Source organism: Janthinobacterium sp. GW458P (assembly GCF_002127585.1).
Taxonomy (GTDB): Bacteria; Pseudomonadota; Gammaproteobacteria; order Burkholderiales; family Burkholderiaceae_D; genus Janthinobacterium.
Map to the genome: position 1 here is coordinate 1 of NZ_NEGZ01000038.1, position 53,581 is coordinate 53,581.

Consider the following 53,581-nt stretch of genomic DNA (forward strand, 5'->3'; position numbering starts at 1 on the left):
GCCGCGCCAGTGCCGCCGGCGCGCGCGGCCGGCGAGCGCATCGAAGTCATCAAGGGCCTGGAGCGCAGCGCCCAGCAACTCCGATGACCATTCCACACACGCATTCCAGTACAGATTGGGGAAGCAATTGAGACACATCATGAAACACCCGGCCCTGCTGCTGGCCCTGGCTGCCAGCTTGCTGCCGGGCCAGGCAGCCGCCGCCAGGACGCCCAAGACGCAGGCCGACGTGGCCCGGCAGGCGACAGCGGCCCCAGCGGCCTCCGCCGCCATCCTGCCCCGCCTGGTAAGCCTGTCGGCCGGCAAATCACAGTTGCTGCGCCTGCCGTTCGCGGCCAGCCGCCTGGCCGTGGGCGACACCGCCGTCGCCGACGTGATCCTGCTCAATGCCAGCGAAGTCTATCTGCTGGGCAAGCGTCCCGGCACCACCAACCTGATCCTGTGGGACCGCGCGAAGCAAGCCACCATCATCGACCTCGGCGTGACCATCGACACGGGGGCGCTGCGCCTGCAGCTGACGCAGCTGTTCCCCGACGAGACGCAGATCGCCCTGCATGCGGCGGCCGACACGCTGGTCCTGTCGGGCACCGTGGCCGACGCCGTCAAGGCCAGCCAGATCTTGTCCCTGGCGCAATCGTACGCGGAGCGCGCCAGCGGCACCGGCGCCTCGGGCGCGGCTGGCGCCGCCATGCCTGCCGCCAGCGGCGCCGGCATCAAGGTGATCAATATGCTGGCCATTGCCGCGCCCCAGCAAGTGATGCTGGAAGTGAAGATCGCCGAAGTGTCGAAGAGCCTCGTCGACCAGCTGGGCGCCAGCCTGGGCGTCAATGTGCAAGTCGGCAACTGGACGCACTCGCTGCTGTCGAACTTGCTCAGCGGCAACCGCAGCCTGATCGAGGCGTTCAACAAGAAGAATGGCAACTTCGTCAGCATCGACGCGCAGAAGCGCGACGGCCTCGTGAAAATCCTGGCCGAACCGACCATCATGGCCATCAGCGGCCAGGAAGCCAGTTTCCTGGCCGGCGGCAAGGTCTTCATTCCCGTCAGCCAGAACAACAGTGGCGGCACGCCCACCATCACCCTGGAAGAAAAGGAATATGGCGTGGCCGTCAAATTCACGCCCACCGTGCTCGATGGCGGACGCATCAACCTGAAGGTGGCGCCGGAGGTTTCCGAACTGAACAAGGACGGCATCGGCCTGAGCGCGGGCGGCACGAATGCCACCGCCTTGCTGCCCTCGTTCACCACGCGGCGCGCGGCCACCACGGTGCAACTGTTCGATGGCCAGAGCTTCGCCATCGGCGGCTTGATCAAGAACAATGTAACGACGAATATCAAGGCCTTGCCCATGCTGGGCGAGATCCCCGTGCTGGGCGCCCTGTTCCGCAGCAGCGACTTCCAGAGCGACCGCAGCGAGCTGGTCTTCATTGTCACGCCGCACCTGGTGAAACCGCTGCCGGCCGTGCCGCCGCTGCCCACCGATGGCTATGTGGAACCGTCGCGGGCCGACTTTTTCATCCGCGGAAAAATGGAAGGAAGGGCGCCGCCCGCCACGGCGGCGGCCGCAACACAACCGGAGCAGCAACATGATTGATTTTCCCCGCTTTCTTTCCCTGCTGGCCGCCGCCGCGCTGGGCGGCTGCGTGCAGCAGACACCGCGGCTCGACAGCCAGTTCGGCGACAGCGTGCGGCAGGCGCACGCGCGGCAAGTGCTGCAGCCGGACGCGGCCGCGCGCGAGCAAAGCCGCCTGGCCGCACGCGGCGGCATCGACGGCGGCGCCGGCGTGGCCGCCTTCCAGCGCTACCAGGACTCGTTCCAGAGCCCGCCGGCGCCGGCGCAGGAGCTGACCATCGGCGTCAGCAAGCGCTAGGGAGGGCCACCGTGCACATCACCGTCATATCGAGAGATGAAAAAAGCCTGGCCGGCATCGCCGCGCTGTTGCGCAGCCGCAACCCCGCGTACCAGGTCGACACCCTGGCCGGCGCGCTGAAAAGGCTGCCCGCGGGCAGCGCCCCGGACGTGGTGATCGTCGACCAGCCGAATATCGAAGCTGGCGACCTCGACAACGTGGAACGGCTGGGCAACCAGCAGCCGCGCATCGCCTTCATCCTGCTGTGCCGCCACCACACGCCGGATTTCCTGCTGCAAGCCATGCGCGCCGGCGTGCGCGAAGTGATCGATTATCCGGCCCCGCCCGGCTGCCTGTACCAGGCCATCGAACGCATCGAGGAAAAACTGCAGCGGCGCAGCGACGCCAACGGCAAGCTGCTGGCCTTTATCTCGTGCAAGGGCGGCAGCGGCGCCACCTTCCTCGCCACCAACCTGGCCTATGCGCTGGCGGCGCAGGGCGACAGCCGCGTGGCGCTGATCGACATGAACCTGCAGTTCGGCGACGCCTCGCTGTTTGTTTCCGACCAGAAACCTCTGGCCACGCTGGCCGACGTGGCGCAGCAGATCCACCGCCTCGACCCGTCGTTCCTGGCCTCGAGCATGCTCAATGTCCTGCCCAATTACGGCGTGCTGGCCGCGCCCGACGACCCCACGCTGGCCAACGACGTCAAGCCGGAGCACGTGGACGCCATCCTCAGGCTGGCGCGCCAGCACTACGACTTCATCGTGCTCGACATCGGCCGCAGCCTCGATGCGATCAGCATCCGCGCGCTGGACCAGGCCGACATGATATTTCCCGTGCTGCAAACCACCTTGCCCTACATCCGCGACGGCAAGCGCCTGCTCGACGTCTTTCAGTCGCTCGACTACCCGATGGAAAAAATCCACCTGGTCGTCAACCGCCACGACAGGGGCAGCGAAATCAGCGTGTACGACCTGGTGACGGCCTACGGCAGCGATGTCTACATGACCGTGCCCAACCACTATGAAGCGGCGGCCGCCTCCGTCAACCAGGGCATCCCCGTGCTGCAGCTGGCCCCCGCCAGCCCCATCACGCGGGCGCTGCAGGAATTCGCCCGGCGCCTGAGCGGCGCGGCCCCCATCGCCGCGCAGGACGGCTGGCTGGGCCGGCTGCTGCGCCGCGCCTGAGCAAGGACAACACCATGAACGCAGTCACCATCCCGATCCGCGAACGGCTGGGCCAGTTGCACACGCACCAGCGCGCCGGCGCCATCGACAACCGCGCCTACCAGCTGCTCAGGCAGCGCATCCACGCCATCCTGCTCGACCGCGTGGACCTGGAAAACCTGCAGCGCCTCGCGCCCGAGCAGGTGCGCGAACAGCTGCGCCTGCTGGTCGAGCGCCTGCTGGAAGAAGAGGCCGTGGTCATCAACGAGCTCGAACGCAAGAACCTGACGCGCGACATCCAGCACGAAATGCTGGGCTTCGGGCCGCTGGAACTGCTGCTGGCCGACCCCAGCGTGTCCGATATCCTCGTCAACACCCACAAGCGCGTGTACGTGGAGCGGCGCGGCAAGCTGGAGCTGACGGACGTGTGCTTCAGCGACGACGCGCATTTGATGAAAATCATCGACAAGATCGTCTCGCGCGTGGGCCGCCGCATCGACGAATCGAGCCCGATGGTCGATGCGCGCCTGCCCGACGGCTCGCGCGTGAACGCCATCATCCCGCCGCTGGCCATCGACGGCCCCGTGATGTCGATCCGCATGACGGCGGGCATGGCGGAAATCCTGCAGGGCCTGGGCAAGGCGAAGATCAACATCCTGATCTCGGGCGGCACGGGCAGCGGCAAGACCACCATGCTCAACGTCATTTCCGGCTTCATCGGCGCCACCGAGCGCATCGTCACGGTGGAAGACGCGGCCGAGCTGCAACTGCAGCAGCCGCACGTGGTGCGCCTGGAAACGCGCCCGCCCAATATCGAGGGCAAGGGCGAGGTGACGCAGCGCGCGCTGGTGCGCAATGCCCTGCGCATGCGTCCCGACCGCATCATCCTGGGCGAGGTGCGCGGCGGCGAGGCGCTCGACATGCTCGGCGCCATGAACACGGGCCACGAAGGCTCGATGGCCACCATCCACGCCAATACCCCGCGCGACGCCATCACGCGGCTGGAAAACATGATCAGCATGGCCGCCGCCAGCCTGCCCAGCAAGGCCATGCGCCAGCAGATCAGCTCGGCAGTCGGCGTGGTGGTGCAGGTGTCGCGCCTGACGGATGGCAAGCGCAAGGTCACCTCGATCCAGGAAATCACGGGCATGGAAGGCGACATGATCACCATGCAGGAAATCTTCAGCTTCCGCCAGACGGGCGTGGGCGACGGCGGCACCGTGCTCGGGCATTTTTCCTCGACGGGCATCCGGCCGCGCTTCCTCGAACGCCTGCACACGTTCGGCATCACGGTGCCGGCCCAGTTGTTCGAACCGACGCGGCAGGGACGCTGAGATGGCCTCCCTGTTCCTCTTCGGCACCCTGGTCTTCAGCGCCGCCCTGCTGCTGGCCAGCGGCGTCTACCTGGCCTGGCGCGGCATGCGCAACCGCGCGCCCGGGCGCGTGGCGCAGCGCGTGCGCAATGCCAGCAGGGGCAGCGCCGACAGCCATCCCGCCCTGTCGATCAGCAAGCAGCGCCTGCTGGCCCGCCATCCGCTGTTGCAGCGCGCGCTGCAGGCGCTGCCGCCGGCGGCCGTGCTGGACCGCCTGCTGCTGCAGGCGGGACGCCAGCAGACGGTGGCCCAGCTGCTGGGCTGGTGCCTGGCCAGCCTGCTGGGCGGACTGCTGCTGGGTGCGCTGCTGGGGCTGCCCCTGTCCCTGCTGGCGGGCCTGGGCGCGCTGGGCGCCGCGCTGCCCCTGCTGCACTTGCGCCGCGCGCAGCAGCAACGGCTCCGGCGCATCGAACAGCAGTTGCCCGATGCGCTCGACCTGATGGGGCGGGCCATGCGCGCCGGCCACGCCTTTCCCACGGCGCTGAAAATGGTCGGCGATGAAATGGCGGCGCCGCTGGGCAGCGAATTTCGCGCCGTCTTCGATGAAGTCAATTTTGGCGTGGCCATGAGCGATGCGCTGGGCAACCTGGCCAGCCGCGTGCCCAGCACCGACCTGCGCTACTTTGTCGTCGCCGTGCTGATCCAGCGCGAAACGGGGGGCAACCTGTCGGAGTTGCTGGGCAGCATCAGCGCCATCATCCGCGACCGCCTGAAGCTGCTGGGACAAATCCGCGTGTTGTCGGCCGAGGGCCGCATGTCGGCATGGATTTTGGGGCTGATGCCGTTTGCCGTGGCGCTGATGATGCAGCTGACCAATCCCGATTTTCTGAGCGTGCTGTACCTGGACAGCGGCGGACGCAAGATGCTGGCCACGGCCGGCGTGATGATGGCGCTGGGTATTTTGATAATTCGCAAGGTCACGCGCATTCGCATCTGAGATTTTTCCCGAAAGGATGGTCATGAGTTTTCTGCAATTGCTGTTCCTGGCGCTGACCTTTTGCGCCGCCTTCGGCGCCATGCTGTTGCTGCTGCGCCCGTTCGCTTCGCCGACCCTGCAATCGCGCCTGGCCGCGCTGGCCGAAGCGCATGCGCCAGGGCGCAAGGCCGGCGGCAGGCGCTGGCTGGCGCGCCTGCTGCGCCTGGCCGTACCGCTGGGCAAATTGTCCTCGCCCGCCGAAAACTGGGAAGGCTCGCCGCTGCGCAGCCGCTTCATGCACGCGGGCCTGCGCTCGAACGCCGCGCCGCTGCTGTTCTTCGCCGCCAAGACGACCCTGGCGCTGGCGCTGCCGGCCGCCGTCTTCTTCCTGCTGCATCAGTCAGGCGGCAGCACGCTGGTGCTGTGCCTGCTCATCGCCATGGCCGCCGGCTATTACCTGCCCAACGTGGCGCTGGCGCACATGGTCAAGCAGCGCCAGCGCGACATCTTCGAAAATTTTCCTGACGCGCTGGACCTGATGACGGTCTGCGTCGAAGCGGGTCTGGGCATGGATGCGGCGCTGGCCCGCGTGGCCGCCGAAATCGTGCTGAAAAGCGCGGTGCTGAGCGAAGAACTGACGCTCGTCACTCTGGAACTGCGCGCCGGCAGCAACAAGGAAAAAGCCTTGCGCAACCTGGCCTTGCGCACGGGCGTGGAAGACGTCGACGCCCTCGTCACCATGCTGATCCAGGCCGAACGCTTCGGCACGGGCATCGGCGCCTCGCTGCGCGTGCAGTCCGCACAACTGCGCACCAGGCGGCGCCAGGGGGCCGAGGAGCAGGCGGCGAAAATCGCCCTGAAACTGCTGTTTCCGCTGATTTTCTTTATCTTTCCCTCGCTGCTGGTGGTGCTGATGGGACCGGCCTTCCTGCAAATCTACCGCCTGCTGCTGCCGGCCTTGCGCGATGCCGGCTAAGGCCCGCGCGCATGTGCGCCAGCAAGGGGTGGCGGCCGTCGAACTGGCCCTGCTGATGCCCCTGCTGATGCTGATCTTCCTCGGCATCGCGGGCATGAGCCGGCTGTACTACCTGCAGATGGCGCTGGTCAGTGCGGCGCGCGCCGGCGTGCAGTTCGCGCAGGCCGGCCAGACGCAGGACACGGCGCGCATCGCCGCCGCCGCGCGCCGCGACGCCCTGCACGACGCGCCCGGCATGGCCATGCCCGACGTGACCATACGCCAGCGCTGCGCCGACGGCAGCCCGTATGCCGGCAACGGCAAGTGTCCCGGCTATGCCAGCGCGCCGTGGACCTATGTCGAAGTGCGCACCAGCTACGTGCTGGCCGATGCCGGCTATCCCCTGCTGCCAGGGCTGGCGGCGCCGCTGCGGCTGCAGCACAGCGCCACGGCGCGCCTGCGCTAGGCGCCCTACTGAAGGAAACGATCACGCCATGCCTCCCATCCGCCAGCGCGGCTCCTTTGCCGTCGAATTCGCCCTCACCCTGTCGCTGCTGTTGCTGCTGACGTTTGCCATCGTCAATCTGGCGCTGGCGGTATGGAACTACAACACCCTGTCGCAGGCCAGCCGCGAAGGCGCGCGCTATGGCAGCGTCCTGGGCAATACCGATGGCCGCTACAGCCGCGAGCGCGCCCGCGAGCTGATACAGCGGCGGGTGGCGGCGCACGCCGTCGGCCTGCGCTTCGACACGATCGACGTCAGCTGGGATGGCGGCGACAACGCGCCCGGCAGCATCGTCACCGTCAGCGCCAGCTACCGCTTCCATCCCGTCAGCGCCATGGTCGGCTCGCTCAGCATTCCGCTGCGCAGTTCGGCCAGCATGATGATTTCCCAATGACATTTCCCAATCCGCCGAAGCGAGGTATTCCATGCGCCTGTCCACTCCCCTGCGTTCCCGCCGCCAGCGCGGCAGCATCCCCGTTGCCACGGCGCTGCTGCTGCCGCTGCTGATCGGCTTTGCCGGCCTGGCGGGCGACAGCGGCATGCTGTATCTCGTCAAGCGGCGCATGCAGACGGCGGCCGATGCGGGCGCCGTCTCGGCCGCGCTGGAAATGCAGCGCCAGGCCAGCCTGGCCGACATCGTCGCGGCGGGCAAGCAGGATGCGGCCCTGAACGGCTTTGCCGCCAGCGGCACCAGCGTGCACCTGCCGCCCCTGGCCGGCGCCCAGGCGGCGCGCCCCGGCTATGTGGAAGTGCAGCTGACGCAAGCCGTGCCCACGCATTTCATGGGCCTGTTCGGCTTCCGCGCGGTCGAAGTGCAGGCGCGCGCGGTGGCCGGCGCGCGGCCCGACGCCACCTGTTTCCTGGCCCTCAACGGCAAGAACGTCAGCGAGGCGATGACGGTCACGGGAGCCGGCGAGATCACGGGCGAACACTGTGCGATGTTCGTCAATGGCAGCACGGCCAATACCCTGACGGCCAGCGGCGCCATGACCGTGCGCGCCGACAGCATCGGCGTGCAGGCGCCCGGCTACCGGCACGACGGCGGCAGCGCCTTCCTGCCCACGCCACAGGTCGGCCAGGCGGCGCGCCTGGACCCGCTGGCGCGTTTGCAGCCACCGCCGGGCGGCGCCACGCAGGCGAACGGCACGCTGAAGGGCACGGGCACGCACACCCTGCGGCCCGGCGTGTATCCCGACGGCATCAATCTGTCGGGCGGCATCACGGTCAACTTTACCCCGGGCGTCTATGTGCTCAAGGGCGGCTTCACGGTCGACGGCGCCGTCAACCTGCACGGCGACGGCGTGGCCTTCTATACGCAGGGAGCGGTCAGCATCCGCGGCAGCGGCGTGCTCAAGCTGGCGGCGCCGGAAACGGGCCCCATGGCCGGCATCCTGTTCTATGGCGACCGCGACAAGGTCACAGGCAAGAACGAGATCACGGGCGGCGTCAGCGGCGAGCTGGCCGGCACCCTGTATTTCCCGTCCTCGGCGCTGAACCTCGTGGGTAGCGGCGGTCTCAAGGGCCGGCCCTACCTGATGCTGATCGCCGATACGATGTCGTTTACGGGCGGCATGCTGTCGGAATTTAGCAAACCCGTGTACAACGAGGCTTACCAGGGCTCGCGCGTGGCCATTGCGGAGTAGCGCTCAACCGAGTTTGTGGCGCGTGGCGTACACGTACAGCTCCAGGCGGTTGCCGACGCCGAGCTTGTGATAGATCGAACTGAGGTGATTGCGCAGCGTGTGCTCGGCGATGAAGGCGCGCTGCGCCAGGTCCTTGTTCAGCGCGCCATTGCCATCGACGATCATGCCGACGATCTTGCGCTCCTTGGCCGTCAGGCTGGCGATGCGCGCGTCTTCGGGATTGTGCGGCGGCGGCGCCTTGGGCGCCAGCAACTCGCCGAGCAGGGAGCCGAGCAGGGTCTGCTCGAGCCACAGTTCACCCAGGTGCACCTTGCGGATCACATGCAGCAGCAGCTCGGCCGGCGCTTCCTTGCCCAGCGCGCCGCGCGCACCGGCGCGCACGGCCTTGCCCAGCAATTCCTGGCTGCGCGTGCCGCTCAGCACCAGCGCGCGCGTGCCGCCGCCGGCCAGCAGCTGGGGCAGGATATCGGTCGAGCATGAACCGCCCAGGTCCAGGTCCAGCACGATGACATGCGGCCGCTGCGAAGCCGCCATCGCCAGCGCCGTCTCGGCATCGCCTGCCGAACCCACCAGCGACATTTCCGGCGTGCCTTCGATCAGCTTTTCCAGTCCCCACAACATGGTCTTGTGGTCGTCGACCAGCATCACGCGGATCGCCTGCCCGGCGCATGCGGGCGCGCTCGCGGCCGGCATCACAGGGGAATCGCAATCTGCAGCGAGGTGCCGCCATCGCCGGGGCGCTTGACCAGCAGGCGCCCGCCCAGCGCCGCCGTGCGCGTGGCGATCGACGAGGGCGTGAAGGGCGCAGCCGGCGCGCCATCGCCCTCGTTTTCAATCAGGATCTGCAGCCAGCCATTGCTGCAATCGACGTCGATCGTGCCATGGCGCGCGCGCGTATGCTTGCGGATATTGCTGATGCCTTCGCTGACGATCTGGAACACTTCGGCCGCCAGGCGGTCGCTCACTTCGATGGCGGGCGAGACGCGCAGGGCGATGTCGATGTCATAGAACTGGCGCACCTGCTCCGCCTGGCGCCGCAAGGCCAGCAGCAATTCGGGCTCCTTGCGCAACTGCCCGCTGTTCAGGTTTTTGACGAAGTGGCGCATGTCGCCCACCACTTCGGTGGCCATCGCCAGCAGCTTGTCGAGGTCGTCGATGAGGGGGTTGTCCGGCGCGGCCGCCTGGCGCACGGCACTGATGCCATGGCGCAAGCCGATATACGGCTGCAAAGTACTGTCATGCAGGTCGCAGGCGATTTTCTGCCGTTCGCGCTGCCCCGCTTCCGACGCCAGGCGGTCCAGCAATTCGATGTTTTCCATCATGGGAAACACTTGCGCCACGATATGCTTGAGAAACAGCGCATCGGCCTTGCTGAAGCCATGCCGCGCCGACATCAGGTACACGCGTCCCTGTCCCTTGCGCAAACGCAAGGATGCGCTGACGAAGGCGCGCGCCTCGAGCAGCTCGACCAGGCGCTCGCCCGCATCGCCGCCGAAACGCCGCCACTTGCTGCAGCCGCGTCCCAGCACGCGCGTGCCGCCCATCCACGGCCACCACGTCAGGCGCGGGCGCACATGCAGCACGCTGTGTTCCGGGGAAAAGGCCAGCAGGGCCGGCATGGCGCTCGCGCACAGGCGCACCGGTTCGATCGACGTGCCCGCATTGGCCGCCGTCGCCGTGCGCAGCAGCCATTTGTCCGAGTCGCCATCCTGCAGCACCAGGATGCAGCTGCTGGCGCGAAAGAAGACGCGGTTTTTCTCCAGGACGGACGAGAGCGAATGGTTGATGCCGAAGCGGGGATTCGACAGGCGGCTGACGTCGCGCAGCAGGGCCAGGCGGCGTTTCTGCTGCAGGCCCATGCCGCCCCAGTAGGCGATCAGATGGCCCAGCGCCAGCAGGAAGCTGGTACACCACAGCAAATGCCAGCGCTGCTCGGCGGCCTGCGCCAGCAGCGCCACCAGCATCAGGGCGGCGGCCGACATCAGCGTCACGCGCGAGCCTTCGCGAAAGCCGAATTGGAACGAAGCGGCCAGGATGGCGAAAAAGAACAGCAGGAAGACATAGCCGTTGCTGCTGCCGCTGTAATAGACGATCAGGCCGAACCAGCCCACGTCATACCAGTAGATGGCCTTGCCCGGCATGCTGGACAGGCGAATTTGCATGAGGGCAAATAGTGCCGCACTGTGCAGCGCGTAGGCGCCGCACACGACCGTGGCCAGGTCGCTCAGATGGACGTCGCCGCCCGGATTGACGACGCAGATGACGACTGCAAACACGGCCAGCAAGAGGCGGATGCCGCACACCATGGCAGCATCGGCGGTATCGCTCGTCAACTGCACGCTGAATGCGTTTTCGTCCTTCACCGCACCTCCGCGCTAGGGGATTTCATCAAGACAGGGCACAGCGTTACGCTTGCCACTGTGCACAAATCTGCAAAATTGCTTTCTTTGCAATCGTCGAGTGTACGCACGGAACTAGTGTTTGTCTACCGGAAAATCCGCACTCCTTTACCCAGGCAAAAACAGCGCCCCATCCTGAAGATAATTCTGTGGATAACTTTGTGGACAAAGCAAAATTAACTGTCAGAATAATGTGGATAGAAAATTTTGATCGCCGTCAAGGGGGGCACGAAATAAAATTTAATCCTTTAAAATCAATGCCTTAAAAATCACTGCCCGGGAGAGAAAAAAACACCTGACTTTCTCCAGGTCTGTGCATAACTGAGCTATTCATGAATTTTTCACACAAGAATAGACGCCATTTGCATGACTCAAATCAATGTATTTCTTACGCCCCAGGAACAAAATAGGCGTTTGCCGGGCAGGCCAGCCGCACGGCGCAGCGTCGGCGCAAAATATTGTTCAAATATCATGCGGTGCAACATGACATTCAAGTAAAACCTGAATTCCCACGCTAAGCCCCCGTTAACAAATTACTTTTCAATTTTATCCACAGAATCTGTTGATAACTTTGTGGACAATGAACTGATAAAGCTGCCGGGCGGAAGAACAACCTTGCCAATTATGGCAAGGATCGCTCTGGGGAAGATTTTTTTCTTCTTAAGAATCAATTACTTGCCGGCACTCCCCGGGCAGGGGTTTTCCACTGCCTGTTATTTCCGCAGCAAAAAAAATTGTGCATAAGTCGGTATGGCATGTTGCATGGCACCAAAGAAAAAGGCAGGCTTCCTGTGGAAAACCTGCCTTCTGCCCGGGCGCGCGCGGCGCTGCCGGGTGCCGTGCGCTCGCTTACTGGCCGCTGCGCATGGCGCGGCTCATGCTGTGCACGGCTTCCACCATCGCTGCCACGGATTCCGGCGGCGTGAACTGGGAAATGCCGTGGCCCAGGTTGAACACGTGGCCCGAGCCGGCCGACGGCGCGCCAAACGCGTTGAGCACTTTCGCCACTTCGGCGCGGATCTGCTCGGGGCTGGCGAACAGGATGGCCGGGTCGAGATTGCCCTGCAAGCCCACTTTATGGCCCACCAGCTGGCGCGCGCGCGCCAGGTTGACGGTCCAGTCCAGGCCCACGGCATCGGCGCCGATGTCGGCGATCTGTTCGATCCACTGGCCGCCGCCCTTGGTGAACACGATGGCGGGAATCTTCACGCCATCCTTGTCGCGCTTCAGCTGCGCCACCACCTGCTGCATGTAGGCCAGCGAAAATTCCTGGTAGGCGCCATCGGCCAGCGCACCGCCCCAGGAATCGAAAATCATCACGGCTTGCGCGCCGGCATCGATTTGCGCATTCAGGTACTGCGCCACGGAGGTGGCGTTGATCGCCAGGATGTGGTGCATCAGGTCCGGGCGGTTGTACAGCATCTTCTTGATGGTGTGGAACTCTTTCGAGCCGCCGCCTTCCACCATGTAGCACGCCAGGGTCCACGGGCTGCCGGAAAAGCCGATCAGCGGCACGCGGCCGTTGAGTTCCGTGCGGATCTGCGTGACGGCCTTGAAGACATAGTCGAGCGACGCCAGGTCCGGCACCTGCAATGCCTTCACGTCCTGCTCCGTGCGCAGCGGGCGCTCGAACTTCGGACCTTCGCCATCGGCGAAATACAGGCCCAGGCCCATGGCGTCGGGCACCGTCAGGATGTCGGAAAACAGGATGGCCGCGTCCAGCGGGAAGCGCTCCAGGGGCTGCAGGGTCACTTCCGTGGCGTAATCGGGATTCTTTGCCAGGCCCAGGAAGGAACCGGCCCGCTCGCGCGTGGCGCGGTATTCGGGCAGGTAGCGGCCTGCCTGGCGCATCAGCCAGACGGGGGTGTGCTCGGTCGGCTGGCGCAGCAGGGCGCGCAGGAAAGTGTCATTCTGGAGCGGAGCAAATTGTGGCATGGAAGGCAATCAATAGCTGGGAGAAGCGGTATTATCGCATCCAATCGCCGCCATTTCATTGATTCCGGTGCCGCTTTGCAGCATTTGCCGCACACAGCGATGACTTTCGTTGTGCCTGACCTTCCATTATGATGATGCACGCTGCCACGCGCCCTGATCCTGCCTGGCGGCCCTTGATCCCCTCACTACACGGAGCCCGCATGACCTCGACCGCATCCAGCACCCCTTATGGCATCTGGCCATCGCCGATCAGCGCGGCCATCGTCGCCGCCGGCGCCTCGCCGCTGACGCAGCTGGCCCTGGGCGGTGCCGATGGCGCCGATGTGTTCTGGCTGGCCGGGCGCGCCAGCGAGGCGGGCCGCAACACCCTGCTGCGCCAGCGCGGCGCGCGGGTCGATGAACTGACGCCGGCACCGTTCAATGTGCGCAGCCGCGTGCATGAATACGGCGGCGGCGCCTATGCCGTGGCCGGCGATAGCGTGTATTTCTCGCATTTCGCCGACAACTGCCTGTACCGCGTGGCCGGCGACGGCGCGCCCGAGGCGTTCACCACGGGCGGCAACACGCGCCACGCAGACTTCGTCGTCGATGCGGCCCGCTCCCGCCTGATCGCCGTGCGCGAACAGCATCCGGAGCAAGGCCACGCGCATCCGGAAAACTGCCTGGCCGCCGTCGGCTTCGACGGGCGCGAAACGGTGCTGGCGCGCGGCCACGACTTTTATGCGGCGCCGCGCCTGTCGCCGGACGGCAGCCAGCTGGCCTGGATCAGCTGGGACCACCCGCGCCTGCCGTGGCAGGGCACGGAACTGTGGCTGGCCGACGTGCAGGCGGATGGCACGCTGGGCTCGCCGCGCCTGATCGCCGGCGGCGCGCGCGAGTCGATTTGCCAGCCGGAATGGTCACCGAACGGCTTGCTGCACTTCGTTTCCGACAGTAGCGGCTGGTGGAACCTGTACCGCCTGCACGGCGCCGACATCGAGGCGCTGTGCCCGATGGAAGCGGAATTTGCCACGCCGCACTGGACCTTCGGCGGCAGCATGTACGGTTTCCTGTCCGCCGACGAGATCGTCTGCACGTATATCCAGGCCGGCATCAGCTACCTGGCGCAACTGAGCGTGGCGGCAGCCAAGCTGGAGCCGATCCCGCACCCCTACCAGGAAATCCGCGAACTGCGCGTGGGCCCCGGCTTCGTCGCGCTGCTCGGCGGCAGCCCCACCATCGCGCTGGAACTGGCGCGCATCGATTTGGCTAACCATGAACTGGAAGTGCTGGCGCAGTCGATCGCGCACTTGCCCGCGCTGGCTTACCTGTCCGTGCCGCGCAGCTTGAGCTTTCCTAGCAGCAACGGCCGCACGGCGCACGCCTTCTTCTATCCGCCGAAAAATGACGAGGTGCAGGCGCCGGCAGGCACCTTGCCGCCCGTCATCGTCATCAGCCACGGCGGCCCCACCAGCATGGCCAGCAATACCTTGAAGCTGGCGACGCAGTACTGGACCAGCCGCGGCATCGGCGTGCTTGACGTCAACTATGGCGGCAGCAGCGGCTTCGGCCGCGAATACCGCGACGCGCTGCGCGGGCAATGGGGCATCGTCGACGTGGAAGACTGCATCGCCGGCGCCCGCTACCTGGCGGCCAACGGCCTGGCCGACCCCGAACGCCTGATCGTGCGCGGCGGCAGCGCGGGCGGCTTGACGACCCTGTGCGCGCTGACCTTCCACGACGTCTTCAAGGCCGGCGCCAGCTACTATGGCGTATCCGACCTGAAGGGCCTGGACGACGATTCGCACAAGTTCGAATCGCGCTACACCGACTACCTGATCGCCCCCCAGCCGCAGGCCGATGCCCTGTACCGCAAGCGCTCGCCCATCCACCACACCAATAAATTGTCGCGCCCGATGATCTTCTTCCAGGGCCTCGATGACAAGGTGGTGCCGCCGCAGCAGTCGCAGCAGATGGTTGACGCCCTGCAGGCGCGCGGCGTGCCCGTCGCCTACGTGCCCCTGGAAGGCGAGGGACACGGCTTCCGCAAGGCGGAAAACATCGTGCGCACGCTGGATGCGGAACTGTATTTCTACCAGCGCGTGTTCGGCCTGCCCGTGGCGGCCGGCGAGCCGCCCGTGCATATCGCCAATCTGCCCGCATGACCGACCCGCATTTGGACCAGCACCTGCTAGCCGAATTCGCCGCCCTGGAGCAGCACGAACAGATGATCCTGGCCTTGCTGGCCATCACGGGCGAGCCGGTGGGCAAGCATGCCGTGTATGAACACTTGCAGCGCGCCAATCTCGTCGAGCCGGACGGCACGCCGTTTTCCCTGCTGGTGGTGACGAACATGCTGCAGCGGCTGACGCGTCTGGCGCTGGCCAGCGAGGTGGTGGGACGGGGTTTCGCCTGCGAAGCGAAGCTGCGCTGGCCCGCCATGCGTGCCGCCATCGAGCATCTGGTGTTCCGCGACCTGTGCCAGGCCATCGAGCTGATCAATCCCGTGCGGCGCAACTGGGACGGCTATGTGGAATTGCGCAGCTACCGGCAAGGCGTGGCGCGCCTGCGCATCGCCCTCTTGCGCAATGACGAGGTGCGCCAGGTGGCCGCCATCCTGGCCGCCTGCATGGCCTGCTATGAAGCGCAGCAGATGCATCCGCTGATCGAGATCTTCGGCCGGCCGTTCGAGCCGGAAATGTTGTCTTTCGTCATGCCGCAACTGCAGGATGACGTCCTCGCCGTGCTGCTGGGCAACGCCCCGCGCGAACCGGCCACGGCGCACGCCATCCGCGCCTATGCGCGCGCCCATCATGCGCGCCAGGCGGCGGCCGGCGACCACATCGGCGCCGCCCTGCCGCTGGCCCTGGCCGAGGACGCCCTGCTGTGCGGCGAACTCGACGCGGCCGCCCGCTACCTGGCGGGCCAGCAGGGACCGCAGGCGCTGTTTGTCGACAGCAGCATCGCCCTCTTGCGCGGCGAACACGCGCACGCCGTGGCGGGCTTCGAAACGGCCCTGAAAGGGCTGCGCAAGGAGGCGGGCAAGCGCAAGCTGTGTTTCACGGGCATCGGCGGCCACCTGTACGTGCTGGCCTTGCTGCGCGGCAACGACGCCAAGCTGCTGAAAACGGCGGAAACCTACCTCGACATCGCCCTGCACGCCCAGCCGAACCACGACAGCATCGTCTACCAGCAGCTGAACATGCTGCGCATGGTGCGCGCCGGCGTGCTGCAAGCCGAAGGCATTCCCACGCGCAACTGGGAAACGGGACTGCAGGCCCAGCTGTTCCAGGCCTTGCTGTACTACTGGCTTGCGCTGCCGCAATTGAGCGAACGCAAACCCCAACTGACATTGCTGGTACAGCAGGCCGACGCGGCCGGCTACGACCTGATCGCCGCGCAGGCGGCCGGCTTGCTGGGCCTGATGAGCGAGCCGCAGCAGGAGCGCTATGCGACGGCCAAGCGGGCGCAGCACGGCTTGACGGACATGGCGCCGTGGTTCGAGCGCCAGGAAGCATGGCAGCGCCAGCTGAGCGCCCTGATCAACCTGCAGCAGAACGCGCCGGCCGAAGCCGTCGGCAGCGTCTCGCGCCTCGTGTGGCTGGTGGCGTTCGACCCGCGCTTCGGCCTGACGGCCGTGGAAGTGCGCGAGCAGAAGCGCGACGCGCGCGGCGGCTGGAGCAAGGGCCGCGCCATGGGCCTCAAACGCCTGGCCGAAGAGGCGGGCGACATCGATTTCCTCACGCCGCAGGACGCCCGCGCGGCCGGCAGCATCGCGCCGTTCAAGCAATACTATTCGTCGGCACCGCGCTATGAAGTCGAGCTGGACAAGGCCGCCGTGCTGCTGGTGGGCCACCCGCTCGTGTTCTGGCTCGATCACCCCGACACGCGCGTGGAACTGATCGCCGGCGCGCCCGAGCTGCTGATCAAGTCGCACGAGGGGCAGCTATGGCTGGGCATGCAGCCGCCGCTGCCCGACAACGGCGGCAACGTGGTCGTGCAGCGCGAGACGCCGACGCGCCTGCGCGTGGTGCACATCCTCGACGAACACCGGCGCATCGGCGCCATCGTGGGCCTGGGCCTGTCCGTGCCCCTGCATGCGGAAAAACAGGTGATGCAGGCCATCGGCGCCATCTCGTCCATGGTCACCGTGCAGTCCGACATCGGCGGCGGCGCGGGCGACGCGGAAGTCATCACGGCCGACCACCGCCTGCACGTGCACCTGCTGCCCTACCAGCAGGGACTCAAGATGCAGATTCTCGTGCGGCCGCTGCACGACAACGGCGCCTATTACGCGCCCGGCAGCGGCGCCGAAAGCGTGTTTGCCGATGTGGCGGGGCGTGCCGTGCAGGCGCGGCGCGACCTGAATGCGGAACGCGAAGCGCAGCGCCAGCTCATCGGACGTTGCCTGGTGCTGGAAGAGGCCGATGAAGAGCATGGCGAGTGGCTGCTGGGCCAGCCAGCGCTGGGCCTGCAATTGCTGGTCGAGCTGCAGGCGCTCGATCCTGCCGGCATCGTGCTGGCCTGGCCCGAGGGCGAAACCATGCGCGTATCGAAACGCATCGACAGCGGCCAGATGCGCCTCAATATCAGGAGCGAAAAAGACTGGTTTGCCGCCAGCGGCGACGTGCAGATCGACGAAGACAAGGTGATGGATTTGCGCGCCTTGCTCGATTTGATGCAGAACAATAAAAGCCGCTTCGTGGCCCTGGGCGACAACCAGTTCCTCGCACTCAGCGACGAATTGCACCGCCGCCTGTCGGAACTGGCCGCGTATGGCGAGGCGCATGCCGATGGCGTGCATATCCACCCGCTGGCCGCGTTCGCGCTGGAAGAGCTGGCCAACGATGCGGGCGGCGTGAAGGCCGACAAACTGTGGCGCGAGCACCTGCTGCGCCTGCGCGCCCTCGACGACTTTACGCCGCAGCTGCCCAGCACCCTGCAGGCCGACCTGCGCGACTACCAGCTGGCCGGCTACGAGTGGCTGGCGCGTCTGGCGCACTGGGGCGTGGGCGCCTGCCTGGCCGACGACATGGGACTCGGCAAGACTTTGCAGGCGCTGGCCCTGATCCTGGCGCGCGCACCGAACGGCCCCACCCTCGTCGTCGCGCCCACCTCCGTGTGCATGAACTGGATCAGCGAGGCGCAGCGCTTCGCCCCCACCTTGAAGGTGAAGCTGTTCGGCGGCGGCGACCGCGCCGACATGCTCGACACCCTGCAGCCGTTCGACCTGGTGGTGGCCAGCTATGGCTTGCTGCAGCAGGAAGCTCAGCTGTTCGCGGACGTGCGCTGGCATACGATCGTGCTCGACGAAGCGCAGGCCATCAAGAACGGCGCCACCAAGCGTTCGCAAGCCGTGATGGCCCTGCAAGGCGATTTCCGCATGGTGGCCAGCGGCACGCCGCTGGAAAACCACCTGGGCGAACTGTGGAATCTGTTCCGTTTTATTAACCCGGGCTTGCTGGGCACCCTGGACCAGTTCAATTTGCGCTTTGCGGGACCGATCGAAAAGGATCAGGACAAGCGGGCGGCCGCCGGCGCGCGCCTGCGCCTGCGCCGCCTGATCGCGCCATTCATCCTGCGCCGGACAAAAACGCAAGTGCTGTCGGAATTGCCATCACGCACGGAAATCGTGCTGGAGGTGGAACTGTCGCCGCCGGAAACGGCGCTGTACGAATCCTTGCGCCGCGAAGCGCTGGAAAAGCTGGCCATGGTGGAAGGGCCGGCGTCGAAAAAGGCCATCCAGATCCTGGCCGAAATCATGAAGCTGCGCCGCGCCTGCTGCAATCCGCAGCTGGTGGCGCCCGAGCTGGGCCTGGCCAGCAGCAAGCTGGCGGCCTTCGCCGAACTGCTGTCGGGTCTGCTGGAAAACCGCCACAAGGTGCTCGTCTTCAGCCAGTTCGTCGACCATTTGACCCTCATCCGCCAGCACCTGGAGCAGCATGGCGTCAGCTACCAGTATCTCGACGGCGCCACGCCCATGCAGGAGCGCAAGCGCCGCGTGGATGCCTTCCAGGCGGGAGACGGCGACGTTTTCCTGATCAGCCTGAAGGCGGGCGGCATGGGCATCAACCTGACGGCGGCCGACTACGTGATCCACATGGACCCGTGGTGGAACCCGGCCGTGGAAGACCAGGCCTCGGACCGCGCCCACCGCATGGGGCAGTTGCGCCCCGTCACCATTTACCGCCTGGTGGCGAAACACACGATCGAGGAAGGCATCGTCGAATTGCACCAGCACAAACGCGACCTGGCCGACAGTCTGCTGGAAGGCAGCGACGCGGCCGCGCGCATGTCGGCCAATGACATGCTGGGCATGCTGCAGGAGGGCTTGAAAAAATGAACAGCCGGTCCCGTTCCATGCGATTATTCCTGTTTCTTCGCCCTATTTCCCCATGACCGACTTCATCGCCACCAGCGCCGGCCAGCGCGCCACCTTTTTGTGCGGCAAATCCTGGACGGCCTACGTCAGCACCTTCATCATCGCCGTGCTGCTGTTCTTTGCCGCCTTGCCGCTGGCCTTCAAGTACAACACGCGGGCCGCCTTCGTGGTGCTGGTCGGCTCGGCCCTGATCGTCGGCTACCGCCTGTTGACCATCCGCAGCTACCAGCTGTATTGCGACGAGGCAGGCGTGTGGCTGGCGTCCGGCATCTTGCCGTGGAAAAAGAAACTGACGGGCGTCAAATGGCGCGACATGGATGAAGCCGTCTACGAAACGAACTTCTGGAGCTGGCTGTTCCAGTCCTACACGGTGCGCGTCAGCCAGCGCTACACGCAAGAAACGGAAATCCACGCCACCGGCATGGCGCGCGGCAAGGACGCCGTGGCGGACCTGAATGCGCGCCATCAGGACATGCTGCGCGGCGGCGCCGTCGTCGTCTAGCGCGGGAACGCCCGGCGCAAAAAACTGCGCAGCGGCGGCAATTAATGCTAATCTTTGGGCCGCCCAGGCAAGCAAGGCCAACCTTTCAATAGTTGTTTGTTACTTATATTATCAGTTTATTATTTACTGATTTTTACAAACAGCCAAATATTCAAGAGACCAACTATGCTGACAAGAAATAAAATTGCGCTCGCCGCATTGATGATGGCCTTTACGCTGACGCCGGCCAGCGCCGCCAAGAAACCGCAGAAAAGCGGCAAGGCAGGCACCAGCAGCAGCAAGAAGAAAACCGTCGCCAGGAAGGCTGTCGTCGCCACGGCTGCGACGGCAGCCACGGTCGCGGCCGTCGCCAGCGAGAACAGCAGCGACCGTTCCATGAATAACCTCAGCGGCCAGTTCCTCACGGCCCTGTGGCGCCTGGATCCGGAAAGCGCGATTTCGGTCGGCAAGTACGACGGCGCCGCCAACCTGAGCATTCCTGACGCGGCCAGCCGCCAGAAGCAATTGGCCTTCATCGAAGAATGGCTGGGCAAGTTTGGCAAGTTGAATGCCAGCAAGATGTCCGACAAGCAACGTACCGACCTGGCCCTGCTGACGAACAAGCTGCAAGCGGACCGCTGGTATCTGACCACCTTCCGCGAATTCGAATGGAATCCCGCCCAGTACAACGTGGCCGGCTCCATCGATTTCATCCTGAACACGGAATACGCGGCCCAGCCGCAGCGCCTGCGCACCTTGCTCAAGCGCATCGCCGGCGTGCCGCAATACTATGCGGCCGCGCGCGCCAGTATCAATCACCCCACGCGCGAGCATACGCAGCTGGCCATCGCCCAGAGCGCCGGCGTGCTCAGCGTGCTTGACGACCTGAACAAGACGGCACAGGGTTCCATCCTGACGCCGGCGGAAAAGCAGCTGTACAACGCCCGCATCGCCGCGGCCCGCACGGCCGTGCAAGGCTATGCGGCCTGGCTGACGGAACAGGATGCGGCGCTGGCGCAGAACGGCAATGCGCGCTCCTTCCGCATCGGCAAGGATTTATATGAACAGAAATTCGCCTACGATATCCAGGCCAGCGTGAGCGCCGAGCAGATGTACCAGAAAGCCCTGGCCGCCCGCGAAAAGCTGCTCGAACACATGGACAGCCTGTCCGACGAGCTGTGGGTGAAAACCATGGGCGGCACGGCCAAGCCGGCGGACCGCACGACGAAGATCGGCATGGTGATCGACAAGTTGTCGAGCAAGCACGTGGCGCCCGCCGATTTCGTGCCGGAAATCCGCCGCCAGATCCCGGAATTGCAGGAATGGGTGAGCAGCCACAATCTGCTGACGATGGACCCGAAAAAGCCGCTGGTCGTGCGTGAAACGCCCGCCTACCAGCGCGGCGTGGCCGGCGCCAGCATCGAGGCGCCCGGCCCCTACCGCCCGCAGGACCGCACCTATTACAACGTGACGCCGCTCGACGGCGAAACGCCGGAGCAGGCGGAAAGCAGCTTGCGCGAGTACAACCACTGGATCTTGCAGATTTTAAATATCCACGAAGCCATCCCCGGCCATTACACGCAGCTCGTGTACGCCAACAAGTCGCCGTCGCTGGTCAAGTCCATCTTCGGCAATGGCGCCATGATCGAAGGCTGGGCCGTGTATGGCGAGCGCATGATGCTCGAATCGGGCTATGGCAACAACGCGCCGGAAATGTGGCTGATGTATTCGAAGTGGAACTTGCGCAGCGTCACCAACACCATCCTCGACTACAGCGTGCACGTGCTGGGCATGACGGAAGCGCAGGCGCTGGACCTGCTGACGCGCCAGGCTTTCCAGACCAAGCGCGAAGCGACGGAAAAATGGCGCCGCGTGCAGTTGAGCTCGGTGCAACTGACCAGCTATTTCAGCGGCTACAGCGAAATCATGGACTTGCGCGAACAGCGCAAGCAGGCGCTGGGCAACAAGTTCGTGCTGAAGGATTTCCATGAGCAGTTCCTCAGCTACGGCAGCGCTCCTGTCAAAGTCATCAAGGAATTGATGAATTAAGCGGCGCTCGCCGTCAGCTTGCAAAGGGCGCTGCGGCGCCCTTTTTGCATGCGTTTGCGCCGCCGCAAACCAGCTACCGCCCTGTCGATTAAGCTGACGGGAAGGCAGGCGCCACCGCACTCCTCACTGGCAATTGCCGATTTTTCTGCTAGGGTGAGTTCGGGAGCGTCCATGCATATGCCCATCCAGTTCGACACCCTCGATTACGCCAAACGCCTCGCCTCGGCGGGCGTGCCCACGCAGCAGGCGGAGGCCCATGCGATGGCGCTGGGCGAAGTGCTGGGCTCGGCCGTCGTCGTGCATGGCGAACTGGCGGCGCTGGAGCGCAATCTGCTGGGGGAAATCAAGCTGGTGTCGCAACAGGTCGATACCAAGTTTGGCGCCCTGGGGGTGAAGATCGACGCGCTGGAACTCAGGCTCGACACCAAAATAGACGCCCTGGAGCAAAAATTCGACGCCCGCCTGGAACGCCTGGACTTGCGCCAGGGCGCGGACATGAAACGCGTGTACTGGATGATGAGCACCTTGATCCTGCTCAACCTGGGCATCCTCAGCAAACTGATGCTGCAGTAAGCGCACACTCACTTTCCTGGCAACAAAAAAGCCGCTGCTCCCGGGGGAGGTCAGCGGCTTTTGCTTGCGAGTATAGTAAAGCGTCTAGGACGCTTCTTCCGGCGCCTGGGTGGCCTTGACGAAGATGGGCGCCACCAGCAGGCCCAGCTCGAACAGCAGGCACATGGGGATGGCCAGCGAGAACTGGCTGACCACGTCCGGCGGCGTGACGATGGCGGCAATCACGAAGGCGCCGACGATGATGTAGGGGCGCACTTCCTTGAGTTTCGCGATGGAAACCAAGCCCATGCGCACGAGGATCACCACCACCACGGGCACTTCGAAGGTGGCGCCGAAGGCCAGGCACATCGACATGACGAAATCGAGGTAGTTTTCGATATCCGGCGTCACCGCGATCGACGATGGCGAAAAGTCGCTGATGAAGTGGAACACGCGGCCAAACACAAAGAAATAACAGAAGGCCACGCCGGCCATGAACAGCAGCGACGACGAGATGACCAGCGGCGCGATCAAACGCTTTTCATGCGTGTACAGGCCGGGCGCGATGAAGGCCCACATCTGGTACAGCACCCAGGGCAAGGCGACGATGAAGGCGATCACCAGGGTGACCTTCATCGGCACCAGGAAGGGCGAAATGACGCCGGTGGCGATCATTTTCGAGCCGGCCGGCAGCGAGGCGATCATCGGCGCGGCAATGAAGTCGTAGATATGCGAGGGGCCGGGCCAGTAAAACAGCACGGCGCAGACGACGGCGATGCCGATCGAGGCTTTCACCAGGCGGTTGCGCAGCTCGACCAGATGCGAGATAAAGGTTTCTTCCACCGGAGATTTGCTACTCATGAGTAAAAGGAGGAGGAACTGGCGCGCGGACGGAAACGCGCCACGCGGGCGGCGGCCGACTGCACGTGCTGCTTGCCGCCATGGCGCTGCTTGTACCAGCCGGGAACGGCGGAATTGCGCACCAGTTTCTTGCGGCGGAATTCGCGCGCCTTGCGGGCCAGGTCATCGTTGGTGGCGCGCAGCATGGCTTCATGGGCATCGTGATGCCCGTCATATGCACTGGAATCGCCGCGCCAGGCGTTTTCCACCTCGGCCAGGTTGCCGGAAATCGAGTTTTCCACGCCATGCATGGATTTCTCCACGCTTTGCTGGACGGAATGGGCCGCATCCTGCACTTCCTTCTGCAGGTTTTTCAGCTCTTCCAGTTCGATTTCGCGCGTGACTTCGGATTTCACCTGGTTCAGGTAGCGTTGCGCGCGGCCATACAGGGTGCCGGCCATGCGCGCCACCTTCGGCAGCTTTTCAGGACCGATGACTATCAACGCAACCACGCCGATGATGGCGATTTTAGAGAGACCGAGATCGATCATAAGCGGACAAGGGCTGTTACCGGACGAGGCAAGGGCCCCGCCACGCTATCAGGACTTGCTTTTCTCTTTCGTTTCGACGTCGATGGTGCTTTTGTCGGCCACTTGCGATGGCGCAGCAGGAGGGGTATTGGCGGCAGGCGCCTCATCGTCGCCCTTGACGCCATCCTTGAAGCCTTTGACGGCCTTGCCGATATCACCGCCGATATTGCCCAGTTTCTTGGTGCCGAAGACCAGCATCACGATAACCAGAACGATCACCCAGTGCCAAATACTCAATGAACCCATCACATTCTCCTTGCGGGACGGTGCCCGAATAGCGTCAACCAATGCCGGTAGTATACACGCGAACCCGGCGCACGGCGAAATCAGTGCTGGCCGCGCCAGGGGCGGGGACCGCCGTACACATGCATGTGCAGGTGGTACACCTCTTGCCCGCCGTTCGGGCCGCTGTTGATCATGGTCTTGAAGCCGCCGGCAGGCGTGCCGTCGGCGTCATAGCTGACGGCGCAGCCGAACTCGGCAGCGAGCTTCGGCGCCAGGCGCAGCAGCTTGCCCAGCATCTCCGTATGGCTGTCGTCGCAGTCGGACAGGGTCGCCACGTGGCGCTTCGGAATCAGGAGCAGGTGCACGGGGGCGGCCGGGTTGATGTCCTTGAAGGCCAGCAAGTCCTCGTCTTCATACACTATGCTCGAGGGAATTTGTTTTGCAGCAATCTTGCAAAAAATACAGTTATCCACGCACGCTCCAGTAGGTCAGTGTTTGTCTGTTTCGCCGGCGTCGCGCAGCTCATCCTTGCGCGCCGCCTTCTCTTCCAGGCCGGACAAGCCTTCGCGGCGCGCCAGCTCGTCGAGCACCTGCTGCGGCGTCAGGTCGAACTGCGCCAGCATCACCAGCGAATGGAACCACAGGTCGGCGCATTCGTACAAGACCTTTGACGGGTCGTTGTCGCGGCGCGCATCCTTGGCGGCCATCACGGTTTCCGTCGCTTCCTCGCCGATTTTTTTCAAAATCGCATCATCGCCCTTGGCGAACAGGCGCGCGACATACGAGGTGGCGGGGTCGCCGCCATTGGCCAGCTTGCGCGATTCGATCACGGCGGCCAGGCGTTTCAAGGTTTCACTCATTTGTTCTTGCTTTCCGCGTAAATCGTGTCGGGATCTTTCAGCACGGGCTCGGTGACTTGCCATTCGCCCGTTTTCTCGTCGCCTTCGAACTTCTGGAAGAAGCACGAATGGCGGCCCGTATGGCAGGCGATGCCGCCGGCCTGCTCGATTTTCAGCAAGACCACGTCTTCGTCGCAATCGAGGCGGATTTCCAGCACCTTTTGCGTGTGGCCCGATTCTTCGCCCTTGTGCCACAGTTTCTTGCGCGAACGGCTCCAGTACACGGCTTCGCCCAGCTCCACCGTGCGCGCCAGCGCGTCGCGGTTCATCCAGGCGAACATCAGCACGTCATTGCTGCCCGCTTCCTGCGCGATCACGGGCACCAGCCCGTGCTCGTCCCATTTGACCTTTTTCAGCCACTTGGCATTGCTTGCTACGATGGTTCCGTTCTGCATGTTCTTCTATCCCGCTGATATTGACTGCTTGCCTTTACGCCAGGCGCATGGGAATGCCCTGCTGCGCCATGAATTGCTTGGCTTCCTGCACCGTGTGCTGGCCATAGTGGAAGATGCTGGCGGCCAGCACGGCATCGGCGCGGCCCACCTTGATGCCGTCGACCAGGTCTTGCAAGCCGCCCACGCCGCCCGAGGCAATGACGGGAATGCTGACGGCGTCGGACACGCCGCGCGTCAGGCCCAGGTCGAAGCCCACCTTGGTGCCGTCGCGGTCCATGCTGGTAAGCAAGATCTCCCCGGCACCCAGGCTTTCCATTTTACGCGCCCACTCGAAGGCGTCCAGGCCCGTGGCCGTGCGCCCGCCATGGGTAAACACTTCCCACTTGCCGGGCGACACCTGCTTGGCGTCGATGGCGACGACGATGCATTGCGAACCGTGCTTTTGCGATGCCTCAAACACCAGTTGCGGATTCGTCACGGCCGAGGTGTTGATGCTGACCTTGTCGGCGCCCGCGTTGAGCAGGCGACGCACGTCTTCCACCACGCGCACGCCGCCGCCCACGGTCAGCGGAATGAACACTTGCGACGCCACCGCTTCGATGATGTCGAAGATCAAACCGCGGTTGTCGCTCGAGGCGGTAATGTCGAGGAAAGTGATTTCGTCGGCGCCCTGTTCGTCATAACGGCGGGCAATTTCCACCGGATCGCCCGCGTCGCGCAATTCCGTGAAGTTGACGCCTTTGACGACGCGGCCATTGGTCACGTCGAGGCAGGGGATGATACGTTTTGCAAGCATGATGGGTTCCAGATTGTCGCCAGGCCAGGGAACGTGTGCGCGCGCCCCGGCCGGGCAGGCTTAAACGGCGGTGTCGGTCAGCTCGTCGGCGCGTTCCTGCGCCTGCGCCAGGTCGATCGTGCCTTCATAGATGGAGCGGCCGCAGATCACGCCCTCGATGCCTTCGGCCTGGACGGCGCACAGCGCTTCCACATCGCCGATGTTGTGCAGGCCGCCCGAAGCGATGACGGGGATCTTGACGGCTTGCGCCAGCTTGACGGTGGCGTCGATATTGATGCCGCCCATCATGCCGTCGCGGCCGATGTCCGTGTAGATGATCGATTCGACGCCGTAGGCTTCGAATTTTTTCGCCAGGTCGATCACTTCATGGCCCGACATCTTGCTCCAGCCATCCGTTGCCACTTTGCCATCCTTGGCGTCGAGGCCGACGATGATGTGGCCGGGGAAGGCGCTGCAGGCGTCGTGCAGGAAGCCGGGGCTTTTCACGGCCGCCGTGCCGATGATGATGTAGCTGATGCCGGCGTCGAGGTAGCGCTCGATGGTGTCGAGGTCGCGGATGCCGCCGCCCAGCTGCACGGGGATTTCCTCGATGTCGTTTTCCACGGCGAAGTCCTGCACCGCCTTGAGGATGGCTTTCACGGCGCCTTCATTCTTCGGCTTGCCGGCGAAGGCGCCGTTCAGGTCGACCAGGTGCAGCCGGCGCGCGCCTTGCATCAGCCAATGGCGGGCCATGTCGGCCGGGTCTTCGGAAAATACGGTGGCAAGTTCCATATCGCCTTGTTTCAGGCGTACGCAGTGACCGTCTTTCAGGTCGATGGCGGGAATGAGCAGCATGGTCAGTGTGGTTTAAAAGTGAGTGAGAAGCGGAAAAAAAGCCGGAAAACCAAGGTCAAGGTTGCCAGTGAACGAAGTTCTTGTACAGCTGCAAACCAGCGGCAGCGCTTTTTTCAGGGTGGAACTGTGTCGCGAAAATATTATCACGGGCGACGGCGCAGGCGAACGGCGCGCCATAGACAGTCTCGCCCACCGTGTGCGCCGCGACTTGAGGCTGAGCAAAATAGCTGTGCACAAAGTAAAAATAAGCATTGTCGGCAATGCCATCCCACATGGCATGGGATGCCGTCTGCCGCACTTGGTTCCAGCCCATTTGCGGTACCTTGAAGCGCGAACCGTCTTCCTGCACCTGGCCGTCGAGCTGGAAACGCACGACTTTGCCTGGCAGCAAGCCCAGACCGGCCGCATCGCCCTCTTCGCTGGCGTCGAACAGCATCTGCTCGCCGATGCACACACCGAGCACGGGCTTGCTGTTGGCGGCGCGCAACAGCGCCTCGAGCACGCCCGATTCGCGCAAGCTGCGCATGCAGTCGGGCATGGCGCCCTGGCCCGGCAGGACGATGCGGTCGGCGCCGTCGATGTCGGCGGGTGCGCCGGAAATGCGCACGTCGGCCTCCGGCGCCACGGCACGCAGCGCCTGCGCCACCGAGCGCAAATTGCCCATGCCGTAATCCACCACCACAATTTTATTCATGTTTAATCCCGGAATCTACAATATAGCGAGCGCGGCGCTTACAGGCTGCCCTTGGTCGATGGAATGATGCCGGCCGCGCGCTCGTCGAGCTCGGCAGCCATGCGCAGCGCGCGGCCAAAGGCCTTGAACACGGTTTCGCACTGGTGGTGGGCATTCGTGCCGCGCAAGTTGTCGATATGCAATGTCACGCCCGCATGGTTGACGAAGCCGCGGAAAAATTCCAGCGTCAGGTCGACGTCGAAGCCGGCGATCATGGCGCGCGTAAACGGGATGTGGTATTCGATGCCAGGGCGGCCCGAGAAATCGAGCACCACGCGCGACAGCGCCTCGTCCAGCGGCACGTAGGCGTGGCCGTAGCGGCGGATGCCCTTCTTGTCGCCGATGGCCTTGGCCACGGCCATGCCCAGGGTGATGCCCACGTCTTCCACCGTATGGTGGTTGTCGATATGCACGTCGCCCGTCGCCTCGATATCGAGGTCGATCAGGCCGTGGCGGGCGATCTGGTCCAGCATGTGGTCGAGGAAGGGCACGCCGGTGTTGAGCTTTTGCTGGCCCGTGCCGTCCAGGTTGAGGGCGACGCGAACTTGCGTCTCGTTGGTGTTGCGCGTGATTTCTGCGGTGCGGTTCATGGGAGGCTCTGGCGATTAGCTAAACGAGGGATGCCTTGAAGGCATCGTAAAAAAGGGAATTCTCTTCCGGGGTGCTGACGCTGATGCGCAGGCAATTGGCCAGCGCAGCATGCATTTTACTCATATTTTTAATTAAAACCCTGCGGGCAAGCAGTTTTGCGCAAACATCGTCGGAATCAGCCACACGAATCAGAAGAAAATTTGCCTTCGAGGGAAATACCGTCACGCCCGGCAGTTCCGCCAGGCGCAGCGCCAGTTCGTCGCGCGCGCTGTTGAGCAAGTCCGCCTGCGCATTGAGCACGTCGAGGTGCTCGAGCGCGAATTCGGCCGCCGCCTGCGTCAGCACATTCACGTTATACGGCGGCCGCACTTTCTCGAACTGCGCCAGCAGGGCCGGCGCGGCCGACATATAGCCGAGGCGAATGCCCGCCAGGCCCAGTTTCGACACGGTGCGCATCACCACCAGGTTCTCGAATTCGGGCAGGCGGCCCATGAAGCTGTGCTGCGCGAACGGCTCGTAGGCTTCGTCGACGACGGCGATGCCCGTGTCGCCCAGGGCGGCCAGGAGGCGCTCGATGTCGGCGCCGGCAAACAGGTTGCCCGTCGGGTTGTTCGGATAGGCGAGGAAGACCAGCGCCGGGCGGTGCGCTTCGATCGCCGCCAGCATGGCGTCCATATCCAGGCTGAAATCGGCCCGCAGGGGCACGCCGACGAAATCCATGCCGGCAAACTGCGCCGAACGCGCATACATGACGAAGGCCGGCACGGGCGCCAGCAGCACGGCGCGCTGGCCCGGCTCCTGGCGGGCGCAAGCCATGGCCAGGATGGAGATCAGCTCATCGGAGCCGTTGCCCAGCATGACGTCATAGCCGGCCGGCACGCCCAGTTTGGCGCAGATGGCTTGCTGCAGGCTGGCGTAGGACGGCGGATAGCGGTTCAGCGCCACGCCGGCCAGGCGCGCGCCCAGTTCCTCGCGCAGCTGCTGCGGCAGCGGATACGGGTTTTCCATCGCATCGAGCTTGATGTAGCCGCTGGCGTCGGCGACCTGGTAGCTTTTGACGGCCCGCACATCGGCGCGCACGGTGTTGCTGATTAACTGATCGAGGAAAGACATGCTGCAAACACTCCTGATGAAATTTAATGGAGACTAAACGACGACGTCTTCCGGCACGCTAACGTTGCGCGCCTTGCGGGCCGGCGCTTTTTTCACGGCGGGCGGCTTTTTCGCCGCCGCCGGCTTCTTCGCGGCCGCCTTGGCGGCCTTCGGCGCGGCACCCGTCGCCGCGGCACGGCGCTTGGCCGGCGCCTTTTTCTCAGGCTGCGGCGCGGCCGGCTCGGCCAGCTCCTGCGTCAATGCCGCCAGGCGCTGCTCGATGATGGCGCAGTAGTCGGGATTGAGCTCAAAACCGACGAAATCGCGTCCGCAGCGCCTGGCCGCCAGGGCCGTGGTGCCGCTGCCCATGAACAGGTCGAGCACCACGCCGCCGGGCGGGCACGAGGCCTTGACCATGCGCTCGATGATTTCCAGCGGCTTTTGCGTCGGGTGGTCGGCCCGTTCCGGGTGTTCCTTGTGCAGGCGCGAGACGCTCCACAAGTCTTTCGGGTTGTAGCCCACTTCCAGCCATTTCGCGCCGATGAAGATCGAGCGCGAGCGGGCTTTCTTGGTGGCCGCGTCGTAGGCGATGCGCACCGCGTCAAGGTCGAAGTAGTAATCCTTGCGCTTGACGAAGAAGCCGATGGTGTCGTGCACCGATGAAAAGCTGCGCACACTGCCGCCCATGGACGGCACGCGGCGGTCCCAGATGATTTCATTCATCATCGCCATGCGCTGTTTCAGCATGACGAAGATCTCCGGCGAATAGCGCCAGGTCAGAAAGATATACAGGCTGCCGTTGGCTTTCAGCTTGGGCAGCGCCGCATCGATCCATTCTTCCGTCCAGCGCAGGTAGTCGGCCACCGACTGCTGGTCCGAGGCATTGCCGTAATCCTTGCCCAGGTTGTAAGGCGGGTCCGTCAGGATCAGGTCCACGGAACCATCGGGAATGCGCGCCAGCCCCGCCAGCGCGTCTTCGCAATAGACCCGGTTGACCCAGTCCGGCTGGTCCGCCATCGTCGTCATGGCTGCGGCTTCAGACGCAGTTCGGCGCTGCGCGCGTGGGCCTGCAAGCCTTCGCCATACGCCAGGGTGGCGGCGACACGGCCCAGGGTCTGCGCGCCCGCTTCGCTCACGTGAATGATGGACGAGCGCTTCTGGAAGTCGTACACGCCCAGCGGCGACGAAAAGCGCGCCGTGCGCGACGTCGGCAGCACGTGATTGGGACCGCAGCAATAGTCGCCCAGCGATTCGGACGAAAAGCGGCCCAGGAACATGGCGCCCGCGTGGCGGATCTGCTCGGCCCACTGCTGCGGGTTGTCCGCCGAGATTTCCAGGTGTTCGGCGGCGATGCTGTTGGCGATCTCGCACGCTTCTTGCATGCTGCGCACCTTGATCAGCGCGCCGCGGTCGGCCAGCGAAGTGCTGATGGTGGCCTGGCGCGGCATCGTCGGCAGCAGCCTGGCGATACTCGCCTCCACTTGCGCGATGTACGCGGCGTCCGGGCACAGCAGGATGGCCTGCGCCAGCTCGTCGTGCTCGGCCTGCGAAAACAGGTCCATGGCGACCCAGTCCGGGTCCGTCGTGCCGTCGCACAGCACCAGGATTTCGGAAGGCCCCGCGATCATGTCGATGCCGACGATGCCGAACACGCGGCGCTTGGCGGCGGCTACATAGGCGTTGCCCGGGCCGACGATTTTATCGACGGCGGCGATCGTCTGCGTGCCGTAGGCCAGCGCGCCGACGGCTTGCGCGCCGCCGATGGTGATCACGCGCGTCACGCCCGCGATCGCGGCGGCGGCCAGCACCATCTGGTTTTTCACGCCATCGGGCGTCGGCACCACCATGGTGATCTCGCCCACGCCCGCCACGTGCGCGGGAATGGCGTTCATCAGCACGGACGACGGATACGCGGCCTTGCCGCCCGGGACGTAGATGCCGACCCGGTCCAGCGGCGTGATTTTTTGCCCCAGCACCGTGCCATCGGGCTCGGTGTAGCTAAAGCCGCGCAGTTCCTCGCGCTGGCGTTCGTGGAAGGCGCGGATGCGCTGCGCGGCGATCTGCAGCGCCTCGCGCTGGGCCGACGGCAGGCCGTTCAGGGCCGCCTGCAGTTCGGCTTGCGAAATGTCAAACGCCGCCATTTCCGCCGCGCCGCCATGCGGGATGCGGTCGAAACGGTTGGTGTACTCCAGGACGGCGGCGTCGCCGCGCGTTTTCACATCGGCCAGGATTTTTGCGACCGACGTTTCAATCGCCGCATCGGTACCCGCCTCGAACGCCAGCAGCGTATCGAGCGATTGTTGGAAACCTTCCTGGCTTGAATCGAGCTTGCGTATCTGTATCGGCATAATCGGCTTTCTGCTACTGAATGTGTCTAGGCTTGTGAGGCAGTTTGCGAGGCGCGTTCAAACGCCTCGATAATCGGCTGCAAGCGCTCGCGCTTGAGCTTTAATGCCGCCTGGTTGACCACCAGGCGCGACGAAATTTCCATGATGTGCTCGACCTCGACGAGGTTGTTCGCGCGCAAAGTGCTGCCCGTGCTGACCAGGTCGACGATGGCGTCGGACAGGCCGACCAACGGCGCCAGCTCCATCGAGCCATACAGCTTGATCAGGTCGACGTGCACGCCCTTGGCGGCGAAGTGCTCGCGCGCCGTGTGCACGAACTTGGTAGCCACGCGCAGGCGCGCGCCCTGGTGCACGGCCTTTTCGTAGTCAAAACCGGCCTGCACCGCCACCGACATGCGGCAGGAGGCGATATTCAGGTCGATCGGCTGGTACAGGCCTTCGCCGCCGTGTTCGAGCAGCACATCCTTGCCCGCCACGCCGAAATCGGCCGCGCCGTACTGCACGTAGGTCGGCACGTCGCTGGCGCGCACGATGATGACGCGCACGTTCGGATCATTGGTGGCCAAAATCAGCTTGCGCGAAGTCTCCGGGTTTTCCAGCACCTTGATGCCGGCCGCTTCCAGCAGCGGCATGGTGTCTTCAAAAATGCGGCCCTTTGACAGCGCCAGGATCAGCTGGGAGCTGTCACCGTTGTTCGATCCGTTCATGCTCGTTCCTTGTTATTTAATACGTACGATGTTCGCGCCGACGGCCGACAATTTGACTTCCATGCGGTCATAGCCACGGTCGAGGTGATAGATGCGGTCGATCAGGGTTTCGCCGTCGGCGGCCAGGGCGGCGATCACCAGCGAGGCCGAGGCGCGCAGGTCGGTCGCCATCACGGGCGCGCCGCGCAGCTGCTTGACGCCGGCGATGATGGCCGTGTTGCCCTCGATGGTGATGTCGGCGCCCAGGCGGTTCATTTCCTGCACGTGCATGAAGCGGTTCTCGAAAATCGTCTCGGTGACGCGGCTGGCGCCGTTGGCGATCGTGTTGACGGCCATGAACTGCGCCTGCATGTCGGTCGGGAAGCCCGGGTATTCCGTGGTGCGGAAGCTGACGGGGTTCGGACGGGCCGACATCTCGGCGCGGATCCAGTCGGCGCCGAAGGTCATCGTCAGGCCCATGGCGCGCAGCTTGTCGAGCGCCGCGTCGAGGATGTCGGTGCGCACGTTGCGCAGGGTGATGTCGCCGCCGGTGGCCGCCACGGCGCACAGGAAGGTACCCGTTTCGATGCGGTCGGCAATCACCGCGTGCGAGGCGCCGTGCAGGGCGTCGACGCCCTGGATCACCAGGCGGCTGGTGCCGATGCCGTCGATCTTCGCGCCCATGGCCACCAGCAGGTGCGCCAGGTCGGTCACTTCCGGTTCGCAGGCGGCGTTTTCCAGAATGGTCTCGCCTTCGGCGAGGGTCGCGGCCATCAGCAGGTTTTCGGTGCCGGTGACGGTGATCATGTCGGTGACGATGCGCGCGCCTTTCAGTTTGGCGCACTTGGCGTAGATGTAGCCGGCCTCGATGCGGATCTCGGCGCCCAGCGCTTCCAGGCCCTTGATGTGCTGGTCGACGGGGCGCGAACCGATGGCGCAGCCGCCCGGCAGCGAGACCTTGGCTTCGCCGAAGCGCGCTAGCATGGGGCCGAGCACGAGAATCGAGGCGCGCATGGTTTTCACCAGTTCATACGGCGCTTCCAGGGTGGTGATGGCGCTGCCGTTGAGGACCACGCGGTCGCCGTCCTGCTGCACTTTCAGGCCCGTCTGGCCCAGCAGCTTGAGCATGGTGGCCACGTCGTGCAGGTGCGGCACGTTCGTCAGGTCCAGGTCGCCCGCGGTCAGCAGGCCCGCGCACAGGATGGGCAGGGCGGCGTTTTTCGCGCCGGAGATGGCGATGTCGCCGTTCAGGCGGTTGCCGCCGTTGATGAGGAGCTTGTCCATGTGCTTATCCTTGGAATTCTTCAGGTGTCAGGGTTTTCATCGACAGCGCGTGGATTTCCTCGCGCATGCGGTCGCCCAGCGCCGCGTAGACGATCTGGTGGCGGGCGATCAGGCGCTTGCCGGCAAACGCGGGCGAGACGATCACGGCCTGGAAGTGCTGGCCGTCGCCCTCCACTTCGAGGTGCGTGCATTCGAGGCCGGCCGACAGGTAGCCGTGGATCAGTTCTGGAGTGGTGGTCACGATAAGTCCTTGATATTGAATAATGTAGTGATGTGATGTGCCGCAATTAGTGGCGCAAACGATAACCGCTCTTCAGCAGGCGGATCGATGCCAGCGCCAGGATCACGAGGAAGCCGGCGACGATGGAAAGACTGAGCCACGGGCTGACGTCGGAGGTGCCGAAGAAGCCGTAGCGGAAGCCGTCGATCATGTAGAAGAAAGGGTTCAGGTGCGATACCGTCTGCCAGAAGGCGGGCAGCGAGTGGATCGAATAGAACACGCCCGACAAAAAGGTGGCCGGCATGATCAAAAAGTTCTGGAAGGCGGCCAGCTGGTCGAATTTCTCGGCCCAGATGCCGGCGATCAGGCCCATGGTGCCCAGCATGGCGGCGCCCAGGAAGGCGAAGATGACGATCCACAGCGGGGCGACAAACGACAGGTCGGCGAACCAGCAGGTGATGGCAAAGACGCCAAAGCCCACGGCCAGGCCACGCGCGACGGAAGCGAGTACATACGCCGAGAAGATTTCCCAGTGCGACAGGGGGGTGAGCAGCACGAACACCAGGTTGCCCGTGATCTTCGACTGGATCAGCGAGGACGAGGAATTGGCGAATGCGTTTTGCAGCACGCTCATCATCACCAGGCCGGGAATCAGGAAGGCCGTGTAGCTGACGCCGGGGCTGGGCTCGACGCGGCCATCCAACACATGGCCGAACACCAGCAGGTACAGCATGGACGTGAGCACGGGCGCGGCCACGGTTTGCGTCGCCACTTTCCAGAAGCGCAGCGTCTCTTTGTAGACGAGGGTGCGAAATCCTGTCGAAATCATACGGTACCTTTATCCATGATCTGCAAGAAGATATCTTCCAGGTCGGCTTGTTGCAATTGCATTTCATCGATTTCGACGCCCGCCTCGCGCAGGCGGGCGAGGATTTTCTCGACTTCGCTGTATTCGTTGACGCGCAGGCTGAACTTGTTCGGCGCCTGCTGTTCTTCCGGGTGCAGCACCAGGTGCCGCAGGTCGGCCGGCAGGCTGCCGTTTTTCAGGTGCAGCTGCAGCTGCGAGCCGGCGATGCGGCGGATCAGCGCCGACATGGTGTCGAGCGCCACCACCTTGCCGGTCTTCAGCATGGCCACGCGCTGGCACATGGCTTGCGCCTCTTCCAGGTAGTGGGTGGTCAGCACGACCGTGTGGCCGCCCTCGCGGTTCAGGCGCGAGATGAACTTCCACAGGGTCTGGCGCAGCTCCACGTCGACGCCGGCCGTCGGCTCATCGAGCACGATGACGGGCGGCTTGTGCACCAGCGCCTGGGCCACGAGCACGCGGCGCTTCATGCCGCCGGACAGGGCGCGCATGTTGGTGTCGGCCTTGCCGGTCAGGTCGAGGTTTTCCATGACCTCGTCGATCCACTTGTCGTTGTTCGGCAGGCCGAAATAGCCGGACTGCAGGCGCAGGGTTTCGCGCACGGTGAAAAACGGGTCGAACACCAGTTCCTGCGGCACCACGCCCAGGTTGCGGCGCGCGTTGCGGAAGTCCTTGACCACGTCGTGGCCGTGGATCTTGACGGTGCCCGCGTCGGGGCGTATCAGGCCGGCGATGATGGAAATGAGGGTGGTCTTGCCGGCGCCATTCGGGCCGAGCAGGCCGAAAAACTCGCCTTCCTCGATGGCCAGCGACACGCCGCCCAGCGCCTTGAGCGATTTATAGCTCTTTTCTACATTCGTGATTTGAATTGCGGTCATGTGCTTGTTTCAAGTGTAATGCGTCTGGTGTGATGCGCCAGTGCCGGGACAATCCAGGCCGGCAGGCCGGTGCAGGGCGCCCCTTCCGTGGAGGGTAGCGCAACAGTCAATTATAGTTGGAAACTTCGTGGAACACTTGGAGTTCAATCCGGCGGCGCTGCTGGCTTGCCGGCTTGAAAGCTACTGCTGATGCGGGGAGTGGGACAGGATCAATGATGATGCAGGTCGGACGGGCTGCGTTCGGCGTGGCCGCCGGCGCTGGCGCAGTCGTCAGCCGTCAGGGTGCTCGAGACGAGCGAGCAGACGCCATACAGCTTGGTGAGGTTTTTCAGGTTGTTCGGCAGGTTCTTCAGCTCCAGCACGCCGCCCGCATCCTGCGCGGCGCGTTGCCACGTCAGCATGACGGAGACGGCGGCCGAATCGACGGCCTTGACGTTGCGCAGATCGAACTTCGTCTGACCCGAGCGGATGGCGTCCAGACCCTGCTCCAATGCCGAAGTGGCATTGTGCACGGTCAGGGAAGTCAGGGACTGCAAGGTGTCGAGAGAATCGGGCATGGCGTCGGGCTGCGCTGGTCTGGAGCTGGGTCTGGAGCTATATGATAGCCGATTATTTGGCTTTGGCGGCAGGACGGCTGGCCAGGGCCTTGTTTTTTGCCTGCAGGGTCTTGATCAGGCCATCGATGCCGCCCTTGCTGATTTCGCTGGCAAAGCTGCTTTTGTAGGTTTCCACCAGCCAGGCGCCCAGCACGTTGATGTCATAGATCTTCCAGCCGGCCGGGGTTTTCGCCACGCGGTAGTTCAGGGGCACGGGTTCGCCGCGCGCCACGTTGACCTGCGAGCGCACTTCCACTTCCGTATCGCTCGGGTCGGCGCGCAGCGGCTTGAATTCCACGGTTTCGTTCTTGATCTGCGACAAGGCGCCCGAATACGTGTAGATCAGCAGGGTACGGAACTCCGCCGACAGCTGCTTTTGCTGGTCCGGCGTGGCGTCGCGCCAGAAACGGCCGGCGGCCAGCGACGTCATGCGCTGGAAATCCACGTACGGCAAGATTTTGCTTTCTACCAATTCCGTGACGCGCTTGATATCACCCGCCTGGATCGCCTTGTCGGCCTTGGCCGTATCGATCACGTCCTGGCTGATGCGCTTGACCAACACGTCGGGCGCTTCCACGGCAGGGGCGGCCTGGGCGGCGGTGGCAAAGGCGATGGTCGCCATCGCCAGCAATTGTTTCATCAATTTCATGGTTCTACCTTTCATGGTGTTGCTATGCACCGGCTGGCGTTGATCGCAGCCGTGGTGGTCTTGTCCCGCAGTTTACTCCTGGGGCCTGGCCTCGGCGGCCACGGTATTGCTACCAGATGTTACGAGGCCGGCGGGCGCCGCATCGGCCGCCGCCACGGCTGGCGCGGCTTCCGCAGGGGCCGGCTGTGGTTTCGCATCGTACTCGGGCGCGTCATCGCTGGTGTCGTTTTTTGGCACTTTGCGGTCGCGGCGGTCCGTATCGCCATCGAAAACCTTGCTTTCGCGCGCCTGCAGGAAGCCGTCGCGGATGAATTCATAGCGGTCCAGCGCGGCCGCTTCCATCAGGTTCGTCGCGTCGAGCAGGGCGGCGCGCTTGTCGACCACGCGCGTTACCGTGCCGATATTGCGCACATTGACCGGGTCCTTGTAGCGCCATGGATCGCCCGTGATGTCGAGCGGCAGGGCCACCGTGTCGCGCACGGTCGATGGGCCCAGCAGCGGCAGCATCACGTACGGACCAGGCTGGACGCCATACCAGCCCAGGGTCTGGCCGAAATCTTCGCTGTGCTTCGGAATGCCCGCCTGCGAGGCGAAATCGATCAGGCCGAAAATGCCGAAGGTCGAGTTCATGCTGACGCGCACGACGTCCTGCAAGCCCGCCTCGCCCTTGCCTTGCAGCAAGTTATTTACGGCGCTCCACACATCGGCCAGGTTGCCGAAGAAGTTGCCGATGCCCGTCTGCACGAACGACGGCGTGACCGTCTTGTAGGCCGTGGCGACAGGTTTCAGCGCCACCTGGTCGACGGTATCGTTGAACTTGAACATGGCGCGGTTATACCCTTCCAGCGGGTCGCGCGGATTGGTGCCGGTGGCGCACGCGCTCACGCTGGCGGCGATGGCCAGGGCCAGGCCGATACGCGCCAGGCTGCCTTGGAATTTCATGGTCGACTCGCTCATTTGCTGTCCTTTCCTTCCGCTGCCTTGCTGTAGATGAACTGATTGATCAGGTCTTCCAGCACTGTGGCCGATTGAGTGCGGGCGATCTTGTCGCCCTCTGCCAGGTTCGCCAGATCACCGCCCGCTTCCAGGCCGATATACTGCTCACCCAGCAAACCGGCCGTCAGAATCTTGGCCGAGCTGTCTTTCGGAAATTTGTAACCGTCTTCGATGTCCAGTTTCACCAGCGCCTGGTAGGTCTTGTCGTCAAAGCGGATCTCCGCCACGCGCCCGACCACCACGCCGGCGCCCTTGACGGGCGCCTGCGGCTTGAGGCCGCCAATGTTGTCGAATTTCGCAGTAATGGTATACGTCTTGCTGAACGACAGCGAGCTCATATTGCCGGCCTTGAACGCGAGAAACATCACCGCCGCCACGCCCAGCAAGACGAACAAGCCTACCCAGACATCCAAAGATTTACGTTGCATAAACAATCCTAAATAATTTTTACTTGCCGCCACCTGCGCAGATCCCGCCCAGGCCGCTATTTTTTTTTGCTGATCTGTAATTACTTGCTAAACATCAAAGCCGTCATCATGAAATCGAGCCACCACACCATCAGTGACGAAATAACAACAGTGCGCGTGGTGGCGCCGGACACGTCTTCCGGCGTCGGCTGTGCCTGGTAACCCTGGAACAGCGCGATGAACGTCACCGCAATGCCGAAGACCAAGCTTTTGACATAGGTACCGTTGCCAATATCTTTCCAAACATTTACGCCGCCCTGCATCTGCGACCAGAACGAGCCTTCATCGACGCCGATCAGCACCACGCCGACCAGGTAGCTGCCGATGACGCCGACGGCCGTGAAGATGCCGCCGAGGATAGGCATGGCGATCACGCCGGCCCAGAAACGGGGCGCCAGCACGCGCTGGATCGGGTTGACGGCCATCATTTCCATGGCCGACAGCTGCTCGCCGGCCTTCATCAGGCCGATTTCGGCCGTCAGCGAGGTGCCGGCGCGGCCAGCGAACAGCAGGGCCGTGACGACCGGACCCAGCTCACGCATCAGTGACAGCGCCACCAATTGCCCCAGCGATTGCGTCGCGCCAAAGGTGCTCAGCGTGTAATAGCCTTGCAAACCCAGCACCATGCCGACGAACAGGCCGGACACGGCGATGATCACCACCGAGCGGCTGCCGATGTAAAACAATTGCTCGAGAAGCAAGTGCGGACGGCGCCACAAGCCCCCCGAGGAGGCGATGATGAGAAAGAAGGAACGCACGGCAAAGCCGAGGTCTTGTACCGAATTGCGCAACCATGCTCCGATCGCCGCCAGGAAACCCGCGATCATCGGCCCGCTCCCGCGTGCAGCCCCAGGTCGTCGGCCAGCGACTTGCCCGGGTAGTGGAACGGCACGGGGCCATCGGCCTCGGCGTTGACGAACTGCTTCACGTACGGATGCGTCGAGACAGCCATTTCGGCCGGCGTACCGTGCGCCACAATCTTGCCCGATGACAGAAAATAGACGTAATCAGCGATGGCAAAACACTCCTTTACATCGTGCGATACCAGGATAGACGTGGAGCCCAGCGCATCGTTCAGATTGCGGATCAAATTGGCCGTCACGCCCATGGAAATCGGGTCCAGGCCGGCGAACGGCTCGTCATACATGATCAGTTCGGGGTCGAGCGCGATGGCGCGCGCCAGGGCGACGCGGCGGCCCATGCCGCCGGAAATCTCGGCCGGCTTCAATTGCGCCGCATTGCGCAAGCCCACGGCGTGCAGCTTCATCAGCACCAGGGTGCGGATCAGCTCTTCATTCAAGTCCGTGTGTTCGCGCAGGGGGAAGGCCACGTTCTCGAACGCCGTCAAGTCCGTAAACAGGGCGCCATGCTGGAACAGCATGCCCATCTTGCGGCGCAGCTGGTATAGCTGGTCCGTCCCCAGCGTATGCACGATCTGGCCGTCGACATTGACGGAGCCGGAACTGGGACGCAGCTGCCCGCCGATCAGGCGCAGTACGGTCGTCTTGCCACTGCCGGAACCACCCATGACGGCCACAACTTTTCCACGTGGGAAATCCATTTGAAGGCCCGATAAAATCGAACGTTCTCCATAGGCAAAGTGTAAATCACGGATTTCAACAAGATTTGGCACGACGAAGCTCACTATTTTAATGGCGTATTGTAGTGCAGAAACACCAATCTCTGCTGAGACACCCCGCTGGACAGCCCGGGACAGGGGGAGAATACAACACTAATGAATCGAAAGTCAGATATTTTATTGTAAAAAACGCGAGCCTGCACGCGCGCCGCGCCCACAAACGGCGGCATGAGCAAGTAACAAGGGCCACGGCGCATTGCACGCCGTGGCCCTGGCTTGATCCAGCTCAAATCGTTAGCGTGGCAGCGAGGAAGCACCCATCAGGAAGGCATCGACGGCGCGCGCGCACTGGCGCCCTTCGCGGATGGCCCAGACCACCAGCGACTGGCCACGGCGCATGTCGCCGGCCGCGAACACTTTCGGCACCGACGTCTGGTAGCAGCCTTCGCCGTCCGTGCCGGCCTTGACGTTGCCGCGCGCATCCGTATCGACGCCGAACGCTTGCAGCACTTGTTGCACAGGGGAAACAAACCCCATGGCCAGGAAGACCAGGTCCGCCTTCATCTCGAATTCCGAGTTCGGCACTTCGCTCATCTTGCCGTCTTTCCATTCGACTCTGCAGGCGATCAGCTTTTCCACCTTGCCGCCCTTGCCTTCGAAACGCTTGGTGGCCACGGCCCAGTCGCGCTCGCAGCCTTCCTCGTGCGAGGACGAGGTGCGCAGCTTGGTCGGCCAGTACGGCCAGACGAGCGGCTTGTTTTCCTGTTCCGGCGGCTGCGGCATCAGTTCGAACTGGGCCACGGAAGCGGCGCCATGGCGGTTCGAGGTGCCCACGCAGTCGGAACCCGTGTCGCCGCCGCCGATCACCACCACGTGCTTGCCCGTGGCCTTGATCTGGTCCTTGAGCTTGTCGCCCGCGTTGACCTTGTTTTGCAGCGGCAGGAAATCCATGGCGAAATGCACGCCTTTCAGGTCGCGGCCCGGCACGGGCAAGTCGCGCGGCTGCTCGGCGCCGCCGGCCATGATGACGGCGTCAAATTCTTTTTCCAGGTCTTCCGGGAAAATGGTTTCCTTGGCCCAGTTGTTCACGTTGGCAGGGAAATCCTTGCCGACCAGCACGCTGGTGCGGAACACCACGCCTTCGGCTTCCATCTGTTTCACGCGCAGGTCGATGTGCGACTTTTCCATCTTGAAGTCAGGGATGCCGTAACGCAACAAACCGCCGACCCGGTCGCTCTTCTCGAACACGGTGACGGCGTGGCCGGCGCGCGCCAGCTGCTGCGCCGCCGCCAGGCCGGCGGGGCCGGAACCGACGATGGCTACTTTCTTGCCAGTACTAAAAGAGGCCGGCTGCGGCGTGACCCAGCCGTGTTCCCAGCCCATGTCGATGATTTTATGCTCGATGGACTTGATGCCGACCGGATCTTCGTGTATGCCCAGGGTACAAGCCGCTTCGCACGGCGCCGGGCAGATGCGGCCCGTAAATTCCGGGAAGTTGTTCGTCGAATGCAGGGTATCGAGCGCTTCGCGGTAGGCGCCGCGGTACACGAGGTCATTCCAGTCAGGAATGATGTTATTCACGGGACAACCCGTGGTGCAGAAGGGGATGCCGCAATCCATGCAGCGCGCGCCCTGCACGGTCGCCTGGGCGTCCGACAGGTGCAAGACGAATTCCTTGTAGTTCTTCAGACGCGCGGCAGGCTCCAGATAGTGCTCGTCCTGGCGCTTGAATTCCATGAAGCCGGTAATTTTACCCACGATGTTTCCTTTGTATTTGGCTGGCGGGGAGCGGCTCGGCCGCTCCCGTATCATTGATCTTGGCTGGCTCAGGCGGCGACGGCTTGCACTTCCATGGCGGCGTCGGCTGCCATTTCGATCAGCGCGCGCTTATATTCGTTCGGGAAGACCTTCACGAACTTGCCGCGCGCCGCGGCCCAGTCGTCGAGCAGGACGCGGGCGCGGGTGCTGCCCGTGTGCTTGAAGTGACGCTCGATCAGGCGCTTGAGGATCACTTCATCGGCTTCCGGCGCGCCGTCGCGGTGCTGCGTATGCCAGGCGTCGCGGTCGACATGCTGTTCCGCTGCGGACACGACCTTGTCCAGGCTGACCATGGCCGTGTTGCACTTGCTGGCAAAGTCGCCGGCCGGATCATAGACATAGGCGATGCCGCCCGACATGCCGGCCGCGAAGTTGCGTCCCGTATTGCCCAGCACCACCACCGTGCCGCCCGTCATGTATTCGCAGCCATGGTCGCCCAGGCCCTCGACCACCGTGGTGGCGCCCGAGTTGCGCACGGCAAAGCGTTCGCCTGCCACGCCATTGAAGAAGGCTTCGCCGGCGATGGCGCCGTACAGCACCGTGTTGCCGATGATGATGTTGTCCACGGCCCAGCCACGGAATTCCGTATTCGGCCGCACGATGATGCGTCCGCCGGACAGACCTTTACCCACGTAATCGTTGCCCTCGCCCACCAGGTCGATCGTGATGCCGTGCGCCAGGAAGGCGCAGGCCGACTGGCCCGCCGTGCCTTGCAGCTGGATGTGGATGGTGTCGTCCGGCAAGCCGGCATGGCCGTATTTCTTCGCCACTTCGCCGGACAGCATGGTGCCCACCGTGCGGTTGACGTTGCGCACGGGCGAGATGAAGGAAACGCGCTCGCCCTTTTCCAGCGCCGCGCGCGCCTGCGCGATCAGCTTGTGGTCGAGCGCCTTTTCCAGCGCGTGGTCCTGGTGTTCCACGTGGCGGCAAGCTTGCTCGCCCGTCGTTTCCGGCTTGTGGAAGATGGCCGAGAAGTCCAGGCCCTGCGCCTTCCAGTGCGAAATCGCCTTCGATTTGTCGAGCAGGTCGACCCGGCCGATCAGTTCATCGTAGCTGCGGATGCCCAGCTGCGCCATCAGTTGGCGGGCTTCTTCGGCAACGAAGAAGAAGTAATTGACGACATACTCGGGCTTGCCCGAGAACTTGGCGCGCAGCACCGGGTCTTGCGTGGCCACGCCCACCGGGCACGTATTCAAGTGGCATTTGCGCATCATGATGCAGCCTTCGACCACCAGCGGCGCCGTGGCGAAACCGATCTCGTCGGCGCCCAGCAGGGCGGCGATGACCACGTCGCGGCCCGTCTTCATCTGGCCGTCGGCCTGCACGCGGATGCGGCTGCGCAAGCCGTTCAAGACTAATGTTTGTTGTGTTTCAGCCAGACCCAGCTCCCAGGGCGTGCCCGCATGCTTCACGGACGACAATGGCGAGGCGCCCGTGCCGCCGTCATGGCCGGCGACGACGACGTGGTCGGCTTTCGCCTTGGTGACGCCGGCGGCGACCGTGCCGATGCCCACTTCCGACACCAGCTTGACGGAAATCGAGGCGCGCGGATTGGCGTTCTTCAAGTCATGGATCAGCTGCGCCAGGTCTTCGATCGAATAGATGTCGTGGTGCGGCGGCGGCGAAATCAGGCCCACGCCCGGCACGGAAAAGCGCAGGCTGGCGATGTATTCGGACACCTTATGGCCCGGCAACTGGCCGCCTTCGCCCGGTTTCGCGCCTTGCGCCATCTTGATCTGGATCTGGTCGGCCGAGTTCAGGTAGGCGGCCGTGACGCCGAAACGTCCCGAGGCCACCTGCTTGATGCGCGAGCGCATGGAATCGCCTTCCTGCAGGGGAATATCGACGACGATCTGCTTGCTGCCCACGATGGACGCCATGGTGTCGCCCTGGCGGATCGGGATGCCCTTCAGTTCCTGCGTGTAGCGGTTCGGATCTTCGCCGCCCTCGCCCGTGTTCGACTTGCCGCCGATGCGGTTCATGGCCACTGCCAGGGTCGCGTGCGCTTCCGTGCTGATGGAGCCGAGCGACATGGCGCCCGTGGCGAAGCGCTTGACGATTTCCTTGGCCGGTTCCACTTCGTCGAGCGGGATGGCCTTGGTCGGGTCAAGCTTGAACTCGAACAGGCCGCGCAGGGTCAGGTGGCGACGGCTCTGGTCGTTGATGATTTGCGCATACTCCTTGTAGCTGGAGAAATTGTTGCTGCGCGTGGAGTGCTGCAGCTTGGCAATCGCGTCCGGCGTCCACATGTGGTCTTCGCCGCGCACGCGGAACGCATACTCGCCGCCCGCGTCAAGCTTATCCATCAACACGGGATCGTCGCCGAAGGCCAGCGCATGCAGGCGCAGCGCCTCTTCCGCCACTTCAAACACGCCGATGCCTTCCACGTTCGAGGCCGTGCCCTTGAAGTATTTGTCCACCAGCGACTTGTTCAAGCCGATGGCTTCGAAAATCTGCGCGCCGCAGTACGACATATACGTGGAAATGCCCATCTTCGACATGACTTTCATCAAGCCTTTGCCCACCGCCTTCGTGTAGTTATAGATGGCTTTGTCGCCGGACAAGTCACCGGGCAAGCCGTGCGCCAGCTCGACCAGGGTTTCCATGGCCAGATACGGGTGGACGGCTTCCGCGCCATAGCCCGCCAGCAGGGCGAAGTGGTGCGTTTCGCGGGCCGAACCCGTTTCCACGACGAGGCCGGTGGAGGCGCGCAAGCCCTTGCTCACCAGGTGCTGGTGCACGGTGGAGGTGGCCAGCAGCGCGGGGATCGCCACCTGGTCGGCGCAGATGGCGCGGTCCGAGACGATCAAAATGTTGTGGCCGGACTTGACGGCGTCGACGGCTTCCGCGCACAGCGAGGCCAGGCACGCTTCCACGCCTTCCTTGCCCCAGGCCAGCGGGTAGCAGATGTCCAGTTCGTACGACTTGAACTTGCCGCCCGTGTGGGCGCTGATATTGCGCAAGCGCGCCATGTCGTCAAAGCCCAGCACGGGCTGCGCCACTTCCAGGCGCATCGGCGGGTTGACGTTGTTGGTATCGAGCAAGTTCGGTTTCGGGCCGATGAAGGACACCAGCGACATCACCATCGCTTCGCGGATCGGGTCGATCGGCGGGTTCGTCACTTGCGCGAACAATTGCTTGAAGTAGTTATACAAAGGCTTCAATTTGTTCGACATGACGGCCAGCGGCGAGTCATTGCCCATCGAGCCCGTCGCCTCTTCGCCGGCCAGTGCCATCGGCGCCATGAGGAATTTCAGGTCTTCCTGCGTGTAGCCGAACGCCTGCTGGCGGTCCAGCAGCGACGGCTGGGCCTTTTCGCCCTGGGCGCGGTCCAGTTTCGCTTGTCCTTCGGCCAGCTTGATCTCGTCGAGCTTGATGCGCACCGAGTTGATCCACGCCTTGTACGGCTTGGCGTTGGCGTAGGTGTTTTTCAATTCCTGGTCGTCGATGATGCGGCCCGCTTCCAGGTCGATCAGGAACATTTTGCCAGGCTGCAAGCGCCATTTCTGGATGATTTTCGATTCCGGGATCGGCAGCACGCCCGATTCGGACGCCATCACCACCAGGTCGTCGTCCGTGACGATGTAGCGGGCCGGGCGCAAGCCGTTGCGGTCCAGCGTGCCGCCGATGTGGCGGCCGTCCGTGAACGCCATGGCGGCCGGGCCGTCCCACGGTTCCATCATGGCCGCGTGGTATTCATAGAAGGCGCGGCGGTTGTCGTCCATCGTCGTGTGGTTTTCCCACGCTTCCGGAATCATCATCATCATCGCCTGGGCGATCGGATAGCCGGCCATCAGCAGCAGTTCCAGCGCATTGTCGAAGCAGGCCGTGTCGGACTGGCCTTCATAGATCAGCGGGAACAGTTTCTGCAGGTCGTCGCCCAGCACGGCCGACTTCATCACGCCTTCGCGCGCGCGCATCCAGTTGAAATTGCCTTTCACCGTGTTGATCTCGCCATTGTGCGCGATCAAACGGTAGGGGTGGGCCAGCGGCCATTCGGGGAAGGTATTCGTCGAGAAGCGCTGGTGCACGAGGGCCAGGGCCGAGATGCAGCGCGCATCCTGCAAGTCCTTGTAGTACACGCCCACCTGGTCGGCCAGCAGCAAGCCCTTATAGACGATGGTACGGGCCGACATCGACGGCACGAAGAATTCCTTGCCGTGCAGCAGTTTCAAGGCCTGGATGGCGTGGCCCGATGATTTGCGGATCACATACAGTTTGCGCTCGAGCGCGTCGGTGACCATGATGTCCGGGCCGCGGCCGATGAAAATCTGGCGGATGACCGGTTCCTTGGCGCGCACGGTGGGCGACATCGGCATGTCCGTATCGATGGGCACGTTGCGCCAGCCCAGCACGACTTGTCCTTCGATGCGCACGGCGCGTTCGATTTCCTGTTCGCAGGCGATGCGCGACGCGTGTTCCTTCGGCAGGAAGACCATGCCCACGCCGTATTCGCCAGGCGGCGGCAATTCCACGCCCTGCTTGGCCATTTCTTCGCGGTAGTACTGGTCGGGAATCTGGATCAGGATGCCGGCGCCATCGCCCATCAGCGCATCGGCGCCCACGGCGCCCCGGTGATCGAGGTTTTTCAGAATCAGCAAACCCTGTTCGACGATCGAATGGGTCTTGTTGCCCTTGATATGGGCGACGAAACCGACGCCGCAGGCATCGTGTTCATTGGCTGGGTCGTACAGGCCTTGCGCTTTCATGGGCTTCTCCGCTGCGTATGGATATCGAAAAACTAGAGTAGTGCAACGCAACAAAAAACTCAACCAGAACAATTAGGGTCGGAGTCGAATTAAATTGGTTTGCGTCTCCCGCAAAATTTAATAGGGACATAGTCGAAGCCATTTCAATAAATCGTCAGAATGAAACCATTTTTGTTTTAAATGCGAATGCTTTTCAATTGGCGTCCGATGCGGCCACGGTTTTGCGGGGACGGCCCCGCTTGGCAGGCAGTACTTGCCGCTGCATTTTCAGTTCCAGCGCCTGCTTGAACGCGTCGGAACCCAGGGGCCAGCCCTTCAATACAGCCTGTTCCACCACCTTGACCTGGCTGCTGCCCAGGCCCTGCTCGAACAGGCGCAGGTACGCCGCTTCGCGGTCGAACGGCGTGTTGCCCAGCGCCCAGTACAGCGCATGGTCGGTGATCACGGGATCGGGGCGCACGCCCGCATGGTGGGCATAGCTGGACCAGCTGTAATCGAGCGCCTGGCCCGCCAGGCCCGTCTGCACGGGCACGGACTCCAGGTAGCGGCAGCAGGTGAGGAAGAAATTGTCGGGATCGATGACGGAAGTTTTGTAGCGTCCCTGCCACAGCGCCCCTTCACGGCCGTATTTTTGATTGAAATACGGCACGTAATAGCGTCCCAGCCACTGCATCAGCTGTCCCAGGCCCGTCGCATCGCTGGGGGTGGCCAATAAATGTAGCTGATCGGGCAACAAAACATAGGCGTGGATGGCCACCTTGAACATTTTCGCGCCCGTTTTCAGCCAGGACAAAAATTGCGCGTAATCGAGTGCATCCTGGAACACGCTCTGGCGGTTGCTGCCGCGCTGGATCACGTAATGGGGCAGTGCGGGAATGATGAGGCGGGGCAAACGGGCCATGGCAGAAATCATGAAATGAAGGCTAAGGCCTTGATTTTACACACTTGCGCGCGCAGGACGCGACTCTGACCCTGTTTTATTTGAAATACCTGAAAAAGCGATTGACTCTGTCCCTTGATTTGAGAACAGGATGCTCATGCCCCCTCACAAACACTAAGTGAATAGTTCCAGCGGCCACCATTGTCGAGACAGCTGTCGATTTTCCATTCCTGACGCAGCCACAGGACAGCACTGGACGCCCCAACGATCAGCAACAGCCCAAGCAGGAAACGCAGTTTCATGTGGACCGCTCTGGCGATCAGGACAAATTGAAGCTGGCCGACAGGCTGTAGCCCTCGCCATACGCGCTGCGCAGCGGCAAGTCCTGGCCCAGGCCTGTCTTGGCTTTCTTGCGCAGCCGGTACACGAGCATGTCGACCCGGCGGCCCGCATCGGGGTCTTCGCCGCCCATGCCGGCCACGATGACGTCGCGCGGCACGGGGCGGGTGTTGATGGTCAGCAGGTGCAGGAAGTTGAATTCCTTTTCCGTCAGGGCGATGACGGCGCCCATCAGTTCAAGTTGGCGAGCGCTCACTTTCAAGGTCCACTTGCCCGGCTCGGGCACGGGGTCCTGCGGGCCGACGCGGCGGTCGAGCGCCTCGATGTGGGCCGCCAGCTCGGGGAACTTGATCGGCTTGGTCAGATAATGGTCGGCGCCCAGGCGCAAGCCGAGGATGCGGCTGTCGAAGGCGACGCGCCCCGTCAGCACCAGCACGCCGATTTGCGGATACAGCTGGCGCATGCGGGGGATGACATTGAAGCCGTCTTCATCGGGCAAGCCCAGGTCGAGCACGACCACGCCCACATTTCCATGGCTCAATGCAGTCCACATGCCGCCAGCGGAGCTGGTGATATGCACTTCGTGCTCGAGCTCAACGAGGAATTCCGCCATGTCTTCGGCGTAGTCCAGATTGTCTTCGACGATCAATATTTTCGTCATTGCTACGCCATTCTTTGTTAGTAAGCAAACCGTGGGCAAACCATGCCATTCACTTCTGCACCATGATGGACGGGCTGATAGGTTTACGTCAAGGAATTATCACGGTTGACTTCAGCGGAAGCAAGGCTTTTCCTTGTCTAGACAGGAAGCGGCAGCCAAATCCGGAAAACTGCCCCGCCTTCGGGCAGATTATGCCCCTGCAAACTCCCGCCATGCACGTCCACGACGGCGCGGGCCATGTACAGTCCGAGGCCCGCGCCCGGATGCGCGGCATGGGTTCCGCGGAAACCTTTTTCGAAGATATGCGCCAGTTCCGCCTCCGGCACGCCGGGACCCTCGTCGCGCACGCACAGTTCCACGCCGCCGGCGCTGGCCCGCCGTCCCGCCACGGTGATGCTGCTGCCCGGCGGGCTGAACTTGACGGCGTTATCGAGCAGGATTTTCAGGCACAGGGCCATGCCGGGCACGTCGCAGCGCAGCCGGGCCGGCAAGTCTTCATCGAGTTCCAGCCGCACGCGGTGGCTGGCGGGCACGGTGGCGGCCGCCTGCTGCAGCAGGGCCAGCGGCGCGATGCCGTCGGCGGCCCGCTCGCGGCCGATGGCCGCCATGCGTTCGGGCGACAAATAATCATCGATCATGGCCAGCAGACGGTCGACAGCCGTCTGGATTTTCACATAGCGCTTGCGCGTGGCCTCGTCAGCCTCGGCGGAAGTCGACACCAGGCGCTGGATGGCGCCGTCGATGGTGGCCAGCGGCGTGCGGAATTCATGCGACAGCATCGAGGCGAAACGCTTCTGCTCCTGTTCCCGCGCCGCTTCCTGCGCGTGCGCCGCGCTGACGTCGCGCACGCTGCCGGCGAGGGTCACGCCGCGCCCGTGCGCGGCTGGCAAGATGGTCGAGCTGATTTCCAGCGCCAGCGCATGCCCGTCGGCGTGCGCCAGTGCCACTTCGCGCAGCAAGGTCACGCGGCTGGCGTCGCCGTCGCGCCAGCGCTGCAAGCGGGCCGGCACATCCGCCGCCAGGCGCGCCGCGTGTTCGCGCAAGGCAGGCAAGTCGTGGCCCGTCAGGCGCTGCGCGGCGGGGCTGATGTAGATCAGGTCGAGGGTGGCGGCGTCGAGCAGGAAAACCGCGTCGCGGCCGTGTTCAAGCAGCAGGCGGAACTGCGCTTCGCCCCCGCGCGCGCGCAGCAGGGCGCGGCGCAGCTGGACGAAACGCAGCGCCATGAGGATGGCGCCGGCAAGCAGCAGTAAAAGGAACGGCAGGAAGGGCAGCATGCTTTACACCTGGCAAGATCAAAACGCCAAGTATAGAGCTTGCCACATGGTTAATCCTCGAGCGGGGCGAAAATCTGCTGCAAGTCTTCCTGCGTGAGGGCCATCTTCTGCGATTCGCCTTCGGCCAGGATCGATTGCGCCAGCTCCGATTTCTTTTGCTGCAGCAGCTGGATCTTTTCTTCCAGCGTGCCCTTCGCGATCAGTTTATACACGAACACGGGCTTGTCCTGGCCGATGCGCCAGGCGCGGTCCGTGGCCTGGTTTTCCGCCGCCGGATTCCACCACGGATCGTAGTGGATCACCGTGTCGGCCGCCGTCAGGTTCAGGCCCACGCCGCCCGCTTTCAGGCTGATCAGGAAGATGGGCACGGCGCCCTGCTGGAAGGCCGCCACTTGCGCGCCCCGGTCCTTCGTCTCGCCCGTCAGCAGGGCGTAGGGAATGTCGCGCGATTCCAGCTCTTCCTCGATCAATTCCAGCATGCTGGTAAATTGCGAGAAGACGAGGATCTTGCGCCCTTCGTCGAGCAAGTCTTCCACCATCTGCATCAGGTCGAGCAGCTTGGCCGAGCCGGCCGACTGCTTCTTGGCCGGCAGCGATTTCACCAGGCGGGGGTCGCAGCACACTTGCCGCAGTTTCAGCAGCGCTTCGAGAATGACGATCTGGCTGCGCGCCACGCCCTTCTTGTCGATTTCTTCACGCACCTTTTGATCCATCGCAAGACGCACGGTTTCATACAGGTCGCGCTGCGGCCCCGTCAATTCCACCTTGCGCACCATTTCCGTCTTCGGCGGCAGTTCCTTGGCCACATTGTCCTTCGTGCGGCGCAGCAGGAACGGCTTGATGCGGCGGTTCAGCAGCATGCGCCGCAGCGGGTCGTCCTGGCGCTCGATCGGATGGCGGAACTGCGTATTGAAGGTCTTCTCGTCGCCAAGCAAGCCCGGCAGCAGGAAGTGGAATTGCGACCACAATTCGCCCAGATGATTTTCCAGCGGCGTGCCGGACAGGCACAGGCGGTGGCGCGCGCGCAGCAGGCCCGCGCTTTGCGCCGCCTTGCTGCGCGTATTCTTGATGTAGTGCGATTCATCGAGGATGACCAGGTGGAAATCATGCTCGCGCAGGGTTTCCTCGTCGCGCGGCAACAGCGCGTAGGTCGTCAGCACCAGGTCGCACTGGTCGATCTGGTCGAATTGCTGGGCGCGGTCCTTGCCTTGCAGCAGCAGCACCTTCAGGCCGGGCGCAAATTTTGCCGCCTCGTCCTGCCAGTTGCCCATCAGGCTGGTCGGCGCGATGACGAGGGCCGGATGCGTGAGGCGGCCCGCTTCCTTTTCCACCAGGATATGCGCCAGCGTTTGCACGGTCTTGCCGAGGCCCATGTCATCGGCCAGGATGCCCGCTAGGTCGTGGTCGCGCAGGAATTGCATCCACGCCAGGCCATCGGCCTGGTAGTCGCGCAGGGTGGCCTGCAGGCCGGCCGGTGCCGCCACTTTCTGCACGGAACCGAACTGGCTCAGCTTGCGGCCCATGGCGCGCAGCTGCTCGCCGCCCGTCCATTGCAGCTCCAGGCCGCGCGCCAGGTCTTCCAGGCGCGCCGCGTCCAGGGTCGACATGCGCACGGCATGCCTGATCTTGTCGCCGAAATACAGTTCGCCCAGGGTACTGAGAATGGGACGCACGCGGCCCCACGGCAGCGCCACGCGCGTGCCGTCCGGCAAGGTCGCCAGCATCTGGTCATCGTCCGCATGCGCTTCGATGACTTTCGGGTTGAAATCGTTGGGCGCGTTGCGGATCAGCTGCACCAGCACGGGCAGCAGCGGCACGCGCTCGTGGTTGACGACGATGCCCAGCTCCAGCTCGAACCAGGCGTTGCCGCTGTCCGGGTCCTGGTCGTCGATTTCCGCGTACCAGTCGCCCACGTCGCTCACATCGTAGCGGTACTTGGCCGTCTTTTCCACGATCCAGCCCTGCTCCAGCAAGGCGTCGATGCCGGACTCGGCAAAACGCAGCCATTCCGCCTGGGAAGGCAGCAGCAAGGCGCCTTTCAGCCCGCTCAAGGGGGCCGAGCCCGGCTTCTTGAATTGCAGCTCGGCCAGGGTGGCCAGGGCGCGCGCCTCGTCGACCGTATTTCTCTGGATAATTTCCGTCACCTCGCCCACTTGCCGCACCACGCGCTGCGACGGATCGAACGAGACGCGCTCGCCATCATAGTCGTAGGACAGCACGGCGAAGTCATGCCAGCGCTGCAGGCTGCCGTCGGCCAGCATGGCGCTGTCGAGCAGCAACACCGGTTGCGCCGGCACGTCCTTGCGCAAGCGCTGCGGCAGCGGTTGCGGCAGCGGCATCAGGTGCTGCAGCCCCTGCGCCAGCAGCAGTTGCGACACGCGCACCTTGTCGTTCGCGTTCAGGGGCGGCGCCTGCGCCACCAGCGCCTGCAGGTCGGCCAGGGAAATGTCGGAGCCGCCCTGGTTCAGTTCCAGCACGCCGCACGACAGGTTGTCGATGTACCACGGCGGGTCCGTGGGCAGCATGTAGTCGATCTGGTCGGCGCCATGGTGCTTCGCGCCTTCCGGCGGGTCCACTTGCCAGCCCAGGCGCATGGTCTTGCCCTCGTCGCGCCAGAACAGGCGCGCCGGGCGCACGGGACCTTCCTTCAATGGATACACGAGGCCATTGCCGACGTCGGCCCAGGAATTGGCCCACAGCAATTTATCCTGCTCGGCCAGCATTTTCAGCAGGGCCGCGCCCACCTTGCCTTTCGGTTCCGTGGCGCTGCCCGTCTGCGAGTTCTGCCCGCTGCGCATGGCCACGAAGAAGCGCACGAGGTCTTCATCGGCCGGCGTCAAAAACGTGGGCGGCGCCGACAGCAGGGAAAAGATTTCGCTGATGGGCGAAGCGGCCGCCACGTCGCCGTTCGGCCGCAGGCGCGCCTTGTACAGGCACAGGGCCACGTGGCGGCCGCCGCTGGTGGGCGCCAGCACGTAGATCAGGCGATGCGCGTTGAGTTTGGGATCAGGCTCGGCTATCGTCAGCACGGCCTTCGGATGAGCGGCAGCCTCCACCCGCTGCAGCCAGGTGGCGACGGCATACGGCAAAGGCGCTCCCGGCGTACTGGCCGGGGCAACTGGGGTTTCACTGGTTTCGTCGCGGGTAAAATCCATGGGGCGCATTATTGTGTAAAGGTCGTATCCAAATCGGCAACAGGCAATATTATCCGCCATACAGGCGTTGCTGGCTTGATTCACACACGCTCTTTGAGCAGTTTTAATGCGCGATGCCTAAAAAATAAGTATTTAATACGACACTCTTGCCGCGCAGGCGGCAAAAATGGCCCGCCGTCGGCCATTTCCGCCGCCTGCGGGCGACTTATCAGGCTGGCACGCTTTCTTCTTCCGTCACGCTGGCGGCCGCCTCTGGGGCGGCTGGCGCCGCATCGGCCGGCGTAAAGTTGCGCAGGAACAAGAAAAACTGGCCCATCATCTGCGTCCACAATTGCAGATTGATATTCAGGTACTCCTTGCTGACGCCGCCGGCGACCAGCACATCCATTTCCAGCACGACGAAATCGCCATGCTGGGCCACGCGGGCGAAGCGCTTGCTGCGGTGCCATTCGGCCAGCAAGCCGGCCGGCAAGTCGCCGCCCTGCACGCGCAGCGGGCAGCTCAGGGTCAGGTCCGCATACTGGCCCGGCGCAGCTTCGTTACCCCACAGCACCTGAAAGCCGATGCCGTGGCTGGCGCTGTGCAGGCGCACCACGCCGTCGTGTTCGATGCTGGTGACGGCGCAGCCGGCCGTCTTGATGGCGTCGGCCATTTGCTCGGCATTCAGGGTGGTCAGCAAGTTATTCGTGTTTTCCATCGTCATTCCATTCATTTCAAAAAAAAGTCAATTTATTGGGGTGCCGGCGCGGGCACGGCAGGCGTTTCTGTTTGACGCGCATCAAAGCGGCCCTGGTACAGCTGGTCGCCATACTGCTGGGCGATTTGTTCCAGCTTGACCCGGCTTTGCGCGGCGAACGGCTGGCGCGCCTTCATGACGCCCAGCACGTCGAGCGATTCATACGCTTGCAGGATTTCTTGCCCGGTTGCATACAGCTGGGCATTCTTGGCTTCGCAGCGCGACAAGGCGCCACGCTGCGCCGCCACTTCGCCGTCC

At 63.8% G+C, this 53,581-nt stretch carries 50 protein-coding genes and 1 pseudogene; 14 read left to right on the forward strand and 37 right to left on the reverse strand.

Annotation, left to right across the window (positions count from 1 at the left end; translation table 11 throughout):
* Positions 1 to 139: 139 nt before the first annotated feature.
* Genes CBW50_RS19070 through CBW50_RS19110 form a run of 9 tightly spaced genes read left to right on the forward strand, consistent with a single transcriptional unit; the run spans position 140 to position 8,411 of the window.
* Positions 140 to 1,594 (forward strand): type II and III secretion system protein family protein, encoded by a 1,455-nt coding sequence (locus tag CBW50_RS19070; RefSeq protein ID WP_086147017.1) that lies wholly within the window; start codon positions 140 to 142, stop codon positions 1,592 to 1,594.
* Positions 1,587 to 1,871 (forward strand): hypothetical protein, encoded by a 285-nt coding sequence (locus tag CBW50_RS19075; protein WP_086147018.1) that lies wholly within the window; start codon positions 1,587 to 1,589, stop codon positions 1,869 to 1,871. Before CBW50_RS19070 ends, CBW50_RS19075 begins: the two co-directional genes overlap by 8 nt.
* Positions 1,872 to 1,882: 11 nt before the next feature.
* Positions 1,883 to 3,040, forward strand: a complete 1,158-nt coding sequence (locus CBW50_RS19080) for an AAA family ATPase (RefSeq protein WP_086147019.1) — start codon at positions 1,883 to 1,885, stop codon at positions 3,038 to 3,040.
* A gap of 14 nt (positions 3,041 to 3,054) precedes the next feature.
* Entirely contained in the window at positions 3,055 to 4,353 is a 1,299-nt protein-coding gene (locus CBW50_RS19085) for a CpaF family protein (RefSeq protein ID WP_086147020.1), read from the forward strand.
* A 1-nt stretch (position 4,354) separates the two neighbouring features.
* On the forward strand, positions 4,355 to 5,329 hold the full coding sequence (locus CBW50_RS19090; protein ID WP_086147021.1) for a type II secretion system F family protein: 975 nt from the start codon (positions 4,355 to 4,357) through the stop codon (positions 5,327 to 5,329).
* A 22-nt stretch (positions 5,330 to 5,351) separates the two neighbouring features.
* On the forward strand, positions 5,352 to 6,284 hold the full coding sequence (locus CBW50_RS19095) for a type II secretion system F family protein (RefSeq protein ID WP_086147022.1): 933 nt from the start codon (positions 5,352 to 5,354) through the stop codon (positions 6,282 to 6,284).
* A complete protein-coding gene (locus CBW50_RS19100) occupies positions 6,274 to 6,729 on the forward strand; it encodes a TadE/TadG family type IV pilus assembly protein (RefSeq protein WP_086147023.1) in 456 nt (151 codons plus the stop codon). Before CBW50_RS19095 ends, CBW50_RS19100 begins: the two co-directional genes overlap by 11 nt.
* Positions 6,730 to 6,757: 28 nt before the next feature.
* Positions 6,758 to 7,162 (forward strand): TadE/TadG family type IV pilus assembly protein, encoded by a 405-nt coding sequence (locus CBW50_RS19105; protein WP_157792440.1) that lies wholly within the window; start codon positions 6,758 to 6,760, stop codon positions 7,160 to 7,162.
* 31 nt (positions 7,163 to 7,193) lie between these two features.
* A complete protein-coding gene (locus CBW50_RS19110) occupies positions 7,194 to 8,411 on the forward strand; it encodes a pilus assembly protein TadG-related protein (RefSeq protein WP_086147025.1) in 1,218 nt (405 codons plus the stop codon).
* Between the two features lie 3 nt (positions 8,412 to 8,414).
* Here CBW50_RS19110 and CBW50_RS19115 read toward each other — a convergent pair whose 3' ends face one another.
* The 3 genes from CBW50_RS19115 to hemE all read right to left on the reverse strand — a co-directional run bounded on the left by CBW50_RS19115 (position 8,415) and on the right by hemE (position 12,745).
* Positions 8,415 to 9,104 (reverse strand): response regulator transcription factor, encoded by a 690-nt coding sequence (locus CBW50_RS19115; protein WP_226936354.1) that lies wholly within the window; start codon positions 9,102 to 9,104, stop codon positions 8,415 to 8,417.
* The gene (locus CBW50_RS19120) at positions 9,104 to 10,774 is read right to left on the reverse strand and encodes a sensor histidine kinase (protein ID WP_086147026.1); all 1,671 of its coding nucleotides are present in this window, start codon (positions 10,772 to 10,774) and stop codon (positions 9,104 to 9,106) included. The genes CBW50_RS19115 and CBW50_RS19120 overlap by 1 nt, the downstream gene beginning before the upstream one ends.
* Before the next feature lie 885 nt (positions 10,775 to 11,659).
* Positions 11,660 to 12,745, reverse strand: coding sequence for a uroporphyrinogen decarboxylase (hemE, locus tag CBW50_RS19125; protein ID WP_086147027.1), 1,086 nt, complete (start codon positions 12,743 to 12,745; stop codon positions 11,660 to 11,662).
* A gap of 200 nt (positions 12,746 to 12,945) precedes the next feature.
* Between hemE and CBW50_RS19130 the strand changes: the two genes are divergently transcribed.
* From CBW50_RS19130 to CBW50_RS19140, 3 genes are read left to right on the forward strand one after another with little or no spacing between them, the layout of a single operon-like run.
* Positions 12,946 to 14,889, forward strand: coding sequence for a S9 family peptidase (locus CBW50_RS19130; RefSeq protein WP_086147028.1), 1,944 nt, complete (start codon positions 12,946 to 12,948; stop codon positions 14,887 to 14,889).
* Positions 14,886 to 19,067, forward strand: a complete 4,182-nt coding sequence (locus tag CBW50_RS19135) for a DEAD/DEAH box helicase (protein WP_086147029.1) — start codon at positions 14,886 to 14,888, stop codon at positions 19,065 to 19,067. Before CBW50_RS19130 ends, CBW50_RS19135 begins: the two co-directional genes overlap by 4 nt.
* Before the next feature lie 52 nt (positions 19,068 to 19,119).
* A complete protein-coding gene (locus CBW50_RS19140) occupies positions 19,120 to 19,608 on the forward strand; it encodes a hypothetical protein (protein ID WP_086147030.1) in 489 nt (162 codons plus the stop codon).
* Positions 19,609 to 19,727: 119 nt separating this feature from the next.
* On the opposite strand, the gene CBW50_RS30345 is transcribed toward CBW50_RS19140, so the two are convergent.
* Positions 19,728 to 19,985, reverse strand: coding sequence for a hypothetical protein (locus CBW50_RS30345; RefSeq protein WP_319017228.1), 258 nt, complete (start codon positions 19,983 to 19,985; stop codon positions 19,728 to 19,730).
* Between CBW50_RS30345 and CBW50_RS19145 the strand changes: the two genes are divergently transcribed.
* A complete protein-coding gene (locus tag CBW50_RS19145) occupies positions 19,984 to 21,636 on the forward strand; it encodes a DUF885 domain-containing protein (protein ID WP_319017227.1) in 1,653 nt (550 codons plus the stop codon). The two genes, CBW50_RS30345 and CBW50_RS19145, sit on opposite strands and share 2 nt — an antisense overlap.
* A gap of 171 nt (positions 21,637 to 21,807) precedes the next feature.
* Entirely contained in the window at positions 21,808 to 22,209 is a 402-nt protein-coding gene (locus CBW50_RS19150) for a hypothetical protein (RefSeq protein WP_139842573.1), read from the forward strand.
* Positions 22,210 to 22,293: 84 nt separating this feature from the next.
* Here CBW50_RS19150 and tatC read toward each other — a convergent pair whose 3' ends face one another.
* From tatC to CBW50_RS19310, 33 genes and pseudogenes are all read right to left on the reverse strand, one after another.
* A complete protein-coding gene (gene tatC / locus CBW50_RS19155) occupies positions 22,294 to 23,049 on the reverse strand; it encodes a twin-arginine translocase subunit TatC (protein ID WP_035823092.1) in 756 nt (251 codons plus the stop codon).
* Entirely contained in the window at positions 23,046 to 23,579 is a 534-nt protein-coding gene (tatB, locus tag CBW50_RS19160) for a Sec-independent protein translocase protein TatB (RefSeq protein WP_086147032.1), read from the reverse strand. Before tatB ends, tatC begins: the two co-directional genes overlap by 4 nt.
* Before the next feature lie 48 nt (positions 23,580 to 23,627).
* Complete coding sequence (tatA, locus tag CBW50_RS19165) at positions 23,628 to 23,864, reverse strand: Sec-independent protein translocase subunit TatA (protein ID WP_086147033.1); 237 nt, start codon at positions 23,862 to 23,864, stop codon at positions 23,628 to 23,630.
* An 80-nt stretch (positions 23,865 to 23,944) separates the two neighbouring features.
* Positions 23,945 to 24,316: a histidine triad nucleotide-binding protein gene (locus CBW50_RS19170; protein WP_086147034.1), complete on the reverse strand. Its 372-nt coding sequence runs from the start codon at positions 24,314 to 24,316 to the stop codon at positions 23,945 to 23,947.
* Positions 24,317 to 24,331: 15 nt separating this feature from the next.
* Complete coding sequence (locus tag CBW50_RS19175) at positions 24,332 to 24,703, reverse strand: phosphoribosyl-ATP diphosphatase (protein ID WP_034753849.1); 372 nt, start codon at positions 24,701 to 24,703, stop codon at positions 24,332 to 24,334.
* Positions 24,700 to 25,137, reverse strand: a complete 438-nt coding sequence (gene hisI / locus CBW50_RS19180; RefSeq protein WP_086147035.1) for a phosphoribosyl-AMP cyclohydrolase — start codon at positions 25,135 to 25,137, stop codon at positions 24,700 to 24,702. Before hisI ends, CBW50_RS19175 begins: the two co-directional genes overlap by 4 nt.
* Positions 25,138 to 25,171: 34 nt before the next feature.
* Positions 25,172 to 25,933 carry an imidazole glycerol phosphate synthase subunit HisF gene (hisF, locus tag CBW50_RS19185; RefSeq protein ID WP_070290307.1) on the reverse strand — a complete coding sequence of 254 codons (762 nt, stop codon included), beginning with the start codon at positions 25,931 to 25,933 and terminating at the stop codon, positions 25,172 to 25,174.
* 60 nt (positions 25,934 to 25,993) lie between these two features.
* The gene (gene hisA / locus CBW50_RS19190) at positions 25,994 to 26,767 is read right to left on the reverse strand and encodes a 1-(5-phosphoribosyl)-5-[(5-phosphoribosylamino)methylideneamino]imidazole-4-carboxamide isomerase (protein WP_086147036.1); all 774 of its coding nucleotides are present in this window, start codon (positions 26,765 to 26,767) and stop codon (positions 25,994 to 25,996) included.
* A gap of 55 nt (positions 26,768 to 26,822) precedes the next feature.
* Positions 26,823 to 27,461, reverse strand: a complete 639-nt coding sequence (gene hisH, locus CBW50_RS19195) for an imidazole glycerol phosphate synthase subunit HisH (RefSeq protein ID WP_086147037.1) — start codon at positions 27,459 to 27,461, stop codon at positions 26,823 to 26,825.
* Between the two features lie 38 nt (positions 27,462 to 27,499).
* The gene (gene hisB / locus CBW50_RS19200; protein WP_010402123.1) at positions 27,500 to 28,090 is read right to left on the reverse strand and encodes an imidazoleglycerol-phosphate dehydratase HisB; all 591 of its coding nucleotides are present in this window, start codon (positions 28,088 to 28,090) and stop codon (positions 27,500 to 27,502) included.
* A 19-nt stretch (positions 28,091 to 28,109) separates the two neighbouring features.
* Complete coding sequence (gene hisC, locus CBW50_RS19205) at positions 28,110 to 29,204, reverse strand: histidinol-phosphate transaminase (protein WP_086147038.1); 1,095 nt, start codon at positions 29,202 to 29,204, stop codon at positions 28,110 to 28,112.
* A gap of 33 nt (positions 29,205 to 29,237) precedes the next feature.
* A complete protein-coding gene (locus CBW50_RS19210) occupies positions 29,238 to 30,200 on the reverse strand; it encodes a site-specific DNA-methyltransferase (protein WP_086147052.1) in 963 nt (320 codons plus the stop codon).
* 5 nt (positions 30,201 to 30,205) lie between these two features.
* Positions 30,206 to 31,531 carry a histidinol dehydrogenase gene (gene hisD, locus CBW50_RS19215; RefSeq protein ID WP_086147039.1) on the reverse strand — a complete coding sequence of 442 codons (1,326 nt, stop codon included), beginning with the start codon at positions 31,529 to 31,531 and terminating at the stop codon, positions 30,206 to 30,208.
* Between the two features lie 26 nt (positions 31,532 to 31,557).
* Positions 31,558 to 32,238, reverse strand: a complete 681-nt coding sequence (gene hisG / locus CBW50_RS19220) for an ATP phosphoribosyltransferase (protein ID WP_035823105.1) — start codon at positions 32,236 to 32,238, stop codon at positions 31,558 to 31,560.
* 12 nt (positions 32,239 to 32,250) lie between these two features.
* Complete coding sequence (gene murA / locus CBW50_RS19225) at positions 32,251 to 33,501, reverse strand: UDP-N-acetylglucosamine 1-carboxyvinyltransferase (RefSeq protein ID WP_076569461.1); 1,251 nt, start codon at positions 33,499 to 33,501, stop codon at positions 32,251 to 32,253.
* A 4-nt stretch (positions 33,502 to 33,505) separates the two neighbouring features.
* Positions 33,506 to 33,742, reverse strand: coding sequence for a BolA family protein (locus tag CBW50_RS19230; protein WP_010402134.1), 237 nt, complete (start codon positions 33,740 to 33,742; stop codon positions 33,506 to 33,508).
* Positions 33,743 to 33,788: 46 nt separating this feature from the next.
* Entirely contained in the window at positions 33,789 to 34,550 is a 762-nt protein-coding gene (locus tag CBW50_RS19235) for an ABC transporter permease (protein ID WP_076569463.1), read from the reverse strand.
* A complete protein-coding gene (locus CBW50_RS19240) occupies positions 34,547 to 35,464 on the reverse strand; it encodes an ABC transporter ATP-binding protein (protein ID WP_086147040.1) in 918 nt (305 codons plus the stop codon). The genes CBW50_RS19235 and CBW50_RS19240 overlap by 4 nt, the downstream gene beginning before the upstream one ends.
* Positions 35,465 to 35,673: 209 nt before the next feature.
* Positions 35,674 to 36,021 carry an STAS domain-containing protein gene (locus tag CBW50_RS19245; protein ID WP_070219654.1) on the reverse strand — a complete coding sequence of 116 codons (348 nt, stop codon included), beginning with the start codon at positions 36,019 to 36,021 and terminating at the stop codon, positions 35,674 to 35,676.
* Positions 36,022 to 36,073: 52 nt separating this feature from the next.
* Complete coding sequence (locus tag CBW50_RS19250) at positions 36,074 to 36,709, reverse strand: phospholipid-binding protein MlaC (RefSeq protein ID WP_086147041.1); 636 nt, start codon at positions 36,707 to 36,709, stop codon at positions 36,074 to 36,076.
* Positions 36,710 to 36,781: 72 nt separating this feature from the next.
* A complete protein-coding gene (locus CBW50_RS19255) occupies positions 36,782 to 37,666 on the reverse strand; it encodes a VacJ family lipoprotein (protein ID WP_086147042.1) in 885 nt (294 codons plus the stop codon).
* Positions 37,663 to 38,133, reverse strand: coding sequence for an outer membrane lipid asymmetry maintenance protein MlaD (gene mlaD, locus CBW50_RS19260; protein ID WP_086147043.1), 471 nt, complete (start codon positions 38,131 to 38,133; stop codon positions 37,663 to 37,665). The genes CBW50_RS19255 and mlaD overlap by 4 nt, the downstream gene beginning before the upstream one ends.
* 80 nt (positions 38,134 to 38,213) lie before the next feature.
* Positions 38,214 to 38,999 (reverse strand): lipid asymmetry maintenance ABC transporter permease subunit MlaE, encoded by a 786-nt coding sequence (gene mlaE, locus CBW50_RS19265; RefSeq protein WP_086147044.1) that lies wholly within the window; start codon positions 38,997 to 38,999, stop codon positions 38,214 to 38,216.
* Entirely contained in the window at positions 38,996 to 39,805 is an 810-nt protein-coding gene (locus CBW50_RS19270; protein WP_086137632.1) for an ABC transporter ATP-binding protein, read from the reverse strand. The genes mlaE and CBW50_RS19270 overlap by 4 nt, the downstream gene beginning before the upstream one ends.
* Positions 39,806 to 40,045: 240 nt before the next feature.
* On the reverse strand, positions 40,046 to 41,509 hold the full coding sequence (locus CBW50_RS19275; RefSeq protein ID WP_086147045.1) for a glutamate synthase subunit beta: 1,464 nt from the start codon (positions 41,507 to 41,509) through the stop codon (positions 40,046 to 40,048).
* Positions 41,510 to 41,577: 68 nt separating this feature from the next.
* Positions 41,578 to 46,278: a glutamate synthase-related protein gene (locus CBW50_RS19280; RefSeq protein WP_086147046.1), complete on the reverse strand. Its 4,701-nt coding sequence runs from the start codon at positions 46,276 to 46,278 to the stop codon at positions 41,578 to 41,580.
* 193 nt (positions 46,279 to 46,471) lie between these two features.
* Positions 46,472 to 47,179 (reverse strand): transposase, encoded by a 708-nt coding sequence (locus CBW50_RS19285; RefSeq protein WP_086147053.1) that lies wholly within the window; start codon positions 47,177 to 47,179, stop codon positions 46,472 to 46,474.
* A 134-nt stretch (positions 47,180 to 47,313) separates the two neighbouring features.
* Positions 47,314 to 47,460: a hypothetical protein gene (locus CBW50_RS29455; RefSeq protein ID WP_172404819.1), complete on the reverse strand. Its 147-nt coding sequence runs from the start codon at positions 47,458 to 47,460 to the stop codon at positions 47,314 to 47,316.
* A 17-nt stretch (positions 47,461 to 47,477) separates the two neighbouring features.
* Positions 47,478 to 48,158: a response regulator transcription factor gene (locus tag CBW50_RS19290; RefSeq protein ID WP_034753797.1), complete on the reverse strand. Its 681-nt coding sequence runs from the start codon at positions 48,156 to 48,158 to the stop codon at positions 47,478 to 47,480.
* A gap of 137 nt (positions 48,159 to 48,295) precedes the next feature.
* A complete protein-coding gene (locus tag CBW50_RS19295; RefSeq protein WP_086147047.1) occupies positions 48,296 to 49,432 on the reverse strand; it encodes a PAS domain-containing sensor histidine kinase in 1,137 nt (378 codons plus the stop codon).
* Between the two features lie 50 nt (positions 49,433 to 49,482).
* The gene (locus CBW50_RS19300; protein ID WP_086147048.1) at positions 49,483 to 52,587 is read right to left on the reverse strand and encodes a DEAD/DEAH box helicase; all 3,105 of its coding nucleotides are present in this window, start codon (positions 52,585 to 52,587) and stop codon (positions 49,483 to 49,485) included.
* A 208-nt stretch (positions 52,588 to 52,795) separates the two neighbouring features.
* Positions 52,796 to 53,284: a YbjN domain-containing protein gene (locus CBW50_RS19305; protein ID WP_226936350.1), complete on the reverse strand. Its 489-nt coding sequence runs from the start codon at positions 53,282 to 53,284 to the stop codon at positions 52,796 to 52,798.
* A 32-nt stretch (positions 53,285 to 53,316) separates the two neighbouring features.
* A pseudogene (locus CBW50_RS19310) lies at positions 53,317 to 53,581 on the reverse strand (hypothetical protein); the annotation flags it as partial.

What these genes read in the sequence shown, in the direction of transcription:
- CBW50_RS19070 (WP_086147017.1), top strand. Translation starts at nt 140, where the DNA reads ATGAAACACCCGGCCCTGCTGCTGGCCCTGGCTGCCAGCTTGCTGCCG.
- CBW50_RS19075 (WP_086147018.1), top strand. Translation starts at nt 1,587, where the DNA reads ATGATTGATTTTCCCCGCTTTCTTTCCCTGCTGGCCGCCGCCGCGCTG.
- CBW50_RS19085 (WP_086147020.1), top strand. Translation starts at nt 3,055, where the DNA reads ATGAACGCAGTCACCATCCCGATCCGCGAACGGCTGGGCCAGTTGCAC.
- CBW50_RS19090 (WP_086147021.1), top strand. Translation starts at nt 4,355, where the DNA reads ATGGCCTCCCTGTTCCTCTTCGGCACCCTGGTCTTCAGCGCCGCCCTG.
- CBW50_RS19095 (WP_086147022.1), top strand. Translation starts at nt 5,352, where the DNA reads ATGAGTTTTCTGCAATTGCTGTTCCTGGCGCTGACCTTTTGCGCCGCC.
- CBW50_RS19100 (WP_086147023.1), top strand. Translation starts at nt 6,274, where the DNA reads ATGCCGGCTAAGGCCCGCGCGCATGTGCGCCAGCAAGGGGTGGCGGCC.
- CBW50_RS19105 (WP_157792440.1), top strand. Translation starts at nt 6,758, where the DNA reads ATGCCTCCCATCCGCCAGCGCGGCTCCTTTGCCGTCGAATTCGCCCTC.
- CBW50_RS19110 (WP_086147025.1), top strand. Translation starts at nt 7,194, where the DNA reads ATGCGCCTGTCCACTCCCCTGCGTTCCCGCCGCCAGCGCGGCAGCATC.
- CBW50_RS19115 (WP_226936354.1), bottom strand. Translation starts at nt 9,104, where the DNA reads ATGCCGGCCGCGAGCGCGCCCGCATGCGCCGGGCAGGCGATCCGCGTG.
- hemE (WP_086147027.1), bottom strand. Translation starts at nt 12,745, where the DNA reads ATGCCACAATTTGCTCCGCTCCAGAATGACACTTTCCTGCGCGCCCTG.
- CBW50_RS19130 (WP_086147028.1), top strand. Translation starts at nt 12,946, where the DNA reads ATGACCTCGACCGCATCCAGCACCCCTTATGGCATCTGGCCATCGCCG.
- CBW50_RS19135 (WP_086147029.1), top strand. Translation starts at nt 14,886, where the DNA reads ATGACCGACCCGCATTTGGACCAGCACCTGCTAGCCGAATTCGCCGCC.
- CBW50_RS19140 (WP_086147030.1), top strand. Translation starts at nt 19,120, where the DNA reads ATGACCGACTTCATCGCCACCAGCGCCGGCCAGCGCGCCACCTTTTTG.
- CBW50_RS19145 (WP_319017227.1), top strand. Translation starts at nt 19,984, where the DNA reads ATGAATAACCTCAGCGGCCAGTTCCTCACGGCCCTGTGGCGCCTGGAT.
- CBW50_RS30345 (WP_319017228.1), bottom strand. Translation starts at nt 19,985, where the DNA reads ATGGAACGGTCGCTGCTGTTCTCGCTGGCGACGGCCGCGACCGTGGCT.
- CBW50_RS19150 (WP_139842573.1), top strand. Translation starts at nt 21,808, where the DNA reads ATGCATATGCCCATCCAGTTCGACACCCTCGATTACGCCAAACGCCTC.
- tatC (WP_035823092.1), bottom strand. Translation starts at nt 23,049, where the DNA reads ATGAGTAGCAAATCTCCGGTGGAAGAAACCTTTATCTCGCATCTGGTC.
- tatB (WP_086147032.1), bottom strand. Translation starts at nt 23,579, where the DNA reads ATGATCGATCTCGGTCTCTCTAAAATCGCCATCATCGGCGTGGTTGCG.
- tatA (WP_086147033.1), bottom strand. Translation starts at nt 23,864, where the DNA reads ATGGGTTCATTGAGTATTTGGCACTGGGTGATCGTTCTGGTTATCGTG.
- CBW50_RS19175 (WP_034753849.1), bottom strand. Translation starts at nt 24,703, where the DNA reads ATGAGTGAAACCTTGAAACGCCTGGCCGCCGTGATCGAATCGCGCAAG.
- hisI (WP_086147035.1), bottom strand. Translation starts at nt 25,137, where the DNA reads ATGCAGAACGGAACCATCGTAGCAAGCAATGCCAAGTGGCTGAAAAAG.
- hisF (WP_070290307.1), bottom strand. Translation starts at nt 25,933, where the DNA reads ATGCTTGCAAAACGTATCATCCCCTGCCTCGACGTGACCAATGGCCGC.
- hisA (WP_086147036.1), bottom strand. Translation starts at nt 26,767, where the DNA reads ATGCTGCTCATTCCCGCCATCGACCTGAAAGACGGTCACTGCGTACGC.
- hisH (WP_086147037.1), bottom strand. Translation starts at nt 27,461, where the DNA reads ATGAATAAAATTGTGGTGGTGGATTACGGCATGGGCAATTTGCGCTCG.
- hisB (WP_010402123.1), bottom strand. Translation starts at nt 28,090, where the DNA reads ATGAACCGCACCGCAGAAATCACGCGCAACACCAACGAGACGCAAGTT.
- hisC (WP_086147038.1), bottom strand. Translation starts at nt 29,204, where the DNA reads ATGTCTTTCCTCGATCAGTTAATCAGCAACACCGTGCGCGCCGATGTG.
- CBW50_RS19210 (WP_086147052.1), bottom strand. Translation starts at nt 30,200, where the DNA reads ATGGCGGACCAGCCGGACTGGGTCAACCGGGTCTATTGCGAAGACGCG.
- hisD (WP_086147039.1), bottom strand. Translation starts at nt 31,531, where the DNA reads ATGCCGATACAGATACGCAAGCTCGATTCAAGCCAGGAAGGTTTCCAA.
- hisG (WP_035823105.1), bottom strand. Translation starts at nt 32,238, where the DNA reads ATGAACGGATCGAACAACGGTGACAGCTCCCAGCTGATCCTGGCGCTG.
- murA (WP_076569461.1), bottom strand. Translation starts at nt 33,501, where the DNA reads ATGGACAAGCTCCTCATCAACGGCGGCAACCGCCTGAACGGCGACATC.
- CBW50_RS19235 (WP_076569463.1), bottom strand. Translation starts at nt 34,550, where the DNA reads ATGATTTCGACAGGATTTCGCACCCTCGTCTACAAAGAGACGCTGCGC.
- CBW50_RS19240 (WP_086147040.1), bottom strand. Translation starts at nt 35,464, where the DNA reads ATGACCGCAATTCAAATCACGAATGTAGAAAAGAGCTATAAATCGCTC.
- CBW50_RS19245 (WP_070219654.1), bottom strand. Translation starts at nt 36,021, where the DNA reads ATGCCCGATTCTCTCGACACCTTGCAGTCCCTGACTTCCCTGACCGTG.
- CBW50_RS19250 (WP_086147041.1), bottom strand. Translation starts at nt 36,709, where the DNA reads ATGAAATTGATGAAACAATTGCTGGCGATGGCGACCATCGCCTTTGCC.
- CBW50_RS19255 (WP_086147042.1), bottom strand. Translation starts at nt 37,666, where the DNA reads ATGAGCGAGTCGACCATGAAATTCCAAGGCAGCCTGGCGCGTATCGGC.
- mlaD (WP_086147043.1), bottom strand. Translation starts at nt 38,133, where the DNA reads ATGCAACGTAAATCTTTGGATGTCTGGGTAGGCTTGTTCGTCTTGCTG.
- mlaE (WP_086147044.1), bottom strand. Translation starts at nt 38,999, where the DNA reads ATGATCGCGGGTTTCCTGGCGGCGATCGGAGCATGGTTGCGCAATTCG.
- CBW50_RS19280 (WP_086147046.1), bottom strand. Translation starts at nt 46,278, where the DNA reads ATGAAAGCGCAAGGCCTGTACGACCCAGCCAATGAACACGATGCCTGC.
- CBW50_RS19285 (WP_086147053.1), bottom strand. Translation starts at nt 47,179, where the DNA reads ATGGCCCGTTTGCCCCGCCTCATCATTCCCGCACTGCCCCATTACGTG.
- CBW50_RS29455 (WP_172404819.1), bottom strand. Translation starts at nt 47,460, where the DNA reads ATGAAACTGCGTTTCCTGCTTGGGCTGTTGCTGATCGTTGGGGCGTCC.
- CBW50_RS19290 (WP_034753797.1), bottom strand. Translation starts at nt 48,158, where the DNA reads ATGACGAAAATATTGATCGTCGAAGACAATCTGGACTACGCCGAAGAC.
- CBW50_RS19295 (WP_086147047.1), bottom strand. Translation starts at nt 49,432, where the DNA reads ATGCTGCCCTTCCTGCCGTTCCTTTTACTGCTGCTTGCCGGCGCCATC.
- CBW50_RS19300 (WP_086147048.1), bottom strand. Translation starts at nt 52,587, where the DNA reads ATGGATTTTACCCGCGACGAAACCAGTGAAACCCCAGTTGCCCCGGCC.
- CBW50_RS19305 (WP_226936350.1), bottom strand. Translation starts at nt 53,284, where the DNA reads ATGGAAAACACGAATAACTTGCTGACCACCCTGAATGCCGAGCAAATG.